The sequence below is a fragment of the uncultured Frigoribacterium sp. genome (assembly GCF_963515265.1).
In the GTDB taxonomy this organism is placed as follows: domain Bacteria; phylum Actinomycetota; class Actinomycetes; order Actinomycetales; family Microbacteriaceae; genus Frigoribacterium.
Genome location: NZ_CAUPYL010000002.1, coordinates 1 through 54,985 on the forward strand (window position 1 = coordinate 1; position 54,985 = coordinate 54,985).

General features: G+C 70.6%; 58 protein-coding genes and 1 pseudogene (1 of these 59 cut by a window edge). 35 read left to right on the forward strand and 24 right to left on the reverse strand.

What is annotated here, in order from left to right:
- The 3 genes from RWM17_RS00355 to RWM17_RS00365 all read left to right on the forward strand — a co-directional run.
- Positions 1–1,878 (forward strand): iron ABC transporter permease (locus tag RWM17_RS00355; RefSeq protein ID WP_314100576.1); only part of this gene is annotated, 1,878 nt, incomplete at its 5' end.
- Between the two features lie 222 nt (positions 1,879–2,100).
- Positions 2,101–3,612, forward strand: coding sequence for a cryptochrome/photolyase family protein (locus tag RWM17_RS00360; protein WP_314100577.1), 1,512 nt, complete (start codon positions 2,101–2,103; stop codon positions 3,610–3,612).
- Between the two features lie 153 nt (positions 3,613–3,765).
- Positions 3,766–3,984 carry a hypothetical protein gene (locus tag RWM17_RS00365; protein ID WP_314100578.1) on the forward strand — a complete coding sequence of 73 codons (219 nt, stop codon included), beginning with the start codon at positions 3,766–3,768 and terminating at the stop codon, positions 3,982–3,984.
- A 57-nt stretch (positions 3,985–4,041) separates the two neighbouring features.
- Here RWM17_RS00365 and RWM17_RS00370 read toward each other — a convergent pair whose 3' ends face one another.
- The 9 genes from RWM17_RS00370 to RWM17_RS00410 all read right to left on the reverse strand — a co-directional run bounded on the left by RWM17_RS00370 (position 4,042) and on the right by RWM17_RS00410 (position 11,752).
- On the reverse strand, positions 4,042–4,329 hold the full coding sequence (locus RWM17_RS00370; RefSeq protein WP_314100579.1) for a hypothetical protein: 288 nt from the start codon (positions 4,327–4,329) through the stop codon (positions 4,042–4,044).
- Positions 4,330–4,710: 381 nt separating this feature from the next.
- A complete protein-coding gene (locus tag RWM17_RS00375) occupies positions 4,711–5,313 on the reverse strand; it encodes a TetR/AcrR family transcriptional regulator (protein WP_314100580.1) in 603 nt (200 codons plus the stop codon).
- A 215-nt stretch (positions 5,314–5,528) separates the two neighbouring features.
- Positions 5,529–6,044 carry a DUF4383 domain-containing protein gene (locus RWM17_RS00380; RefSeq protein ID WP_314100581.1) on the reverse strand — a complete coding sequence of 172 codons (516 nt, stop codon included), beginning with the start codon at positions 6,042–6,044 and terminating at the stop codon, positions 5,529–5,531.
- Positions 6,045–6,279: 235 nt separating this feature from the next.
- A complete protein-coding gene (locus tag RWM17_RS00385) occupies positions 6,280–6,528 on the reverse strand; it encodes a zinc-ribbon domain-containing protein (RefSeq protein ID WP_123546918.1) in 249 nt (82 codons plus the stop codon).
- 33 nt (positions 6,529–6,561) lie between these two features.
- A complete protein-coding gene (locus RWM17_RS00390) occupies positions 6,562–7,776 on the reverse strand; it encodes a hypothetical protein (protein WP_314100582.1) in 1,215 nt (404 codons plus the stop codon).
- Positions 7,776–8,849: an extracellular solute-binding protein gene (locus RWM17_RS00395; RefSeq protein WP_314100583.1), complete on the reverse strand. Its 1,074-nt coding sequence runs from the start codon at positions 8,847–8,849 to the stop codon at positions 7,776–7,778. Before RWM17_RS00395 ends, RWM17_RS00390 begins: the two co-directional genes overlap by 1 nt.
- A gap of 115 nt (positions 8,850–8,964) precedes the next feature.
- Positions 8,965–10,074: an ABC transporter ATP-binding protein gene (locus RWM17_RS00400; RefSeq protein ID WP_314100584.1), complete on the reverse strand. Its 1,110-nt coding sequence runs from the start codon at positions 10,072–10,074 to the stop codon at positions 8,965–8,967.
- Positions 10,071–10,931 carry an ABC transporter permease gene (locus RWM17_RS00405; RefSeq protein WP_314100585.1) on the reverse strand — a complete coding sequence of 287 codons (861 nt, stop codon included), beginning with the start codon at positions 10,929–10,931 and terminating at the stop codon, positions 10,071–10,073. Before RWM17_RS00405 ends, RWM17_RS00400 begins: the two co-directional genes overlap by 4 nt.
- Positions 10,928–11,752, reverse strand: coding sequence for an ABC transporter permease (locus RWM17_RS00410; RefSeq protein ID WP_314100586.1), 825 nt, complete (start codon positions 11,750–11,752; stop codon positions 10,928–10,930). The genes RWM17_RS00405 and RWM17_RS00410 overlap by 4 nt, the downstream gene beginning before the upstream one ends.
- Positions 11,753–11,993: 241 nt before the next feature.
- On the opposite strand from RWM17_RS00410, the gene RWM17_RS00415 reads away from it, so the two are divergent.
- The 3 genes from RWM17_RS00415 to RWM17_RS00425 all read left to right on the forward strand — a co-directional run bounded on the left by RWM17_RS00415 (position 11,994) and on the right by RWM17_RS00425 (position 14,600).
- Positions 11,994–12,971 (forward strand): LacI family DNA-binding transcriptional regulator, encoded by a 978-nt coding sequence (locus tag RWM17_RS00415; protein ID WP_314100587.1) that lies wholly within the window; start codon positions 11,994–11,996, stop codon positions 12,969–12,971.
- A gap of 155 nt (positions 12,972–13,126) precedes the next feature.
- On the forward strand, positions 13,127–13,690 hold the full coding sequence (locus tag RWM17_RS00420; RefSeq protein WP_314100588.1) for a recombinase family protein: 564 nt from the start codon (positions 13,127–13,129) through the stop codon (positions 13,688–13,690).
- Positions 13,691–14,096: 406 nt separating this feature from the next.
- A complete protein-coding gene (locus RWM17_RS00425) occupies positions 14,097–14,600 on the forward strand; it encodes a toll/interleukin-1 receptor domain-containing protein (protein ID WP_314100589.1) in 504 nt (167 codons plus the stop codon).
- A 50-nt stretch (positions 14,601–14,650) separates the two neighbouring features.
- Here RWM17_RS00425 and RWM17_RS00430 read toward each other — a convergent pair whose 3' ends face one another.
- Positions 14,651–15,295: a hypothetical protein gene (locus tag RWM17_RS00430; RefSeq protein WP_314100590.1), complete on the reverse strand. Its 645-nt coding sequence runs from the start codon at positions 15,293–15,295 to the stop codon at positions 14,651–14,653.
- A 157-nt stretch (positions 15,296–15,452) separates the two neighbouring features.
- Between RWM17_RS00430 and RWM17_RS00435 the strand changes: the two genes are divergently transcribed.
- The 4 genes from RWM17_RS00435 to RWM17_RS00450 all read left to right on the forward strand — a co-directional run bounded on the left by RWM17_RS00435 (position 15,453) and on the right by RWM17_RS00450 (position 17,557).
- Complete coding sequence (locus tag RWM17_RS00435) at positions 15,453–16,508, forward strand: hypothetical protein (protein WP_314100591.1); 1,056 nt, start codon at positions 15,453–15,455, stop codon at positions 16,506–16,508.
- Positions 16,509–16,629: 121 nt separating this feature from the next.
- On the forward strand, positions 16,630–16,872 hold the full coding sequence (locus tag RWM17_RS00440; RefSeq protein WP_314100592.1) for a hypothetical protein: 243 nt from the start codon (positions 16,630–16,632) through the stop codon (positions 16,870–16,872).
- 95 nt (positions 16,873–16,967) lie between these two features.
- Entirely contained in the window at positions 16,968–17,090 is a 123-nt protein-coding gene (locus tag RWM17_RS00445; RefSeq protein ID WP_314100593.1) for a hypothetical protein, read from the forward strand.
- A 20-nt stretch (positions 17,091–17,110) separates the two neighbouring features.
- The gene (locus tag RWM17_RS00450) at positions 17,111–17,557 is read left to right on the forward strand and encodes a hypothetical protein (RefSeq protein ID WP_314100594.1); all 447 of its coding nucleotides are present in this window, start codon (positions 17,111–17,113) and stop codon (positions 17,555–17,557) included.
- 99 nt (positions 17,558–17,656) lie between these two features.
- Here RWM17_RS00450 and RWM17_RS00455 read toward each other — a convergent pair whose 3' ends face one another.
- Entirely contained in the window at positions 17,657–18,220 is a 564-nt protein-coding gene (locus RWM17_RS00455; RefSeq protein WP_314100595.1) for a helix-turn-helix domain-containing protein, read from the reverse strand.
- 120 nt (positions 18,221–18,340) lie between these two features.
- Between RWM17_RS00455 and RWM17_RS00460 the strand changes: the two genes are divergently transcribed.
- Entirely contained in the window at positions 18,341–19,006 is a 666-nt protein-coding gene (locus RWM17_RS00460; RefSeq protein WP_314100596.1) for an SDR family NAD(P)-dependent oxidoreductase, read from the forward strand.
- A gap of 175 nt (positions 19,007–19,181) precedes the next feature.
- Here RWM17_RS00460 and RWM17_RS00465 read toward each other — a convergent pair whose 3' ends face one another.
- Positions 19,182–19,817 carry an isochorismatase family protein gene (locus RWM17_RS00465; protein ID WP_167259636.1) on the reverse strand — a complete coding sequence of 212 codons (636 nt, stop codon included), beginning with the start codon at positions 19,815–19,817 and terminating at the stop codon, positions 19,182–19,184.
- A gap of 118 nt (positions 19,818–19,935) precedes the next feature.
- Between RWM17_RS00465 and RWM17_RS00470 the strand changes: the two genes are divergently transcribed.
- The 4 genes from RWM17_RS00470 to RWM17_RS14045 all read left to right on the forward strand — a co-directional run bounded on the left by RWM17_RS00470 (position 19,936) and on the right by RWM17_RS14045 (position 24,135).
- Entirely contained in the window at positions 19,936–20,883 is a 948-nt protein-coding gene (locus RWM17_RS00470; protein ID WP_167259635.1) for a GlxA family transcriptional regulator, read from the forward strand.
- Between the two features lie 144 nt (positions 20,884–21,027).
- Positions 21,028–23,049, forward strand: a complete 2,022-nt coding sequence (locus RWM17_RS00475) for a serine hydrolase domain-containing protein (RefSeq protein ID WP_314100597.1) — start codon at positions 21,028–21,030, stop codon at positions 23,047–23,049.
- A gap of 261 nt (positions 23,050–23,310) precedes the next feature.
- Positions 23,311–23,718, forward strand: coding sequence for an XRE family transcriptional regulator (locus tag RWM17_RS00480; protein ID WP_314100598.1), 408 nt, complete (start codon positions 23,311–23,313; stop codon positions 23,716–23,718).
- Positions 23,719–23,802: 84 nt separating this feature from the next.
- Positions 23,803–24,135, forward strand: a complete 333-nt coding sequence (locus RWM17_RS14045; RefSeq protein WP_399539818.1) for a helix-turn-helix domain-containing protein — start codon at positions 23,803–23,805, stop codon at positions 24,133–24,135.
- On the opposite strand, the gene RWM17_RS00485 is transcribed toward RWM17_RS14045, so the two are convergent.
- Complete coding sequence (locus tag RWM17_RS00485) at positions 24,106–24,369, reverse strand: hypothetical protein (RefSeq protein WP_314100599.1); 264 nt, start codon at positions 24,367–24,369, stop codon at positions 24,106–24,108. The two genes, RWM17_RS14045 and RWM17_RS00485, sit on opposite strands and share 30 nt — an antisense overlap.
- A 415-nt stretch (positions 24,370–24,784) precedes the next feature.
- Here RWM17_RS00485 and RWM17_RS00490 point away from each other — a divergent pair, with 415 nt between their 5' ends.
- Positions 24,785–25,180: a hypothetical protein gene (locus tag RWM17_RS00490; RefSeq protein WP_314100600.1), complete on the forward strand. Its 396-nt coding sequence runs from the start codon at positions 24,785–24,787 to the stop codon at positions 25,178–25,180.
- A 162-nt stretch (positions 25,181–25,342) separates the two neighbouring features.
- On the forward strand, positions 25,343–25,696 hold the full coding sequence (locus RWM17_RS00495; RefSeq protein ID WP_314100601.1) for a hypothetical protein: 354 nt from the start codon (positions 25,343–25,345) through the stop codon (positions 25,694–25,696).
- A 28-nt stretch (positions 25,697–25,724) separates the two neighbouring features.
- Here RWM17_RS00495 and RWM17_RS00500 read toward each other — a convergent pair whose 3' ends face one another.
- Complete coding sequence (locus RWM17_RS00500) at positions 25,725–26,591, reverse strand: NAD(P)H-binding protein (protein ID WP_314100602.1); 867 nt, start codon at positions 26,589–26,591, stop codon at positions 25,725–25,727.
- A gap of 101 nt (positions 26,592–26,692) precedes the next feature.
- On the opposite strand from RWM17_RS00500, the gene RWM17_RS00505 reads away from it, so the two are divergent.
- Complete coding sequence (locus tag RWM17_RS00505) at positions 26,693–27,415, forward strand: TetR/AcrR family transcriptional regulator (protein ID WP_314100603.1); 723 nt, start codon at positions 26,693–26,695, stop codon at positions 27,413–27,415.
- 96 nt (positions 27,416–27,511) lie between these two features.
- On the opposite strand, the gene RWM17_RS00510 is transcribed toward RWM17_RS00505, so the two are convergent.
- The 4 genes from RWM17_RS00510 to RWM17_RS00525 form a co-directional block, all read right to left on the reverse strand.
- Complete coding sequence (locus RWM17_RS00510; RefSeq protein ID WP_314100604.1) at positions 27,512–28,492, reverse strand: alpha/beta hydrolase; 981 nt, start codon at positions 28,490–28,492, stop codon at positions 27,512–27,514.
- Positions 28,485–30,011 carry an MFS transporter gene (locus tag RWM17_RS00515; protein WP_314100605.1) on the reverse strand — a complete coding sequence of 509 codons (1,527 nt, stop codon included), beginning with the start codon at positions 30,009–30,011 and terminating at the stop codon, positions 28,485–28,487. Before RWM17_RS00515 ends, RWM17_RS00510 begins: the two co-directional genes overlap by 8 nt.
- Positions 30,012–30,237: 226 nt before the next feature.
- Positions 30,238–30,777: a hypothetical protein gene (locus RWM17_RS00520; protein ID WP_314100606.1), complete on the reverse strand. Its 540-nt coding sequence runs from the start codon at positions 30,775–30,777 to the stop codon at positions 30,238–30,240.
- Between the two features lie 160 nt (positions 30,778–30,937).
- Positions 30,938–31,975, reverse strand: coding sequence for a GTP-binding protein (locus RWM17_RS00525; RefSeq protein WP_314100607.1), 1,038 nt, complete (start codon positions 31,973–31,975; stop codon positions 30,938–30,940).
- A 47-nt stretch (positions 31,976–32,022) separates the two neighbouring features.
- On the opposite strand from RWM17_RS00525, the gene ykgO reads away from it, so the two are divergent.
- Positions 32,023–32,145, forward strand: coding sequence for a type B 50S ribosomal protein L36 (gene ykgO, locus RWM17_RS00530; RefSeq protein ID WP_055795327.1), 123 nt, complete (start codon positions 32,023–32,025; stop codon positions 32,143–32,145).
- A gap of 357 nt (positions 32,146–32,502) precedes the next feature.
- Here the strand turns inward: ykgO and RWM17_RS00535 are convergent, their stop codons facing one another.
- Positions 32,503–32,688, reverse strand: a complete 186-nt coding sequence (locus tag RWM17_RS00535; RefSeq protein WP_314100608.1) for a hypothetical protein — start codon at positions 32,686–32,688, stop codon at positions 32,503–32,505.
- 132 nt (positions 32,689–32,820) lie between these two features.
- Here RWM17_RS00535 and RWM17_RS00540 point away from each other — a divergent pair, with 132 nt between their 5' ends.
- From RWM17_RS00540 to RWM17_RS00555, 4 genes are all read left to right on the forward strand, one after another.
- Complete coding sequence (locus RWM17_RS00540; RefSeq protein WP_314100609.1) at positions 32,821–34,155, forward strand: potassium transporter TrkG; 1,335 nt, start codon at positions 32,821–32,823, stop codon at positions 34,153–34,155.
- Positions 34,148–34,834: a TrkA family potassium uptake protein gene (locus tag RWM17_RS00545; RefSeq protein ID WP_314100610.1), complete on the forward strand. Its 687-nt coding sequence runs from the start codon at positions 34,148–34,150 to the stop codon at positions 34,832–34,834. Before RWM17_RS00540 ends, RWM17_RS00545 begins: the two co-directional genes overlap by 8 nt.
- Positions 34,835–34,966: 132 nt before the next feature.
- On the forward strand, positions 34,967–36,262 hold the full coding sequence (gene nhaA / locus RWM17_RS00550; RefSeq protein WP_314100611.1) for a Na+/H+ antiporter NhaA: 1,296 nt from the start codon (positions 34,967–34,969) through the stop codon (positions 36,260–36,262).
- A gap of 54 nt (positions 36,263–36,316) precedes the next feature.
- Entirely contained in the window at positions 36,317–38,182 is a 1,866-nt protein-coding gene (locus RWM17_RS00555) for a BCCT family transporter (protein ID WP_314100612.1), read from the forward strand.
- A 139-nt stretch (positions 38,183–38,321) separates the two neighbouring features.
- Here the strand turns inward: RWM17_RS00555 and RWM17_RS00560 are convergent.
- Positions 38,322–38,540 (reverse strand): annotated as a pseudogene (locus tag RWM17_RS00560) (potassium transporter TrkG); the annotation flags it as partial.
- A gap of 308 nt (positions 38,541–38,848) precedes the next feature.
- On the opposite strand from RWM17_RS00560, the gene kdpF reads away from it, so the two are divergent.
- The 5 genes from kdpF to RWM17_RS00585 are packed head-to-tail and all read left to right on the forward strand — an operon-like array spanning position 38,849 to position 45,906.
- A complete protein-coding gene (gene kdpF, locus RWM17_RS00565) occupies positions 38,849–38,938 on the forward strand; it encodes a K(+)-transporting ATPase subunit F (protein WP_071257733.1) in 90 nt (29 codons plus the stop codon).
- Positions 38,938–40,611 (forward strand): potassium-transporting ATPase subunit KdpA, encoded by a 1,674-nt coding sequence (kdpA, locus tag RWM17_RS00570; protein ID WP_314100613.1) that lies wholly within the window; start codon positions 38,938–38,940, stop codon positions 40,609–40,611. Before kdpF ends, kdpA begins: the two co-directional genes overlap by 1 nt.
- Positions 40,612–40,613: 2 nt before the next feature.
- Positions 40,614–42,770, forward strand: a complete 2,157-nt coding sequence (gene kdpB, locus RWM17_RS00575) for a potassium-transporting ATPase subunit KdpB (RefSeq protein WP_314100614.1) — start codon at positions 40,614–40,616, stop codon at positions 42,768–42,770.
- Positions 42,771–42,797: 27 nt separating this feature from the next.
- Positions 42,798–43,403, forward strand: a complete 606-nt coding sequence (gene kdpC, locus RWM17_RS00580) for a potassium-transporting ATPase subunit KdpC (RefSeq protein ID WP_314100615.1) — start codon at positions 42,798–42,800, stop codon at positions 43,401–43,403.
- Between the two features lie 4 nt (positions 43,404–43,407).
- Complete coding sequence (locus tag RWM17_RS00585; RefSeq protein WP_314100616.1) at positions 43,408–45,906, forward strand: ATP-binding protein; 2,499 nt, start codon at positions 43,408–43,410, stop codon at positions 45,904–45,906.
- Between the two features lie 203 nt (positions 45,907–46,109).
- On the opposite strand, the gene RWM17_RS00590 is transcribed toward RWM17_RS00585, so the two are convergent.
- Both RWM17_RS00590 and RWM17_RS00595 read right to left on the reverse strand, forming a co-directional pair.
- Positions 46,110–46,607, reverse strand: coding sequence for a DUF2231 domain-containing protein (locus tag RWM17_RS00590; protein ID WP_314100617.1), 498 nt, complete (start codon positions 46,605–46,607; stop codon positions 46,110–46,112).
- Positions 46,608–46,668: 61 nt separating this feature from the next.
- Positions 46,669–47,466, reverse strand: coding sequence for a hypothetical protein (locus RWM17_RS00595; protein ID WP_314100618.1), 798 nt, complete (start codon positions 47,464–47,466; stop codon positions 46,669–46,671).
- Positions 47,467–47,606: 140 nt separating this feature from the next.
- Here RWM17_RS00595 and RWM17_RS00600 point away from each other — a divergent pair, with 140 nt between their 5' ends.
- From RWM17_RS00600 to RWM17_RS00620, 5 genes are all read left to right on the forward strand, one after another.
- Positions 47,607–48,437, forward strand: a complete 831-nt coding sequence (locus RWM17_RS00600) for a phosphatase PAP2 family protein (RefSeq protein WP_314100619.1) — start codon at positions 47,607–47,609, stop codon at positions 48,435–48,437.
- On the forward strand, positions 48,434–49,105 hold the full coding sequence (locus RWM17_RS00605; RefSeq protein ID WP_314100620.1) for a VTT domain-containing protein: 672 nt from the start codon (positions 48,434–48,436) through the stop codon (positions 49,103–49,105). The genes RWM17_RS00600 and RWM17_RS00605 overlap by 4 nt, the downstream gene beginning before the upstream one ends.
- Positions 49,092–49,763, forward strand: coding sequence for a response regulator transcription factor (locus RWM17_RS00610; RefSeq protein WP_314100621.1), 672 nt, complete (start codon positions 49,092–49,094; stop codon positions 49,761–49,763). Before RWM17_RS00605 ends, RWM17_RS00610 begins: the two co-directional genes overlap by 14 nt.
- 80 nt (positions 49,764–49,843) lie before the next feature.
- Entirely contained in the window at positions 49,844–50,860 is a 1,017-nt protein-coding gene (locus RWM17_RS00615) for a HAMP domain-containing sensor histidine kinase (protein WP_314100622.1), read from the forward strand.
- A gap of 156 nt (positions 50,861–51,016) precedes the next feature.
- Entirely contained in the window at positions 51,017–52,018 is a 1,002-nt protein-coding gene (locus tag RWM17_RS00620; protein ID WP_314100623.1) for an NAD-dependent epimerase/dehydratase family protein, read from the forward strand.
- Positions 52,019–52,046: 28 nt separating this feature from the next.
- Here the strand turns inward: RWM17_RS00620 and RWM17_RS00625 are convergent, their stop codons facing one another.
- A complete protein-coding gene (locus RWM17_RS00625) occupies positions 52,047–52,508 on the reverse strand; it encodes a hypothetical protein (RefSeq protein WP_314100624.1) in 462 nt (153 codons plus the stop codon).
- A 129-nt stretch (positions 52,509–52,637) separates the two neighbouring features.
- On the opposite strand from RWM17_RS00625, the gene RWM17_RS00630 reads away from it, so the two are divergent.
- Complete coding sequence (locus RWM17_RS00630) at positions 52,638–53,738, forward strand: VanZ family protein (RefSeq protein ID WP_314100625.1); 1,101 nt, start codon at positions 52,638–52,640, stop codon at positions 53,736–53,738.
- Between the two features lie 214 nt (positions 53,739–53,952).
- On the opposite strand, the gene RWM17_RS00635 is transcribed toward RWM17_RS00630, so the two are convergent.
- Positions 53,953–54,600, reverse strand: a complete 648-nt coding sequence (locus tag RWM17_RS00635) for an NAD(P)H-binding protein (protein ID WP_314100626.1) — start codon at positions 54,598–54,600, stop codon at positions 53,953–53,955.
- 62 nt (positions 54,601–54,662) lie between these two features.
- On the opposite strand from RWM17_RS00635, the gene RWM17_RS00640 reads away from it, so the two are divergent.
- A protein-coding gene (locus tag RWM17_RS00640; RefSeq protein ID WP_314100627.1) for a TetR/AcrR family transcriptional regulator crosses the window boundary here: on the forward strand, positions 54,663–54,985 show its 5' portion. 280 nt of this gene lie beyond the right edge of the window; 323 of the gene's 603 nt are visible here — the first part of the coding sequence; its start codon is at positions 54,663–54,665; its stop codon lies off the right edge, out of view.

Sequence of the window (54,985 nt, forward strand, 5' to 3'; positions counted from 1 at the left end):
GTCGTGGCGTCGCGCCTGCCGCGGATGGCGGCGGCGATCCTCGTCGGCGTGGCCCTCGGCGCCGCGGGGGCGGCGTTGCAGACCGTCAGCCGCAACGTACTGGCGTCGCCGGACACCCTCGCGGTGAACGCCGGCGCGTACGCGGCCCTCGCCGTCGCGTCGGTGACCGGTCTCTCGCTGCCGCTGGTCGCCTCCTCGGGCATCGCGTTCGTCGGCGGGCTGCTCGCCGCGGGCGTCGTCCTAGCCCTGTCGGGCCTCGGCTCGGGGTCGGTGCGGCTCGTGCTCGCGGGCAGCGCCCTGGCGCTCGGACTCGCCAGCGTGACGAGCGCGCTGCTGCTGCTCTTCCCTCGCGAGACCGCGGGGCTCTACCAGTGGGGGCAGGGCAGCGTCGGGCAGAACGGCTTCTCGTCGGTCGCCCAGATGGCCCCGGTCGTGCTCGTCGGCCTCGTCGTCGTGCTGCTCATGACGCGCCGGCTGGACGCGCTCGGCCTCGGCGACGACGCAGCCCGCAGCGTCGGGGTCGACGTGCGCACCACCCGCGTCGTCACCGTCGTCGCGTCGGTGCTGCTCTCGGCCGGCGCGGTCACCGTCGCCGGGCCGATCGGCTTCGTCGGGCTCTGCGCCCCCGCGTTCGTGCGGCCGCTGCGGCGGCTCGTGCCGAGCGTCCGCCGCACCTGGGTGTTCGTGTCGCTCGCCGGGCTCGCCGGCGCCGCCGTGGTGCTCGCCTCGGACGTGCTGCTGCGTGCCGTCGTCGGGCCGGAGGCGTCGGTCCAGGTGCCGACCGGCATCGTCACGTCGATCGTCGGCGCGGTCGTGCTCGTGGTGCTGGCCTTCCGGGCGGCGGACCACGGCGGCTCGACCCCGACCGAGCAGCACCGGGTCGTCTCTCGGCGCCGCTTCGTGCTCGTGCTCGCCGCGCTCGTGGTCGTGGCCGTCGGCGTGGCCGTCGCCGGGGTGCTGCTCGGTGACGCCGTGCTGCTGCTCGGCGACGTCGCCAACTGGGCGACCGGGCGCGCGGGACCGGTCGTCAGCTACGTGCTGGACACCCGGGTGCCGCGGGTCGTCGCCGCCCTGCTGGCCGGGGCTGCGCTCGCCCTCGCCGGGGGGCTCGTGCAGTCGGTGACGCGGAACCCGTTGGCGGAGCCGAGCATCCTCGGCGTCTCCGGGGGAGCCGGGCTCGGCGCCGTCGTCGCGGTCACGAGCGTGCCCGCGATCTCGGGCTGGGGCGTCGCCGGGGCCGCGTTCGCCGGGGCCGTCGTCGCGGCGGTTGTCGTCTTCGGCCTGGCCGCACGCGGCGGGTTCCCGCAGAACAGGCTCGTGCTGATCGGCGTCGGGGTGGCCGCCGCGACCGCCGCGGCCATCAGCCTGCTGATCGTCCTGACCGACCCGTTCAACGGCGCGAAGGCCCTGACCTGGCTGTCGGGGTCGACCTACGGCCGCTCGTTCGCCGACTCGGTGCCGGTCGCCCTCGCGCTGGTCGTCGGCCTCGTCGCCGCGGGGACGAGCCACCGGGCACTCGACCTCGTCGCCCTCGACGACGACACCCCCCGACTGCTGGGCGTCTCGCTGTCGAGGTCGCGCCTGCTCTTCCTGTCGCTCGCGGTGCTGCTGACCGCCGCCGCGGTCGCCGCCGTCGGGGTGGTCGGGTTCGTCGGGCTGGTCGCCCCGCACGCCGCCCGCTCGCTCGTCGGAGCCCGCCACGCCCGCGTGCTGCCCGTAGCCGTCGTCCTCGGCGCGGCGCTCGTCGGCCTCGCGGACGTCGTCGGCCGCACCGTCATCGCCCCGGCCCAGCTCGGCGCGGGGCTGCTCACGGCGCTGATCGGGACGCCGTACTTCGTGTGGCTCCTCTGGCGCGGCCGCGCCGCCCGCCGGCGCTAGCCCCTGCCCCTCCTCCTGCCACCGCGCCTCCTGCCGTCGCGCCTCCTCGCACCAGGCCTCCTCTTTCCCTCCCGTCGCTTCTCCCGCCCCTGTCACCACCCAGTGGTCCGAATTCGGCCCTGTCGGCCGTCCGGACGACAGTTGCTGACCACTCGTCGAGGCGGCGGCGTCCGACGACGCACAGCCGGGGGCGATGTCGGAGGCGGGGCGTAGGTTCCGAGCATGTCCGAGACGCCTGCCGCCGACGTCCGCGCCCCCGCCCGCGCCCGGCTGATCCTGCCCGGGCAGTACGGCGACGAGTTCGACGACGGCGGCCCCGTCGTCGTGGTCGAGGCGCGCGACGCCTTCACCCGTCGGCCCATGCACCGCGCGAAAGCGCACCTCTGGCTCTCCGCGCTGCGGCACCGGGTCGCAGAGCTCGGCGACCGGGCGACCCACGTGCAGGTCGAGACCCTCGACGAGGTGCTCGACGACGCTGCCGGGCTCGGCCCGTTCGAGGTCGTCGACCCGCCCGACCGCCAGCTCCGCGCGGCCGTCCGCCGAGAGGGCCGCGACGTCCGCGTGCTGCCGAGCCGCGGGTTCGTGACGAGCGAGGCGGAGTTCGCGACCTGGGCGGCCTCCCGCAAGGGGCGCCTCCTCATGGAGAACCACTACGAGACCGTCCGTCGCCGCGAGGACTGGCTGATCGAGGGCGACGGGCCGGCAGGCGGCAAGTTCAGCCTCGACGAGCAGAACCGCAACCCGCCGCCGAAGGGCGCGACGACCCTCGGGCTGCCCGACCCGGTCTGGCCCGACGAGGACGAGATCGACGACGCGGTCCGTGCCGACCTCGACGCGTGGGTCGCCGACGGCAGCGTCGTGTTCGTCGGCGCCGACGACCGGCGCCGCTTCGCGGTCACGCCGGCCGAGGCCGAGGCTGCCCTCGACGACTTCGTCGAGACCCGCCTCGGCGACTTCGGCCCCTTCGAGGACGCGATGCTCTCGAACGACTGGACCATGTCGCACTCCCTGCTCAGCGTCCCGATGAACCTCGGCGTGCTCGACCCCCGGCACGTGATCGAGCGCGTGCTCGAGGCCCACGCCTCAGGAGGCGCGCCCCTGGCGAGCGTCGAGGGCTTCGTCCGGCAGATCGCGGGCTGGCGCGACTACGTCTGGCACCTGTACTGGCACCTGGGCGAGTCGTACACGACCGACAACAACGCCCTCGGCGCGACCGAGCCGCTGCCCCGGTGGTGGCGGGAGATCGACGCGACCGAGGTCCAGGCCGAGTGCCTGCGCAGCACCCTCGAGACGGTGCACCAGCACGGCTGGACGCACCACATCCAGCGGCTGATGATCCTCGGCAACTGGGCGCTGCAGCGCGGCTACCGGCCGGCCGAGCTCACCGACTGGTTCACGGACGTCTTCGTCGACGGCACCGAGTGGGTGATGCCGGCGAACATCGTGGGCATGTCCCAGCACGCCGACGGGGGAGTGGTGGCGACCAAGCCCTACGCCGCCGGGGGCCGCTACATCCACTCGATGAGCGACCACTGCGGCTCGTGCCCGTTCTCGCCGACCGTGCGGGTCGGCCCGACGGCGTGTCCGTTCACGGCGGGCTACTGGGCGTTCCTCGACCGGGTCGAGCCGGCGCTGCAGGGCAACCCGCGCATGATGCGTCCCCTCCAGGGGCTCCGTCGGCTGGACGACCTCGACGAGGTGATCGCGCAGGAGGCGGCGCGCACGACCCCCTGACCGGTCGCGTCCGGCGCCGTGCCGTCCCTCGATTCCGGACGGCTGCCTGGCCGTCGAACGAATCACCAGAACTGGGGGGCGTCCTCGATTCCCTCCTCTGGGCCTCGGGCTGCGAACATCGTGCAGACCCGACACGACCCCGAGGAGGCCACGATGAACGAGCAGGAACGACGCCGACCGCTGTTCGTCGACGACGTCACCGACCCCGGCGTGTGGGAGGCGGCCGCCGAGCGGCGTGCCCTGGCCGCCTCTGCCCGACGCTCGTTCGCCCGCCGCACGGCGGACCACCTCGGCGAGGCGCTCGGCGTCAGCGCCGCCCCGCGCGTGCTGCTCGGCTCGGCGGACGACGACGCGCAGGTCCCCGCCCTCTGAGCTCCCCGCGGCTTTCAGCGACGTGACCGCCGACGCGGTCACCATCGTGGTCGCGAGTCAGCTGGCGGACGTGCCCGCCGCCTCCTCGTCGTCCGTGACGAGTTCGCTCTCGTCCAGGTCGTCGAGCTCGTCGTTGCCGGCCGCCTCGATCCAGTCGGTCGCGTCGTCCGAGAGGTAGAACTCCTCGGCGTCCACGTCGGCGGCCCAGTCGTCGTCGGCCGTCGGCTCGCCCGTGACGGCAGTGATCTGCTCGAGCACCCAGGCGGGGACGACGTCGCCCGCGTTGTCGATCAGCCACTGTCGGGTCGAGGGGACGAGCTCGGACCACCATTCGTCGATGCGCATGCACCGAGCCTGACACGTCCGGGGTCCTCGGCGCTCGTCCGCGCCTCCCCGTGTCGAGGATTCAGGCATCGGCGTCGTGACGCGTGCTCGCTGCCGAGCAGCGGGCGTCTCGACGACACGGACACCTGAGTCCTCGACACGTCATGCCGCGGCTGCGCTCGCGCTCGTCTCTCACGCCGCGCGCGTCTCGGTCGTCGAGCTCGCTCCGTCGGCGGAGGTCGACGCGCACGCCGCGTCGGCTGCGCCGCACCGCAATTCAGGAGGCGGACGTCGCGGACTCCTGATCCGTGCACGACTCAGGACCCCCGCTCCCCCCGTCGCGCAAAGCAGGACAGATCTTCCTGAATGAGGAGAGAACGGCCGCGAGGGGGCGGGCGGCGGTCACCAGCCGCGGGTGAGCCCCTCGAGCCCGAGGTCGAACGCGACGACGACGTCGTGGTCGGGCTGGAGCAGCATCTGCAGCTGCAGCCCCATGTACAGCGCGACGACGCTCGTCGAGAGCGCGGCGACGTCGGTGCCCGCGGGCACGTCGCCCTGGCTGAGGTCGAACGCGAGCCCCTGGAACACCATCGCGTGGAAGTCGCGGTAGCTGTCGCGGACGAACCGTCCGGAGAGGTCGCCCGCGTCGGCCGAGCCGATCGAGAGCGTCATGAGCGAGCGCGACAGCCCGCGGTGCACGTTGCTGTGCGCGACGAGTCCCCGCACGAAGCCGAGCGTCGCTGCGCCCGCCGTCTCGCGGGCGACCTGCTCGAAGCGGTCGAGGTTCCACCGGTCGACGGCGGCGAGCACGAGCCCCTCCCACGACGGGAAGTGCCGCTCGACGCAGGCAGGCGACATGCCGGCGGTACGGGCCACGGCGGAGACGTCGGTCGCGTCCCAGCCCAGCACGTCGAGCGTCTCGACGGTGGCGGCGACGATGCGCTTGCGGTCCGCGACGCTCGTCTCGAACGCGCTCGGTTCGTGGTGCGCGGTGATGGTGCTCACGCGGTCTCCTCGGTGGCTGGCGGTCGCGGCGGGTGGGTGAGTCCCCGCCTGTCGTCCGTGTCCCCAGCTTGGAGCAGGCAGCCGGTCCCGACCACCCCCTCCGCGCCCCCAACCCGGGTGCCACGCCCACCCACGCACGAGGAGGCGCGACGCCGGTCGTCCCGGCCCCGCCCCACCTCGCGGCGACCACGGGGGACGCTGGAGCGGCGGCCGCCTCAGCCGCGCGTGCGAGGAGCCGAGCCGGTCGAGCCGGTCGAGCCGATAGGACCGGTCGACCGGGTCACCGTGCGGCGGCGCCCCAGCAGCAGGCCGAGCGCGACCATGCCGACGGCCAGGCCGAGGTGCAGCCAGTTGTCGGCCTGGTTCAGCGGCACGAAGTTGCTGCTCCCGGCGTGGTCGCCGAAGAACAGGCCGTAGATCCAGAGCACGAGGTAGACCACGCCGCCGACGATCAGATAGCTGCGCGAGGACGAGGCGCTGCGGGCGAGCGCGACGCCGGCGACGCCGAAGAGCAGGTGCACGAGGTTGTGCAGCACCGAGACCTGGAACACCCCGAGCAGCATCGCGCCCGACATGTGCCCGGCGAACTGGAGCGAGTCGACGTCGGTGGTGAGCCCCGGGACGAAGCCGGCGACCCCGACGAGCAAGAAGACGACGCCGACGACGAGGCTCGCCTTCTGGACGGGCGTGGCGGCGTAGCGACGGTCGTCGGTGCGGGCGGTGGTGCTCATGGCGGCTCCTGTCGGTCGTGGGCGCGTCGGCGCCCCGGGGTCCGGGCCGCCCGGTGGCGGCGGCTCGCTGACGCCCCAGTCGACCACCGCGCCCTCGCCCGCGATCACGTCGCGCTGCACCCCTTGACACGGCGACGGAGCGCGAGGCAGGGGCGGCGCGACGACGGGGCGGACCGGAGGAGCCGCGGTGCGAGCAGCCGAGGAGCCGCGGTGCGAGCAGCCGAGGAGGCGCCCGTCAGCCCTGCCGTGCCGCCCACTCCTGCGAGTGCTCGGCCTGCTCCCGTGTGAGGTCGGTGACGCCGCCGCAGTTCGTGCACTGCACGTGGTACCGCTTCGACACGGTGAACAGAGGCACGAAGAACAGCGTGAAGCGCGTCGAGCGGCGGGCGACCTGCTGGTCGACGGTGCGTCCGCAGAACCGGCAGGCGAACACGACGACGGTCAGCAGGGCCTGGCGGACGGAGGTGCCGAAGAGCAGGAACATCCCCCGACGCTACCGAGGCCCCGGCCCTGACGCTCAGCGAGCGCCGACGCCGACCTCCGACCCCAGCTGCGAGTCGAGCGCCGCGAGCTCGGCGACGAACCGCTCGCGCAGCGCCGCCTTCTCGGCCGCGGGCAGCCACGACGCGTCGACGCCGGCGAGGGCCATGCGCCGCACCTGGTCGGCGCTCGCGCCGATCTGCTCCGAGACGATGCGGTACTCCTGGCTGAGCGACGTGGGGAACATGCCCGGGTCGTCCGACGCCGGGACGACGTTCAGCCCGGCGTCGAGCATCGCGGCGATCGACGCGCGCCGCCACGGTCGCCATGAGCGGCGCGACGTCGTCGAGACGACCGTGAACGCGACCTGCTCGTCGCGCATCCGGGCCACGACGTCGTCGTCCTCGAGCACGTAGTACCCGTGGTCGATGCGGTCGCAGCCGAGCTGGTCGAGGCAGGTGATCGTGTTCACCGCGGTCGGCGCGTGCTCGGACGAGTGCGCGGTGCGGCCGAGGCCGGCCTCGCCGGCGAGCCGGTAGGCGTCGACGAAGCGCTCGGGCGGGCCCGACGTCTCGAGGTTGTCGAGCCCGATGCCGGCGACGTACTCGTGCGGGTGGTCGACCACCTGCTGCACGAGGGCGAGGGCGTGCTCGCCCGACTTGCTGCGGTCGATGCCCTGGATCATCCGGCCCGTCATGCCGAAGTCGCGCTCCGCCATGCGGATGCCCTCCGCGTACGCCTCGACGGACCCGGCGTAGCCGAGCGACTCGAGGTGCGGCGGCACGGCGTCGAAGAACAGCTCGAGGTGACGGGTCCCGCTGCTGCGGTGCGCCTCCTCGAAGGCCTCGTAGGTGATGCGGGTCAGGTCGTCCGCGTCGCGGAGCACCTCGACGACCCAGTTCGACGCCTGGAACAGCGAGTACGACACGTCGGGCTCGCCCTCGCTGCGGCCCTGCGGCACGGGGACGCGCGTGTCGCGGTAGAGCGCCGGGTCGGGCGGCAGCGAGTTGATGTCGGCGAAGATCCGCTCGGGCTCGGCGGGCAGCGCGAGGCCCTCGCGCCGGGCGAGCTCGGCGAAGGTGGACGCCCGCACGGTGCCGATCAGGTGGCAGTGCAGGTCGGTCTTCGGCATCCGGTCGAGGTACCACCCCGGCAGCGAGGAGGCGGTCGGCGAGGAGGCGGTCGGTGAGCCTGCCGTCAGCGAGCCGGCCGGCAGCGGGTCGGAGGTCAGGGCGCGTGCGTCGGCACCCATCAGCGCGACGTCACCTCACGAGCGAAGCGGTCGACCCACTCGGCGCGCGTCGGGACGAGCTCGGTCGGGTCGAGCGTGGCGTAGCCGGCGGCGATCGGGTCGGCGGCGATGTCGCCCACGACGTCCTGGATGGTCGAGGGGATGGTGGCGTCGGGGTTCACGGGCAGGTCGCCGACGATCTCGGCGGACGACGACTGCGCCTCGGCCGACAGCAGGTAGTCGACGAACTGCGAGGCGCCGTCGACGTTCTCGGCGCCCGTCGGGATCATGGCGCGGTTGGTGGCCATGTACTTGCCGGTCGCGGGCGGCGTCCAGGCGACGGCCTCGCCCGAGGCGACCAGGTCGGTGGCGAAGCCGCTCAGCGCGTCGGCGGCGACGATCTCGCCCTGCGTCAGCAGGTTCGTGACCTCGGTCGACGAGCTGTAGAACTGCAGCACGTTCGGCGACCACTCGCCGAGCTGCTCGAGCGCGGCGTCGATGTCGTAGGGGCCGTCGCCGAACTCGGAGGCGACGCCCGAGACCATCAGCTGGCCGGCGGTCACCGAGATGTCGGGCAGGGCCACACGGCCCTCGAGGTCGGAGTCGCCGTACAGCGACCAGTCCGCGGCCTCGTCGGCGTCGAGCTCGTCGGTCGAGTAGAGGGTGCCGTTGAGCTGGTAGCTGTAGGCGGGGCCGACGTAGGCGTCCTCGGTCGCGAAGTCGGCGACGGCCTCCAGGTTGGGCACGTCGGCCGCCTCGACCTGCTGGAACAGGTCGTCCTCCTGGCCGAGGGCCGCGTAGTAGTCGCTGATCAGCATGACGTCGATGCCGGGGTCGCCGTCGGCGAGCTGCAGCTTTGACAGCCGGTCGGCGTTCGAGCCGGTCTCGATCTCGACCTCGATGCCGGTGGCCTCGGTGAACGGGTCGACCACCGCCTCCTGGAACTCCTCGACGCCGAACGGGAACGTGCTGACGACGATGCTCTCGGCGTCCGACGACGACGCGTCGCCCGACGAGCAGCCGGCGAGCACGACGGCGGAGACGGCGAGGCCGGCGGCGAGGGCCAGGGGCCGTGTGCGGGAGGTGCGGGTCATGGTGGTCCTTTCGAGGAAGGGCAGAGGGGCTGCGGGAGGCGCAGAGGGCCGGAGGCGCGGCTGCGGTCGAGGGGAGGGTGGCGCGGAGGGGCAGGTAGAGGAGGTGCGGGTCGGCTCAGTCGGCCAGCGCGACGAGCCGGGACTCCGGCGCGGTCACGACGACGTCGTCGCCGGGCGCGAGCGACGACGTGCCCGTCGCGCGCACGTCGGACACGAGCCGCACGCGGGCGCCGGAGGCGTCGATCGCGGCGACCGTGACGAGCAGGTCGACGCCGCGGTACGCGACGTCGGTGACGGTGCCGGGGAGGTGCAGGCCGGCCGCGGCCGGTGCTGCCGCCCGACCCGCGCCTCCTGCGGTCGGCTCGACCACCAGGTGCTCGGGCCGCACCGTCAGCGAGGTGCCGTCGGCCGCCGCGACGAAGTTCTCGTAGCCGAGGAAGTCGGCGACGAAGCGGTTCGCGGGGGCGGGGAACACGCTCTGCGGGGCGCCCTGCTGCATGATGCGCCCGGCGCGCATGAGCACCATGTCGTCGCTCATCTCGAGCGCCTCGTCCTGGTCGTGGGTGACGAGGACGACGGTGAGCCCGGTCTCGCCCTGGATGCGGCGGATCTCGGCGCGCATCTGGACCCGGAGGCGGGCGTCGAGGTTCGAGAGCGGCTCGTCGAGCAGCAGCAGCTTCGGCCGGATCGCGATGGCCCGGGCCAGGGCGACGCGCTGCTGCTGACCGCCGGAGAGCTTCTTCGGCTTGCTCGCCGCGAGGTGCCCGAGACCGACGAGGTCGAGGGTCTCGGCGACGCGACGGGCGCGCTCGTCGGCGGGCACCCGGCGCAGCTTCAGGCCGTAGCCGACGTTCTCGGCGACCGACAGGTGCGGGAACAGCGCGTACGACTGGAACACCATGCCCAGCCCGCGCTTCTCGGGCGGCGTGCGGGTCGTGTCGTCGCCGTCGATCAGGATCGTGCCGCTCGTCGGGGCCGAGTAGCCCGCGAGCATGCGCAGCGTCGTCGTCTTGCCGCAGCCGGAGGGGCCGAGCAGTGTCGTCAGGGCTCCGCGGCGGATCGACAGGTCGATGCCGTCGACGGCGGTGAAGTCGCCGAAGACCTGGCTGACGCCGCGCAGCTCGGCGGCGGGGCGGTCGGCGGAGGGGCTCTCGGAGCCGGGCTGGGTACCGGTGCTGGCGTGCTCGGCGCCGGGGCGGGTGCCGGCGGGGTCCGTGGTGCTCACTTGTTGATGCCTCCGAAGATCTTGGCGAAGCCGACGGTGCGCTCGGCGACCACGGCGACGACGACGGTGGCCGCGAGGATCAGCGTGGCCATCGCGGCGACCATGGGGTCGTAGCTCTGCTGCACGTAGTCGAGCATCGTGACCGGCAGGGTGCGGAAGTCGCGGCTCTGCAGCAGCAGCGACAGGGGGACGTTGTTGAACGAGGTGACGAAGCTGAGCAGCGCGGCCGAGAAGATGCCGGGCCGCAGCAGCGGCAGCGTCACGGTGAAGAAGGCGCGGACCGGGCTGGCGCCGAGTCCGCGGGCCGCCTCCTCGAGCGACGGGTCGGCGAGGGCGAGGGAGGCGCCCGTCACCCGGACCGCGTACGGCATCATCAGCGCGGTGTGGCCGATCAGCAGCGTGGGGAAGTTCGCGAGCCCGAAGCCGATCATCAGCTGCTGGTAGAGCGCGAGGCCGACGACGAGCTCGGGGACGATCAGGGGCGAGAGGAACATGCCCTCGATCAGGCCCTTGCCGGGCAGGCGGCCGCGGTGGACCGCGAGCGTGACCGGCACGCCGACCGCCAGGGCGATGACCGTGGCGAGCACGGCGAGCTGCAGGCTCGAGACGAGGGCGCCGGTGAAGGGCGCGTACGTGACGGCCTTCTCGAACCACTGCAGCGAGAAGCCCTGGGGCGGGAACGTCAGCGTCCGTCCGCCCGTGAACGCCGTCGCGACGACGAACAGGATCGGCACGATCATCACGACGTAGCCCGCGACCGCGAGGGTCCCGGCGACGGGGCGGCCTGTGCCGGGGGTCTTGCTGCTGCGGGTCGTGCTGGTGCGGGCGGTGCTGCGGGGCGTGCTGCTGCGGGTCACTGGGTGGCTCCCTTGCGGGCGACGAGCGACGAGAGGCCCGAGACGACGAAGACGAGCACGGTCATGATCAGGGCGGTGGCGGAGGCGCCGGCCCAGTCGATCGTGACGCTCGAGTACGAGAAGAGCTGGGTGCTGAGCATGCGCTGGCTCGACCCGCCGAGCAGGTAGGGGGTCGTGTACGCGGTGACCGACCCGGCGAAGACGAGTGTCGCCGCGACGACGATGCCCGGGCTCGAGAGCGGGACGACGATGCCCCAGAAGGTGCGCGACCGGCTGGCGCCGAGGCCGCGCGCGGCGTCGTCGAGGCCGGCGTCGACCTGGGCGACGGCCGAGTAGCACGAGATGATCGCGAGCGGCAGGAACAGCTGCGTGAGGCCGAGGACGATCGCGAGCTCGGTGTAGAGCAGCTGCGGCGCCCGGTCGACGAGGCCGAGCCCGACGAGCAGCTGGCCGATCGCGCCCTGCGAGCCGAGCACGACGAGCCACCCGAAGGTGCGGACGACGTTGCTGAGCAGCAGCGGGAAGATCGCGAGGGCGAGCAGCACGCTCGACCAGCGCGACGTCGAGCGGGCCAGCAGGTACGCGATCGGGAACCCGAGCACGATGCACACGACGGTGACGATCAGCCCGAGGCCCACGGTGCGGCCGATGATCCGCAGGTCGTACGGGTCGGTGAGCATCTGGCCGACGCGGCCGAGCACCTCGCCCGTGCCCACGCCGGGAGGGGCGACGAGCATCGCCAGCGACGGGACGAGGAACCCGACGAGCAGGAAGGCGAGCCCGGGCAGCAACAGCAGCAGGGCGGTCTTGCGAGTGGTCACGACGAGCCTTTCGTGGCGGTCGGGGTACGACGTTCGTACGGGGCCGCCTCGTCGGCGCCCAGGTCGCCGAGGGGGCGGTGACAGGGAAGTCGAGGAGGCGGTGCAACCGGTTGTGCAACCGGTCTCATCAACCATAGGGTCCCCCTGGGGGCAGCACGACCACCGCGTGTAACGATCATGTGAAACGTGGTCGGACCGTGCCCCTAGGCTCGCTGCAGGCACGACGACGGAGGGGACGCGCATGTCGACACCGCGCATGTCGACACTGGCCGACGTCGCCGCGCTCGCGGGGGTCTCCAAGGCGACCGCCTCCCGCGCCCTCAGCCGTCCCGAGCTGGTGCTGCCCGAGACGGCGGGCCGTGTGCTCGCCGCCGCCGAGCAGCTCGGCTTCGTCGCGAACCGCGCTGCGCGCCAGCTCGCCCGGGGTCGCAGCGGGCTGATCGCCCTGGTCGTCCCCACGCTCGAGAACTCGTACTTCACGCCCGTGATCGCGGGCGCGCAGGCGCTGGCCGGCGAGCACGACGTGCAGCTGACCGTCGCGGTGCACCCGCTCGCGCACCCCGGCGAGCTCGTCGCGTTCGAGCGGCTCTCGGCCCAGGTCGACGGGTTCATCGTGGTGGCGCCCCGCGGGCCCGACGAGGTCGTCTCGGCCGCCGCCTCCTCGAAGCCGACCGTACTCGTCGACCGGGAGGTCGCCGGGCTCTCGTCGGTCGTGGCCGACACCGCCGCGGCGTTCGGCTCGCTCGTCGCGCGCCTGATCGACGGCGGCCACGAGCGCATCGTCTACGTCGGCGGGCCGGAGGGCTCGTGGCAGGACGCCCAGCGCACCGAGGCCGTCACCCGTGCCGCCCACGGACGCGCGTCGCTCGTGCGGCTCGGGCCGTTCCCCTCCACCTTCGCGGCCGGGGTCTCGGTGCTCCCCGCGGTGCTCGAGGCGCAGGCGACCGCCGTCGTGCCCTATGCGACCGCGATCGGGCTGGGGCTGATGTTCGCGCTGGGCGACCGGCCCGCCTCCTCCCGGGTCGTCGTCAGCTCGGAGAGGATGGTCGTCGACTCGCTCGGCCTCGTCGGGGTCCCGGCGATCGACGTCGACGGCGACGAGCTGGGCCGCGTCGCGACGGGCCTGCTGCTCGACCTGGTCGACGGCCGAGGAGGCGCGGGCACGGAGCGCGCGCAGCGTCGCCTCCCCGTCCCGGTGCGCTGGCCCGCCGGGGCATGACGCTGCCCGGGCGCCCGGGTGCCGGTCGTTCATTGGGACACTTTCTTGAGCCCATCTCGGCCGGCTGAGGCCAAGTGGCGCCTGGCCTGCGGATTCGCGTATGCCTGTCCCGCAAAAATGCCCGGTGATGGGGGTCTAAACGCTACAGTCGTCGAATGCTCATCAGATACGCCCGCGTGTCGACCTCGGGACAGGATCTAGCAGCACAGCGTGACGGTCTTGCAGCACTGGGTGTTGACGATCAACACGTGCATGTTGACCACGGTCTGTCGGGCACGACTCGAGCACGACCCGGCCTCCGTGAGGCGCTGGCCGCGTGCCGTGCCGGCGACGTTCTAGTCGTCACGAAGCTTGATCGCCTAGCGCGTTCACTCCGGGATGCGACGGACATCGCGGACGAGCTGACGAAGAAGGGCGTGGCCCTGAACCTCGGGGGAGCGGTCTACGACCCCACCGACCCCGTCGGCCGGCTCCTGTTTAACGTGCTCGGCATGGTGGCCGAGTTCGAGGCCGACCTGATCCGGGCCCGGACCCGCGAGGGCATGGCGATCGCCAAGGCCGCGGGCAAGCTCCGCGGCCGCAAGCCCAAGCTCACCGCCTCGCAGGAGAAGCACCTCGTGCAGCTGCACCGGACCGGTGAGCACACGACGAGCGAGATTGCCGAACTATTCGGCGTCGCCCGATCGACGGTTTATCGGGCCGTTCACCGGGCCCACTGACGCGTTGCCTTCGGTCTGAGGTGTCGGTAGGCGCGGTGACGCACTGCAATGTCGGCGGCAGAAAGTAGAGTTCCGCTCATCAACAGACGGCAGACGCTGATGGTCGTAGCGGGGCCGCTTCGACCACACGCAAGGCTTAAAGGAGAACTGACGGATGTCTCAGTGCACAGCCCCTGTTTACGGCCACATCAGGGGTGGCGGGGCAGATTGCCCAGTTCACGGACGCAGTGGGGGTTACTACAGCGATTACTCTGAACCCTCATATACGCGTTATTCGCCGCCCCCTGTTACGTCTGTCGTCAGGACTGGGCGGTCGACAAGTAGCGGCGGTGGGCGAAGTGGGGGCAGGGCCGCTCGACCCAGTTGGTCTCCTAAATCGTCGCCTGTCTCTTACTCTCCGCAGCAGGTGCGTGATCTCGCGCCCGTCCGCGCAGCCACCGTGGTCCGGACGCAGGCGCAGGATGTTTTCCTGTGCCATGCCTGGCCGGATCGTCAAGCGGATGCCAAGGAGGTCTATGACTTGCTTGTTGCAGAGGACGTGTCAGTGTGGTTCAGCGAGGTGAGCTTGAGGCCGGGCACGGACATGCGACTCGCGATCGAGAAGGGTCTTGTTAGTTCGAGGATGGGAATTGTCCTGGTGACACCAGCCATGCTCGGCAAACTGCGCACCGATCGAAGCATCGCGAACAACGAATTGAGTGCTCTGCTGCGTCGGAACCTGCTCGTGCCAGTCCTGCACGGCGTGACATTCGAGGAGCTCGACAACGTCAGCCCCATGCTCGCGTCGCGAGGAGGGTTCAACACGGATGAAGAGCCCATGGAGGACATTATCGTGAAGGTCGCCGAGCTGGTCGGAGAGCTTGCCGATGAAGAGGCCGACGAGCTGAGTCTCCGCTCGGTCCCTCAGTAGAGCAAGCGCATAGGAGGCGCGCCTTTGGAAGGTGTCCGGTAGGGGATCGGCTAGGGGGCAAGGATGGTGCGCGGGCGGTTCTGAGCGAGGAGCCCTCGAATAGTGGTTGCGAGGGCGACAGCTCGTGTGCCGCGCATGCGGGCTACTGGAAGCCACCTTGATTCGAGGAGAAGAAGGGATGTCGTACCGGCTTCGGTCGTGACGCGCAGCGTCGTTGCGGGAACGCGCTCGGAGCTGCGTCCTACCGAGAGGGACGTGATGTCTCTTGCCGGCCATGTCGCCACCAGCTCGTTCTTGATGAAGCCTTGCCACACCTCGATGCGGTCGTTGGTGGCCACGATGGTGAAGGTGCGAATCGAGAACGCATGCGGCACGTTGCGGGCGTGGGCGTAGCTCGTGGCGTTCCAGATGCCGTCAGCGAGGACAGCGTTCTTGTATCGGTTCTTGAGGGCGGCCCGGCGCCGACTTCTGAGCCACCCCCAAACGATGAGCACTACGACAATGGCGGCGACCGCATACAGCAGCGATGAGAATTCCTTGAAGGCGTCAGCCACCGCCAATTGGCCAGTGAGCACCTTGAAGACAGTTGGGGCTTCTCGTAGGAGGGTCAGGGTGACGGCGATCCAGAGAAGCCAGTCGTCGGCGATTCCACCGGTCGGCACCGAGTCCGTGTCTCGCGGGTCTTCGATCGTCACCAGCTCAGCATGAGGTGGAGAAGTCAAAGTCCGCAACCAGGGTTTCAGATGGATGGGTGAAGTGTCCGGTAGGGCATCGGCTGGCGGTCACGATCAGGGCCAAAACTGGGGGCGGCTGCTGCGACTCCGGTTCTGCCATCGTCCCTAGTCTTGCGGGATGGCTGATGAACCTTCCGCTGAGACGCTGGCTGCTGTGTCCGCTGAGTGGGACGCACGGTGGGCGCCTGCTGCCCCTGGAACGCGAGAGAGCTACATGTTCGGCAGCGGGATCTCGCTGCTGTTCGACAGGCTTCCGACGTTGCACACTCATGCCGAGCAAGCCGTCGAGTACGCGGAGACGGTCTTCAGGTCCTTGAGTCTCCTTCGGGCCCTCAGCGACACTGCGACGGACCAGCGCGTCTTCGCGTCGTCCTTCAGCTGGTCCAACGGCCCCGATCCCGTTGGGCGCGACAGCTGGATCGAGCGGTTCCTCCCCGCAACCCTGTGGCACTCGGCGGTTGAGCGCTCCTGGATGGCTGACCCTGATGCTCCTGACGAGCTTCCCGTGTACGAGCACACCTGGGTCACCGAGCTCAGCCTCGACGATCCGGCCCTGGCCGCGGCCGTGACTCTGGCTACCAATGGGGAGGACCTCGTGGTCTACCCGAGAGACGCTTCGTGGGTTTTCACATCCGTGGAGGCGGGCGCTCATGTGCGAACGGACGGTGACAGGGCGTCCTTGCTCGTAAAGCAGTGCTCCGAATGGGTTGGAAAGGCCACCCACGAGCGCCCCACCAAAGTGTCTCTTGACGATGTGCGTGGGTGGCAGATCGACTTCTCGTACCTCGACGAACGGACTGCCGGCCAGATCCTGGACCTGGCCGAGACTCAAGGGCTGCTGCCTGGGCCAGTCCAAGGGCACCTCGTCGATCCGCGGGACGAACTAATCGTGTCCTTATCGCGTGAACAAGGTCAGCGCCTGCGCATCCTCACCTCCGACGAGCCGAACGTCGTCGTCGACGACTGGACGGGGTCCAGTCGTGAGATGACTCCGGCCATGGTGCGAGACGAGATGGAGGGCGGGCGTACGTCACTAGGGGATCTTGACGAGTTCCTCGACGAGGTCGGCTACCGCCACCCTGCGGAAGCTCAGAACGGCCACCTGCCTCGACACTTCTGGAACCCTCGACACAACTACGACGGCATCGAGGGGTCTGCAGCAGGAGGCTCATGAACTGATTAGCAGTTCGCTCTCACGGTGCCCGGTAGGGGATCGTCTGCCGGGCTCAGAGCCTTTGCCGCATCTACAGTGAGGCGACCCCCTTGAGGGATGCAAACGAGGAGAAAAGATGAACGTGCTTGAGGACATCAAGGTTTGGGGGATGTTGCCCCGCGAGATCGCCTACATCTGTTTCAGTGCGGTCGTCATCCTGACTGGCCTGGTGACTGTGGCCGGTCTGATCCTCGGCTTGTGGTGGATGTTCATCGGATCGGCCTTGGGAGCCGCGGTCGCAGCGCTCTTGCTGAAGCTCTCTCTTCATTTGAAGGAGATCGCTTATTTGCAGTTCGAAGAGAGCCGATCGCAGGTCTCGGACTAGATAGAGGGCGGACGTGGCCATAGATCTCGGGGCGTCCCGATAGCCGATCGCTGAGCGAACTCTTCTACGGCTCGCGAGAGCGCTCTGCTTTCGTCTTGGCCTCCTTCTTCAGCGCGCTGGCGGGCGTCGTCGATGGAGTCGAGGTGCTGCCGGTTGACCTTGCCGCCGTAGTCGTTAACGGTGAATTCGGCAAGGCCGAGAGGCTCGACTGCTCCTAGTCTTTGCCTGACCAGCAAGCATGGCCACGACGGGAGACCCAATGAATCGAACTCTTCTGGCACTCGTCCTTGCTTCCGCAATCGTCGTCGGTGCCACTGGCTGCACCGGAAGTTTCGAGGACGTCTACGAGGACCAGATCGCGATTGGTGAAGAGCTCAATCTCGACGAGGTTGGCGACGTGACGGCAATCAACGGCCTCGGAGGTGGCACGACCCCGGCCAGCCTCGAGTACGTCGTCGAAGGGCCCGAGGTACGAGCGCTCCTTGCGAAGCAACTAACGGACTCGGGTTTTGAGCCCGGGCGTGATGTTGGTGGCCGAGAGTCCTGGACGCGGGACATGCCAGGTGCCCATCATCGAGTGACCCTGCTCTTCTTCGAAGAAGGGACCGTGATCGCACTCGACGGTAGGTCAGAGGTCGATGGGATCACCACCAAGGCGCCGGGCGTTCGCATCTACATCAGGTGACCCCAATGCGTGCAGCACGTCAGCCTCCGAGCCTCAGTCGAAACGCTCATGTGCCGGTAGGGGATCGGCCAGTGCGACACCGGGCCTTGCTGACTCGAGCTAGGCGGTCCAGGCTGCAGCAAGACCACGATCGACGACGCGCCGCCAGGCGACGGGCGCTGCAGGATCGCGGCTCGCCGTCCCGGCCATCCAGAGCACGGCCATGAGGTCGTCGGGGGTGAAGTCTTCTGACAGTGAGCCCGCGGTGTGGGCGTTTTCGACGAGCTTCTTCCCGAGCGCTGTGGATCGCTCGCAGGCGGTGATGAGGGCTGTGGCGTCCGGGTATCGCCGGAGCATGGCGTCGTTCATGACGGGATCGCTGAGCTGCAGCTCGATCATCTCCGAGATAAACGTCTCCAGCTGGCCGCGCGGGGACTGCTGGCTCAGAGTCCTCTCGGTGAGGGTCTTCAGCTTCTCGCCCACGACGGCAGGCACGACAGCGTCGATCAGTGCCTCCCTCGATCCCACCCGGTTGTAGAGCGTCCCGATGCTCACACCGGCCTCACGGGCGATGTCCTCCAAAGGCGCGGACAGGCCGCGGCGCGAGAACACCGCGAGGGCCGCCGTGTGCAGCTTGTCGAGGTTCGCCTGCGCGTCACGGCGAAGGCCCGGGGTCTTCTTCACAGCAACTCCACTGGATATTGAGGGTCGTCTCAACATAGGCTGCACCCGGGTTGAGGACGACCTCAACTTAGCCCACCGGCACGACGCCCTGACGAACGACGGGCCGCGGAAGGAAGCACCATGCCTCTCATCGCCATCATCGGAGTGGGCCCTGGCCTCGGTCTCGAGATCGCCCGTTCCTTCGGCCGGCGAGGTTTCGACGTCGCCCTCGTCGCCCGCGACCAGGCCAAGCTCGACACCCTCGCGAAGACCCTCGAGGGGGAAGGCGTCCGTGCTCGGGGATTCACCGCCGACGTCAGCCGCCCCGAGACGATCACGAGCGCCCTCGCCGAGATCAAGGGCATCCTCGGCCCGATCGACGTCCTCGAGTTCTCACCCGCCGACCCGACCTTGGCTGCCGTCGACGTCCTCGACGTCACGATGGAGAATCTCCAGCCGCAGATCGACTTCTACCTCGGCGGAGCGCTCACGGCCGTCGGAGCGGTGCTGCCCGACATGATCGCCGCCGGGAACGGAGCGGTTCTCGTCACCACCGGGGGCGGGTCGATCAGCCCGATGCCCTTCCTCGGCAATGTCAACATCGCCGCCGCGGGTCTTCGGAACTGGACTCTCAACCTCCACAACGCACTCGCCGAGAGGGGCGTCTACGTCGCCCACGTCGGGATCACCGCCCTCATCGGAGCCGGCCACCCCGACGCGGAGCCCGACGTCATCGCCCAGGCCTACGTGAAGCTCTACGACGAGCGGAAGGACGCGGAGCTGCACCACGTCGCCTACGACGGTTGACGCGTGCATCGGCTCGTCTTGAGGCAGATCCTCTCGAATTGGCTTTGTCGTGCCCGATAGGGGATCGGTTCGCGGACGAGTCTGTCAAGCTAGGCCGTCGTTCGGAACACGCATTCGGTCAAACACTGCTTAGCCCGGTCGGGGCACGCGGCCAGGTCGAGCAGCGCCTATCGGGTTATCGCGCGAAGCGCTTGGCGCCGGACATCGCGGAGGAGGGCAGGTTGTCCTTCGGGAGCGTTTCTCCCTCGGCCAGTGCGGTGATCCAGGCATCCGTCGACTCGACGGCGGCGAAATTCGAGTTCATCAAGGCCATGAGGGTCGTGTGGACGGTCTCCGCGTCGACGTGGCCGGCGTCGTTGCTGATGCTGATGGCTCCGGTCGCGTCAGAGAGGACCTCCGCGGCGATGCCGATGGTCTCTGCCTGGGCAGCGGAGGCGATGATGCAGTTGTTGGTCATGTAGCCGACGAGGGTGACAGTGTCGACGCCGTTCTCCTGAAGCCAGTCGACGAGGTCGGTCCCGGCGAAGACGGAGCCGTACTGCTTCGTGATGGCCTTCCAGGCAGGGGTGCGGCGCTGCTCGATCTCGGGGTGCAGTGCGAACCCGGGAAGGGTGGGGTTGAACACCGGGGCGTCGTCGCCTGCTGTGTGCTGGACGACGACGACGGGAATGCCGTTCGCTTCGGCGGCATCGATGGCGGCGATGATCCGCGGGAGCGAATCCGTCGGGGCGGGGTACTGGATCTCCAGTGGGCCGGTGAAGTACTCCTGCTGGATGTCGACGAGGACGAGGGCGCGAGCGGGCGTGGTCATGGTGTGCTCCTGACGGTTGAGCCGAGATGGACATCACGAGTCTGGGCCGAGCGCAGAGAAAGCACCATTGGCACGTAGGCCGCTTTACGATGAGTACGGGCCAATACGAGGAGGCGACGTGAAGATCGCGATCTATGCGTTCGACGGTGTGACGATGTTCCATCTCGCGGTCCCGCAGATGGTGTTCGACGAAGTCACCCGCCAGGGGCTGGCCGACTGGCAAACGATGCTCTTCGCTGACCGTGCGGGATCCGTCCGCACCGCCGAGGGGTACGTCATCGGCGGGGCCCAAGGGCTGACGGCCGTCGAGGACGTTGATCTTGTTGTCGTTCCCTCTTGGATCCCCGACGGGCGGGAGCCCGGGCCGGCGCTCCGGAAGGCACTCCTGGCCGCTCACGGCGGGGGCGCGACGATCGCCGGGCTCTGCCTCGGAGCCATCGCCGTCGCCGACCTCGGTCTCCTCGACGGGCGGAGCGCCATCACCCACTGGCACGCCGTCGACGACCTCGCTCGGAAGCACCCCGCAGTGGACGTCGAGGCCGACGTGCTCTATCTCGACCACGGCGACGTCATCACGTCGGCGGGCACCGCATCGGGTATCGACGCGTGCCTACACGTCGTCAGGACCCACCTGGGCGCGGAGGCGGCCAACAAGGTCGCCCGGAGCCTCGTCGTCGCCCCGCACAGAGAGGGAGGTCAGGCCCAGTTCATCGAACGCCCGGTACCCCAGAACGAAGGGGACGACCCGGTCGGGGTGGCGACAGCATGGGCGCTGGAGCACTTGGCCGAAGACCTGAGCGTGGACCGGCTCGCGGCAGCTGCTCATCTCAGCCGACGGACCTTCGTCCGTGCCTTCCGTGCGGCGACCGGATCCACACCTGCCGCCTGGGTCAGGAGTCGCCGGCTCGACGAGGCCCGGCTCCTCCTCGAGAGCACGGAACTCCCGGTCGAGCAGGTCGCCGCGCACTGCGGCTTCGGCAACGCGGTGACGCTGCGGCAGAACTTCGCTGAAGCTTTCGGCAGCACACCGTCGAGCTACCGGAAGCGCTTCGCCACGACCACGTGACGCATGAGCGCGTTGCTCACTATGCGCGTCGTCCGAGACGTCTAATGGGTGACCTTGATGCGTCTGAGGCTTCGTCGTGGACCGATATGGTCGTCAAGGTGTGACGCTCGGTCCGCCCTCGCTCGCGCCCCCAGGAGGACGCCCGTGACGCACGCCCGCCTCAGGACCGCAGGAGGCGTGGTCTCGACGCTGCTGGCCTGCCTGCTCATGGCCTCCTGTGCCACCGCGCCTCGCGCCTCCGTCGTCCCGGGCCTCGGGGGAGGCGCCTCTGAACTGACGACCGCCGAGGCGGATGCCTGGCTCGACGGGTTCGTCCCGGCCGCCCTGGAGAGGGAGGGCATCGTCGGCGCAACCGTCTCGATCGTCGCCGACGGCGAAATCGTCACCGAACGAGGCTGGGGCTGGTCCGACCTCGGTGACGAGCGGGCGGACCGACGTCCCGTCGACCCCGACAGAACACTCTTCCGGATCGGGTCGATCTCGAAGGTCGTTACCGCGACCGTCGTCATGTCGCTCGTCGAGGAGGGCGTGCTCGATCTCGACGACCCCGTCCAGGACAGGATCGACGTCACACTGCCCAGGGCCTTCGATCGTCCCGTGACCCTCCGTCACTTGCTGAGCCACACCGCGGGCTTCGAGGACAAGTTGACCGGGGTCATCGCAGGGCCGGGGGAGGGGCCAACGACGTTGCGGGACGCCGTGGCCGTCGATCCGCCCGAGCAGATCTACGAGCCCGGCACGACCCCCGCGTACTCGAACTGGTCCAACGGAGTCGCGGCGTACGTCGCCGAGCAAGCCACCGGACGCCCGTGGGCCGATCTCGTGCAGGAGCGGGTCTTTGACCCGGCCGGCATGACGACCGCGACGCTCGACCAGCCCCTTTCCTCCGGCGATGCCGCCGTGGTCTCCGGGGGCTGGGACGCCGCTGGGGCAGCGGCGGTGCCCTTCGAGATCGTCTCTCCGGCGCCCGCCGGCGCGGTCTCAGCCACGGCATCGGACATGAGCGCGTTCATGCTCGCCCAGCTCGGACACGCCGACGGCATGCTCGGGCCGGAGACCCTCTCGGAGATGCACGCACCTGCCCTCGATGGTTACGACCTCGGCGGGCTCGCTGCCGGGCCTCGGATGACGCTCGGCCTCTTCGAGGAGGACCGCAACGGACACCGCGTCCTCGGCCACGGCGGCGACCTCACGGCCTTCCACGCCCAGATGGACCTCTGGCCCGACGACGACGCAGGCATCTACGTCTCCCTCAACAGCACGGGCGCTCGGGGCGACGCCACGACGGCCGTGCGCGAAGCCCTGGTGGACGGCTTCGCCGACCGGTGGTTCCCCTCCGACGCCGCAGGGGAGGCGGCCGTGACCGCCACGGAGACTGCCGGTGAGCACGCGGACGCCCTGGTGGGCAGCTACCAGGTCTCGAGACGTGCGGAGTCGACCTTCGTCCGGCTCTTCTACGCCCTGTCGGCGGTCGACATCTCCCGAGGCCCCGGCGACTCCGTCCTGATCTCCGCCGTCACGGACACGTCGGGGGCTCCGGTGGAGCTGGTGGAGGTCGAGCCGTGGGTCTGGCAGGAGATCGACGGCGACCGCAGGGTCGCCGTCGACCAGGTCGACGGCGCCGTCCAGGCCGTCGGGCTCAACCCCGCCTTCACGCTTCAGCCGATGCCGGCGCCGCGGCAGGTACTGCCCCTCGTCCTCGTCGCGTCCCTGGCCGTGCTGGTGCTCGCCCTGGTGGGCACCATCGTCAGGGCCGTCCGCCGGATCTGGTCCGGGAGGCGCTTGAAGGGGTCCGTCGAGTCGCGTGCAGAGACCATCGGTCGAGTCGGGGTCGCCGTCGCCCTGCTGGCCCTCGTGGTCGCCGGCGTGCTCTGGGCCACGGTCGCGTCCGCCCTGCTGAGTGACGCGGGGCCGCCGTCCGCGGTCGTGCTGCGGACGGCGCAGGTTCTCACGGCCGTCACCGTGGCCGGGGTGCTGCCTGCGGTGGTCGTCCTCGTCGGGCGGGTGAGGCGCGCGCCTGCTGAGCGGGCTGCTGGGGGCGGGGCGCCCCCGCGCCTCCGGAAGGGCGTCGCCGTCGCCGGTCGGGCGCTTCTGGTCCTTGGGTTCACGGGGCTCGGGTACGCCGCTGTGACCGGTGGCCTGGTGCTCCCTGACATCTCCTACTGAGGGCGGTGGAACCGCCCCCCGCAGGCCTGGGGGTCGCTGCATGACCCTGCGCAGCCGGCCGGAAGTGAGCTGCAGCGTGTTCGGGCCCCCGTCGTGAGCGAGATAAAAGCTATGTCGTGGACGTGTCGGGTGCCTGTCGCGTCGGTGTCGTGGACCTCGGGACTGGTCGTTCTTAGTGTGAGGTTCATGAACGAGACACGGATCGTCGATCTCCGGACCCAGATGGGTTGGATCCAGGAACGCCTCGCCGACGAGAGCGGCGTGACCGTCCGCACCGTCCAGAGGCTCGAGGCGGGCAACGACGGAAGCCTTGACACGCTGGCGCGAGTGGCGGAGGCATTCGGTGTCCCGGTCCGCGAGCTCTTCGTCACCGTCGCCGAGGACGACTACGGCTGCTCGGTCACCGCCCTCGACGAACGGACGACTCGCCAGCAGGAACGCCGGGGCCGTGTCGAGGAAGGCTGCCGAGCCCTGAACTACGGGGTGGGCGTGCTCTTCACGATCGCCGTCGTCGTCGCAGTCACCACCGACGTCGTGCCGAACGTCGCCATCTTCTTGATTCCCGCGTATTGGGTCGCTGGCTGGCTGGCTGCTGTCGATGTTCCTGTTCCTCGTCGTCCTCAGCCCGCGCCTCGACCGCGCCTATCCCCTCTCCCGTGCCGCGACTGACGAGGTGGCGAGCAGGTAGACACAGCGTCAGATGCCGATCGTCGGACGGGCAGGAAGCAATGCGTCAGAGGCGAGAATGGGTCCATGCCTGTGCGCCTGAGTGATTCCCAAGTGGTGGCTCTTCGGCAGAGATACAGGAACGGAACGACTCAAGTGGAGCTGGCTGCGCAGCTTGGCGTCAGCCAGAGCACGGTCTCGAGCCTCGTCGTGGGGCGCGCTCGTGTCGATGCGGGAGGCCCAATCACCCATCGTTCTTTACAGAAGCTGACCGACGATGACATCACGGAACTGCGGCGCCGGGCGGCTGAGGGAACTTCCGTTGGTGCCTTGGCGACACGGTTCGGTGTGACGCCCCCAACCGTGACGCGCCTGCTCAGAGTGTCCGAATCACGCCTCGATAGCGGTCAGGCCGTCTAACCATCTGCGGAAGATCGCTCCTACTGCGGCGGGGGCGACGACCCTGATCGGTGATCCGCTGCGGGCTGCGAAGGTGAATACCTCGCTGCCGTCTTTGACGACGGTCGTCCAATGGTCGGACGGGTGGACGTCGTGGACGGCGGCCGTCAAGGTGGCTGTCCCGTGTCGGTGGACCCGGAAAAACGCCGTGAAGTCGCACACCTCAAACGACTCTCCGAGGTAGGACCACTTCATACAATTTCGCATCCGCACGGGAAAAAACTTAGAGGCCGCTGCCGATGGGTTCAACTGGATGGGCCTCCACGGGGTGTGGGTCTCCGGTGGGGGAGGGCCTGACGGGGAACCTGAGTAAGGTCAGGAACCCCGCCATCGGCAGCGAGGTCTTGGCTGCCCCCGCAATGTAGCCGCGTGGCCTTGCTCCTAGGGCCCGACAGACAACGAGACACCGCAACGTCCTGCGCATCTGGCAAGTTCTTTCGATCACCTCTAGTCCGGGAGGTCGTCCTGATCCACACTGACGTCGAGGGCGGCAACAACGGCCACATGAGGTCAGCGGACTCGACCACTTACTGAGTCAGCGATCGCCCGAGGGTGCTGATGAGGCGACTGGTCGAGGCTGGCTGCAGAACAGCGCGGAGGGCGGACCAGAATGATCCGTGCCAAGGCGTCTCCGGCGGGGCCGGGGGTTGTTCCGGTGGTTAAGCGCGTCACCATCGGGGTCGGTGTCGTTGCCCTCCTGGTCTTCTGGGGTCTCTGCTTCCTCTTCGAATTCAGCAAGACCAGCGGTGACGTTCCCGCAGCCGCGGCCATGCGTTTCCCTGCTGGCTCCGTCGTAGTCGACACGGAGAAGCACTGCCGTGCCGAGCGCTGCTGGTCGACGTTCTACGTAGCTCCGCCCCCAGGAATGACCGCAACAGAGCTCACGGCAGAGATCGAGGGCGCAAACATGGGCCCCATCCTGGGTTCCTTCTCCGACGCCCGGTTCGTCTATGCCAAAGCCACACTCAACGGGCTGACCGTTCACGTTGTCGGCAGCTACTGGTGAGGCACCGCCTCGGCGTATGACTCGGCCACGGTCTCGGTGCCCGGCAGAACGCACGACGACCCAGGCCCCGACTCTCGAGGGCCGGTAGGTGCGGGGTGCGCGCGAGCCTGCCGCGACAGCCTTCGAGCTCGTGACTAGCGTGGGATGTCGGAGGTAGATTTCATGACCGTTTGGACTGTCATTGCATTCGCCGCTGTTGCGGCCGCGGTGCTCGCGATGTTGGCGCCGCACGCCCGAACGAGTTCTGTTGAGGCGCTGCGCCTGTTCAGGTTGCAGACCGTCGACAACGAGGCGTCACGTCGCGCCGCCACCTGGGCCCTGACTCCCCTCGCGGCACTGTCGATCGGGGTGAGCCTCATCGGTCTCGCCGTGAACGAGGGAGGACCAGGCTCCGGAGTGACGTCCTTGATCGCGCTGCTCCTAGTCGGCGCTGGCCTGGCTGCCAGCCATGTCGCCGCGCGTCGCGCCAAAAAGGTTGAGGCGTCTCGTCGCTGGCCCGGTAATCGCGCCCGATAGGGGATCGGCCTGTGGGACGAGATGTCGTTTAGTGGCCGGTCGTCGCGAGCTGCGCAGTAAGCAGGTCGCGGACGGACGCGGGCTCGCGATCGAGGACCTTGCCCAACAAAGGGTCGGTGCCGGCGAAGAACCCGCCGGCGGCGGCGCGGTACATGTCGAGCATGAAGCGTGCCATGAACTCCGGCTGCCCCGACGACACCTGGTGCGCGACCCAGTCGTCGTCCCCGAGCACCACGGTCTCGACCGGTCGCCCGGCGACATCGGCAGCGATCGCTGCGACGTCCGCGAACGTGGGAGCCGCGGGCGCGGTCAGGGTCGTCGGCCCGTTGTAGGCGCCGTCCGAGAGCAGGATGCGCGCGGCGGCTTCGGCCGCGTCTTCCCGGGCCGTCCACGACACAGGCCCGTCGGCAGGGACCGTGATGACGCCCGTCTCGCGCCAGTCGCCGAGGAACCAGGTCAGGCTGTGCGCGTAGAAGCCGTTGCGCAGCGACGTCCAGACCAGTCCCGACTCGGCGAGCAGCCGTTCGGTGGCCGCGTGGTCGCGGCCCGGTCCGAAGGGGGTGTCGAGTGCCGCCCCCTGGTGGCTCGTGTAGAGGACCCGGCCGACACCGGCGACCACTGCTGCTTCGACGGCGTTGCGGTGCAGCGCGACGGCGTCGGCGTGCGGGTCGCTCGCCGAGACGAGGAGAAGCTGGTCTGCTCCGGCGAAGGCGGCGGGCAAGGACGCAGGGTCGGCGTAGTCGCCCGTCCGCACCTCGACTCCGCGGTCTGCGACGTGGACGGCCTTGGCGGCGTCGCGGGCGACGATGGCGATCTCGGATGCGGGAAGGGTCTTCAGGAGGTGCTCGACGGTGGAGCCGTTCAGGGCGCCCGTGGCGCCGGTGATGATGATCATGGGGGTGAGCCTCTCGTCGAACCGCGACCGGATATCAGCGGAACGCCGCAAGAGTATCGCCGGAATCGCGCTGATAGCAAGTGGGCGGTATCGTTGATTTCGTGACTGACGAAACCGTTCCTGCTGACACCCGGATGCGCATCGTCGAGGTCGCTGCCCGGTTCCTCCGTGAGCAGGGCCCGAGCGCTGTCACAACGCGAGGCGTCGCGCAGGCCGCTGGCGTCCAGGCCCCCGCGATCTACCGGCTCTTCGGTGACAAGGACGGCCTGCTCGAGGCCGTTGCTGAGCACGTCATGGCGTCCTTTGTCGCGGACAAAGCCTCGACCGTGGCCGCCGCTGCCGCGGCGGATGTCGATCCAGTCGAGGAGCTCTGCGACGGGTGGCGTCGTCAGGTGGAGTTCGGTCTCGAGAACCCGGCTCTCTTCGCCCTCCTCAGCGACTCGCGTCGTGTCGCGGGCTCGCCTGCTGCTCGCCTGGGCAAGGACGTCCTTACTGCTCGTGTCCGCCGGGTCGCCGCCGCCGGGCGCCTCGCGGTGCCGGAGGCGCGGGCGGTGGGACTCATCCAATCGGCGGGAGCGGGCGTCATCACGACGATCCTTGCCACGCCTCCCGCCGAGCGTGATCTCGGACTGGCGGATGCCGTGTTGGAGGGCGTCCTGGCGCAGATCCTGACGGATGCGCCCGTGGCGGCCCGGTCAGGTCATTTGGCTGCAGCCGTCGCGTTCCGCGCCGTCGCTCCCGAGCTCAACCAGCTAAGCGACCCCGAGCGACGCCTCCTCGGGGAATGGCTCGACCGGATCATCTCCGAGCCGACCGCCCGATAGGGGATGGTCCACCGGTCTCGTAGTCGGGGGCCCTGAGTCGACTCTTCCAGGGGCGGGCCCGGAGCGGGCGATTCACCTGCCCGCTCCGGGATGCCGTCAGGGTGTGGAGTCGAGGAGGCGCCCGGTCCAGTCCCGCAGGGCGGTGACGGCCCGGCGCGACAGCGTCGCCCCCGGCACCATGCTCGTCGACCCGTGGAAGGCCCCCGGCCACACGTGCAGCTCTGCCTGCACGCCGGCCGCCCAGAGCGCGCTGGCGTAGGTGACGGTCTCGTCGCGGAACACCTCGGCGCTGCCGCAGTCGACGTACGCCGGCGGAAGGCCCGCGAGGTCCGTCGCGCGCCCGGGAGCGGCGTAGATCGACACGTCGTCACCGCCGCGACGGTCGCCGAGGTAGGCGTCCCAGCCGAACCGGGTCATCTCTCGGTCGGCGACGCCCACGCCGTCGTACTGACGGGCGGAGAGGGTGGTGTCACGGTCGTCGAGCATGGGGCTGACGAGCACCTGCCCGACGACGGCCGGCCCCTGTCGGTCGCGGGCGAGGAGCGCCGTGCCCGCGGCGAGTCCGGCGCCGGCGCTCTGGCCGACCAGGACGATCCGCACGGGGGCGACGCCGAGCTCGTCGGCGTGCTCGGCGACCCAGACGAGGCCGGCGTAGCAGTCCTCGACCGGGTACGGGTCGGGGTGCTCCGGGGCGAGACGGTAGTCGGGGCTGACCAGGACGACGTCGTGCACGAGCAGCCAGTCGTCGTACGAGTCGAGGTTGCCGAGGTGGTGGCCGAACATCATGCCGCCGCCGTGGATCGCGTAGGCGCAGGCCGCCGTCCCGGTGCGGCCGATGCGCTGGACGACCGCGAGGGCGATCGGGTCGCCGAGGTGCCCGGGGACGGTGATGCTGCGCCTCTCGAGGCCGCGGGCGCGCAGTCCTTCGTCGAGCTGCGCCTCCGTCGTGTCCAGCTGGCGCATCTGCGGCAGCATCGCGGTCTCGAGGCGGAAGCGGCCGCGGGCGTCCATCGCCTCCAGGAAGGGCACGAACTCGGGGTCGAACGGGGGGCGGGGCAGGACGGTGGTGTCAGGCACGGGAGGGCTCCTGGGTGGTGGGGGTGAGGGTGGTCGAGGGGGCGGGTGCGGTCGTGGCGTCGGGGGTCGGGTCGGCGGCTCGTGCCCGGAGCGTCCCGACCACGACGAGCACGGCGGCGACGGCGGCCAGGCCGAGCCCGGCGACGGAGAGGGCGTTCTCGAAGGCCGCGAGCCGCGGGGCCGTCCACGGGGTGGTCGTGATGCTGCCGGTGACGAACGCGGCGACGATCGTGCCCGCGGCGGCGACCGCGGCTCCTCCCGCGAGCTCGCTCGAGGTGTCGACGAGGGCCGCACCGACCGAGGTGCGGTCGGTGGGGAGGCCCGTGAGCACGGAGGCTCCGGCGACGACCCCGACGACGCGCATGCCGGTGGCGACGAGCACGAGGGCGACGAGCACCCAGACGTACCCGTGACGGCTCAGGGCGCCGAAGACGGCGAGGCCCGACACGACGGAGGCCGCGCTGACCCACGCGGCCCGGCCGAGGCCGACCCGCTGTACGAACGGCCCCACGAGGCGGCCCCCGGCCAGGAGCACGACGACCTGCGGCAGTGTGCCGACGGCGGCGAGGGCGGGCGGCCAACCCCAGGCGAACTGCAGCTGCAGCGTCACGAGGTACGACAGCCCGGCGACGGCGAGGCCCGACGCGGCCTTGAACGCCAGGCCGCTCGACACCAGGGGGCGGGCGAGCAGGTGCAGGTCGACCACCGGGTGCCGCGCCGTCCGCAGGCGCACGACGAACCCGGCGCCGCACGCGACGGTGAGGGCGACGGCGGCCCACCCCCACGAGGAGGCGGTGGCCGGCCCGACGAGGACGGTCGGCGTCACGAGCAGACCCGCCACGGTCGCGGTCCCGAGCAGCGCGCCGCCCACGTCGACGGGGTCTGGCCGCAGCCCTGCGGCGTCGTCGCGAGCGACGCCGACGCGGATGCCGACGAACGCGAGCACGGCGATCGGCACGTCGGCCAGCAGCAGCACCTGCCACGGGGCGACGGCGAGCACGAACCCGCCGACGGTCGGGCCGACGGCGAGGCCGACGAGTCCCGCCGTCGAGATCACCGTGAGGGCCCGGACGCGGAGGCCCTCGTCGTCGAACAGCCGGAACGCCAGCGCCATCGACCCGGGGGTGGTCATCGCTGCGGCGACGCCCGTCAGCACACGGACGGCGATGAGCTGCTCCGTCGTCATGACCGCCACCGTGGCGAGGCTCGCCACGGCCAGCAGCGCTAGGCCCGCGAGCATGACGCGGCGGCGCCCCACCCGGTCGGCGACGGCGCCGAAGAGCAACATGAGTCCGCCGAAGGCGACCGCGTAGGCGCCCGACACCCACTGCAGGCCCGTCGTCGACGAGCCCAGCTCGCGGCCGATCGTCGGCAGCGCGACGTTGAGGACCGAGGTGTCGAGCATCTCGAACAGGAAGACCGCGGACAACCCGGCCAGGGCGATCCACGCGTCGGACAGCCGCAGAGGCGCGTCGCCGGCACGCAGTCGACCGCGGCGGAGAGAGGTACTGGGGGACACGGGGACGCACTCCTTCGGGGAAGAAGTGGCGACTCGTTCGATGCCGCGTGCGGGTGCGTCGCAGAGCGCGACGCCTTTTACCTCAGTGATGTGCACGATACACCGCCTACTGCTGAAGAAGAACTCCAGCAGTTCTGCCGCATATGCAGGTACCCGATAGGGGATTGTCTAGCGGTGACCGTGACAGACGATCGTTGACGTGTTCAGGGCACTGAGCTGGTGCTCTTCAACTCGGCGGGCCGGCCGGCTGCAGCTGCGTTCGAATGGTGTCTACCTGGTGGGATTGCAGGCCGAGCCGCAAAGGGCCTTGGTCTGTGTCGATGTCGATCACGTGGAGGGACGGGTTGACGGACCACAACTGCTTCTTGGACGGACGCTTCCCGGAATCGAGTCCGACTGCTTGGACGGCGAAGTCGACAGGGTCGCTCGAAACGAAGCGGATCTGCCACTTGTAGCGATGGAAGCGCAGGTGACCCGGCGAGGCTTCAACCCACCCGTGCCGCCACTTCGTCTCCGTTGTCGGGCGTAGCGCAAGCTCGAGGCGCTGGCCGAAGACCTTGCGCCCCAGCAAGAGACCCACCGCGGTAGCGGCCACGGCGAGGACCAAGCCGAAGCTGATGCGATCACAAAGCGTTGACCAAGACCTGTCCCGCTGGGATGCTTCTCGGAACCGACGGAGGTCGTCATTTTCGAAGAACGCGGATGGTTCGCCGAGGCTGACGCGAGAGCGCTCAAGCCCGCCGACTCCGTGAACGATGTGGATCATCGTGGTGACGCTCCCCAAGCCGAGCACCGGCCTGAACCGGTCCACCTCCGTCCACTCGACCGCCTACTCCGAGGCTTTCCTTGGCATGACCGAGTTCAGCGACCGCGCCGTTAGCTAGCAACCCGCGTCCGCCCGGCAGAGCATCGGCTCACGGGCGGCGCTAGTGGGTGTGTCGGTGGCCGTCCCAGACGGGGAAGGGGTCGACCAGGTCACGCCACGAGGCGGGGTCGCTGAGCAGCTCGTCGTTGGTGAGGAGGCACGTGTCGAGGTCTCGGCGGACGGCCGCGACGTCGAGGTCGAGGCCGAAGAAGGCGATCTGTTGCCCGTGAGGTGAGTCGGGGTGCCACGACGGGAGTGACGTGGGGTCCAGGCTCAGCATCTGTCCGACGCTCGACCAGGAGCCGGCCCGGTCGCTACGGGTGGCGAACTGCGTGAAGCCGCGTGACCGGAGCACCGTGCCGACGGCCCCCGGGGCGAAGGTGCGCTCCACGACTGCCGCGAGACGCTCCGGATGGAAGGGGCGCTCGTCCCGGTAGACGAAGGTGGTGATCGTCCCGTCATCGTGGTGGTCGGGGGTGTGCTCCGAGAGTGCCTGCATCCAGCCGGCCGCGCCGCCGAGCTGCGCTGCGCCTCCTCGTGCCGACAGGGAGTCACGGGCAAGGTCCTCAGCTCTGAGGACTGCGGTCTCGGGTGCGAGCCGGGCGAGCAGTCGTTCGAGGATCTGGAGGTCCTGCGGGGGCACGGCTGCGGTGTCCGTGAGCATGACGACGGTGGCGTGCTCGACGAGGTCGATGACGTGCTCGGCGGCGAAGAACCTGTCGTCCACACCGCGCAGTGCCAGATCGGCGAGATCGACCGCGCTGACCCCGGCCACCACGTGCTGGAGCAGGCACTCTCCGCTCGGCCTGCCCAGGTCGGAGTCCACCAGCGCGCCGAGCAACAGCGCCGACGCCCGCAACGGGGTGCCCGGGACGAGGGCGGCGACGACGTCGACGCGGTCACCGGATCTCGCCAGGTCGAGGGCGAGCCGATGGACATCGTCAGCGCCCTCCTGCACGTCGGGGCCGACGGTGACGAGATGACTCGCATCGCCGGCGATCACCTGCGCGGTCCGTTCGATCTCGGCGGCGTCCTGCCCGCCGACGAGGACGATGCCCCGGTGTCGCGAGGTGGGTGAGGAAGCGGGTCCGGTGGTCATGCCACTACGCTAGTTGATAACTGTTCTCACTAACAATCGGAGGCGTCATGAAGGTCCGCAATTCGCTCAAGGCACTGAAGGCCATCCCCGGATCGCAGGTCGTGCGCCGTCGTGGCCGGGTCTTCGTCATCAACAAGAAAGACCCGCGCTGGAAGGCCCGTCAGGGCTGACGGCGGTCACTGCTCTCGCGTTCGCGGCCGTGGGGTCGGCGCATCGGGCCCCACCATCTGGTGAGGCCCTCGTCGCATTCACGGACGCTTGCCTGACGAGCAGTGCCGTCATGGTCGACACCTCCGCCGCCCTCGACGTCCGCACCTTCGTCACCGACCTCCAGCGGCGTGACGAAGAGCGCTTGCGCGACCGCATCGAGCGCTCAGTGCTCGATGGCGACGTGGCGCCGGGAACCGATGCCGCCACGAGGGATCGTCCGTCAGGCGCCCGGAGCGGGCATGACGAGGTGCATCCCGGTTCGTCCGGGGGCGACGTCGACGAAGCCGCGTCGCTCGTAGTGGCGTCTGCCCGGCGGGTCAGCCGTGAGGGTCACGTAGGCCCCCGGCGGTGTCGACGACGTGCCGGAAAGTCCAGGAGCCGGTCAGGGCTCCGGAACCCGGGGCCCCGTTCTCGGGCGACAGGCCGCTCTCGAGTCGCAGCCGGAGGTAGTCGGCCACGGGCGGCGGTCCGTCGAGGAGGCGGTAGTCACGGTGCAGGGGCATGCGTCGAGTCTTCCTGACGAGGGGCACGGGGCGCCCTCGTTCCGAGGCTGTGCGGCCCTGGCGGGTGCGTAGACTCCTCGCCGTGCACGACCGTGCACGAGGGCGGACACCGGGGGAACGATGAGGACGAGGGTGTCCCTGCTCGCATCAGGTCGTCCTGGTCGGACGATCGCGGGCGCGTTCGTCGCGGGCATCGCTGTGGGCACGGCGCTGTTGAGCTCGCCGGCCGCGACCACCCCCGGAAACCGGGCCTCGTTCGTCGAGGCGCTCTTCACGGCGACGAGTGCCCTCTGCGTCACGGGCCACGTCGTCGTCGACACTCCTACTTTCTGGTCGCCCTTCGGACACGTCGTGATCCTCCTGCTGATCCAGATCGGCGGTTTCGGAGTGATGTCCCTGGCGACCCTGCTCGGGCTGCTCGTGGCGCGCAGACTCGGTCTCCGCACGCGTCTGACCGCGGTCAGCGAGTCGCACAGCGTCGGCATCGGCGACGTGCGCCGAGTCCTCCGGGGCGTGGCGCTCATCACCCTCACCTGTGAGGCGCTGATCGCCCTCGTCCTCACGCTCCGGTGGTTCGTCGGCTACGGAGTGGACCTCCCCCGAGCAGTCTGGTTGGGCGTCTTCCACGCGATCTCGTCGTTCAACAACGCCGGTTTCGCGCTCTTCAGCGACAGCTTGATCTCGTTCGCGACCGACCCGTGGATCTGTCTGCCGATCTGCGCCGGTGTGATCCTCGGCGGGCTCGGGTTCCCCGTCATCATGGAGCTGCGTCAGCGGATCACGGTGCCCCGCCGGTGGACCCTCAACACGGTCACGGTGATCGTCGGCTCCGCCCTGTTGCTCGTCGTGGGCACGGTCGTGCTCACGGCTCTCGAATGGACCAACCCCGACACCCTCGGGCCCATGGCTCCGGCCGACCGTCTGTTGTCGGGGTTCACCGCGGCCGTCATGCCGCGGACCGCCGGATTCAACAACCTCGACATCGCAGCGATGCAACCGGCGTCGTGGCTCGTGACCGACATCCTGATGTTCATCGGCGGCGGGCCTGCCGGCACGGCCGGCGGGCTGAAGATCACGACCTTCGCGGTGTTGTTCTTCATCGTGGTCGCAGAGCTGCGGGGCGACTCGGCCGTCAACATGTTCGGCAAGCGCCTGCCCCGCTCGGCCCACCGCGAAGCGCTGACGGTGGCGCTGCTCGCCGTCGCGCTGGTGATCGCCTCCACCCTGACGATCATGGTGATCTCGGGACTCGACTTCGACCGGGTCCTCTTCGAGGTGATCTCCGCGTTCGCGACGGTCGGGCTGTCGACCGGCATCACCGCCTCCTTGCCGCCGGCCGCCCAGGTCGTCCTCGTCCTGCTGATGTTCGTCGGTCGACTCGGGCCGGTCGCACTCGGGTCGGCCCTCGCCCTCACACGAACGACACGGTTCTACGAACTGCCGAAGGAGCGTCCCATCATTGGTTAGCAACCCGTTCTCCCACCGCCGGCCGAAGCCGGACGCCCGCTCCGTCGTGGTCATCGGCCTCGGCCGCTTCGGCGGATCGCTCGCGACCGAGCTGGCCCGCACCGGGGCAGAGGTGCTCGGCGTCGACACCGACGAGGACATCGTCCAGTCCTTCAACGGTGTCCTGACCCACGTCCTCCGAGCCGACTCGACCCGGCAGGAGGTCCTCGACCAACTCGGCATCGGAGACTTCGACCGAGTCGTCATCGGCATCGGGAACGACATCCAAGCCAGCATCCTCACCGCCTCGATGTTGCGCCGGATGCAGGTCCCCTCCATCTGGGCGAAGGCCATCAACCCCCAGCACGGACTGATCCTCGACCAGCTCGGCGTCGACCACGTCGTCTACCCGGAGGCCGACATGGGTCGTCGGGTCGCGCACCTCGTGCGCGGCTCCATGCTCGACTACGTCGAGTTCGACCACGACCTCGTCGTCGCGAAGGCGGTCGCTCCCGCGGAGATCGTCGGTCGTCGACTGGACGAGAGCGGGATGCGACGGCGCTTCGACGTCACGGTCGTCAAGATCCGGTCCCTCGACGGACACTGGCGGGCGGCTTCTGCGGACACGGTCCCCGCTGAGGGCGACCTCATCATCGTCACCGGGCCCCGCGAACGCACCGAGCGGTTCTGCGCACTCTGATCCCGGCAGGCCCACGTTGAGGCGAAGTGGCTCGTGTGCTCCGTGGTCGTGCCGGGTCGACAGGTCGACCGGTCTCGGGGCGTCTCGTCCTGGTGAGGAGTCGAGCTGCCCCGTCTGGTAAGACAGGGGACGATGCCACACGACGACCTCGCCCCTTCCCGCTCTCCCGCCGCTTCTCCCGGGCTGTTCGCTGAGGACACCTCCCTGGAGTCCACCCGCCTCGGGGAGATCCTCCGCAAGGAGACCGTGGGCGGCATCGTCCTGGTCATCGCGGCGGTCGTCGCGGTCGTGTGGGCGAACTCGCCGTGGGCCGGTGCCTACTTCGCCCTGCGCGACTTCGAGTTCGGCCCGGCCGCCCTGGGGCTGCACCTGAGCGTGGGGGAGTGGGCCGCCGACGGGCTGCTGGCGATCTTCTTCTTCCTCGTCGGCCTGGAGCTCAAGCGAGAATTCGTCGCGGGAGAGCTGCGGAAGATCAGCAAGGCGATCGTGCCGGTGGCCGCCGCGTTCGGCGGAGTCCTCGTTCCTGCCCTGATCTTCACCGTCATCAACGTCTCCGACCCGGAGGCGGTGCGCGGGTGGGCGATCCCCACGGCGACGGACATCGCGTTCGCCGTGGCCGTGCTCGCGATCGTCGGCTCGAGACTGCCGGCTGCGCTGCGGATCTTCCTGCTGACCCTCGCCGTCGTCGACGACCTGATCGCCATCGGCATCATCGCGTTCGTCTACACCAGCGCCATCGAGGTGCTCCCGTTGGTGCTGGCGCTGGTCCCGCTCGCCGCGTACGTCTTCCTCACGCAGCGGTTCCGACGCTTCTTCGGCCTGCACCCGGCGGCGAACTGGTTCATCTTGCTGCCCGTCGCCGTCCTCGTGTGGGGCCTCATCCACGCCTCGGGCGTCCACGCCACCGTCGCCGGCGTCCTCCTCGGCTTCGCCGTCCCCGTCATCCGCAGCCAGGCCAGCGGCGGGCCGGGCACCGGCCCCGGGCTCTCCGAGGTCTTCGAGCACCGCTTCCGGCCCATCTCCACCGGTTTCGCCGTCCCCGTCTTCGCGTTCTTCTCCGCCGGGGTCGCCTTCGGCGGCCTCGACGGACTGAGGACAGCGCTGTCCAGCCCGGTCACGATCGGCATCATCGCCGCGCTCGTGCTCGGCAAGCCGATCGGGATCCTCGCGACGACGTGGATCACGACGCGGATCACCCGGGCAGAGCTCGACCGGACGATCACGTGGATCGACCTCACCGGTGTCGCCCTCCTCGGCGGCATCGGCTTCACCGTCTCCCTGCTCGTCGCAGAGCTCAGCTACGGGCTCGGCAGCGCCCACGACGACGACGCCAAGGTCGCCATCCTCATCGCCTCGGTCGTCGCGGCGGGCCTCGCCACGGCTGTCCTCCGGCCTCGCAACCGTCACTACCGTCACCAGGATCAGTGACCGACTCGACGGCGTGATTGGGACAGCACGCCCCCGACCCGTCACCATGGGTGCATGGCCACGACAACACCGCCCTCATCCGGGCCCACCGCCGACCATCCCGCTTCCCTGACGGAGACCGTCTCGACCACCCCGCAGCTGCGACGTTGGGTCTTCTGGCCTGCCGCCGTCGTCGTCCTCGGCTTCGTCGCGTACACGCTGATCGCGCCCTCGTCGGCTGAGGCGCTGTTCCTCGGCCTGCAGAGCGGGATCGTCAAGAACTTCAGCTGGTACTACGTCTTGATCGCCGCTTTCTTCGTCGGGTTCAGCCTCTTCATCGGCTTCAGCCGGTTCGGCGGCATCAAGCTCGGCAAGGACAAGGACGAACCCGAGTTCTCCACCGGCTCCTGGTTCGCGCTCCTCTTCGCCGCCGGCATGGGCATCGGGCTCGTCTTCTACGGCGTCTCCGAGCCCCTCAGCCACTTCGCCTCCCCCCGCCCCGGCGTCACCGGCACCGAGGACCAGCTCGCGCAGCAGGCCCTGACCCAGACCTTCCTGCACTGGGGGCTGCACGCCTGGGCCATCTACGTCGTGCTCGGCCTCGCCCTCGCCTACGCGATCCACCGCCGTGGTCGTCCCGTCTCGATCCGCTGGGCCCTCGAACCCCTCCTCGGCGACCGCGTCCGCGGCGGCTGGGGCAACCTGATCGACGTCATCGCCCTCGTCGGCACCCTCTTCGGCGTCGCGACGTCGCTCGGCCTCGGCGTCATCCAGATCGGCGCAGGCCTGGAAGCCGCCGGCATCGCCGAGAGCAGCATCGTCAGCCAGCTCTCGATCATCGCCGTGATCACGGCCGTGACCATCGTGTCGCTCGTCACCGGCGTCACCAAGGGCATGAAGATCCTCTCGAACTTCAACCTGATCCTCGCCGCGGCCCTTCTCCTGTTCATCCTGATCGTCGGGCCCACGCAGTTCCTGCTCCGCGACTTCGTCCAGTCGATCGGCGCCTACCTGCAGAACGTCGTCGGCCTGTCGTTCAACGTGACCGCCCAGCAGGGCGCAGCCGGTGAGGAGTGGCAGGGCGCCTGGACCACCTTCTACTGGGGCTGGTGGATGTCGTGGGCGCCGTTCGTCGGCATCTTCATCGCCCGCATCTCCAAGGGCCGCACGGTGCGCCAGTTCGTCTTCGGCGTCCTGCTGGTCCCGACCGCTCTCACCTTCCTGTGGTTCGCCGTCCTCGGCGGCGCCGCGATCCACCAGCAGACCGACGGCGCCGGCGGCCTCGTCGGCGCCGACGGCTCGGTCGACGTCGAGGGGTCGCTGTTCGCCCTGCTCGGCGGCCTGCCCGCCGGCACCGTCCTCACCTTCGGCGCGATCTTGCTCATCGGGGTGTTCTTCGTCACGTCGTCGGACTCCGGATCGCTCGTCATGGCGATGATCGCGTCCGGCGGCGACATCGAGCCGAAGAACTGGCTCCGCGTGTTCTTCGCCCTCGTGGCCGCCCTGCTCGCCGTCGCGCTCCTCCTGACCGGTGGTCTCGACGCCCTGAAGACCGCGGCGATCACGACCGCCCTGCCGTTCAGCATCGTGCTGCTCTTGACGTGCTGGTCGACGATCATCGCCTTCAACCGCGAACGACGTGCGTACGACAAGGCCGAACGCGACGTCCTCCTCGAGCACGTGGGCGCCTACTACGGCCTCGAGGTCGACGCGCCCGGCCGTGCGGGCGGCAAGGGCCTGGCCCGGCCGTGGGAGGCGGTCAAGCGCCGCGTCCGTGGAGCCCGTGCGGATTCCGTCTCGGGTCCGGAGGCGTCCGCCTCCGCGGTCGTGGCCGAGCCGCCCTTGCGGGTCGACGTCGTGTCGCCTGACCCGGCCATCGACGGGCGCCTCGACGAGGGCGCACCCGGCGCCGCCGACCAGGACGGCACGAGGGAGCGCTGACCTCGCAGTGTCGGCCTGACGGGCGTCGTCTCCTCGGAGACGGCGCCCGTCGCCGTTCCCCGCCCGTCGCCGTTCCCCGCCCGGCGGCGTGCCCGTCCGCCCAACGGCGTGCCCGTCCGGTCCCGTCCCTGGTCCGGCGTCAGCCGATGACGGGGCGGTCCTCCGGGTAGTCGTACAGCAGGGTGCGGCGGCGGACGGCGAGGGCCGAGGCGAGGCCGATGGGCCCGACGCGGCCGGCGAACATGAGGGCGGCGAGCGCGTACTTGCCGAAGGGGTCGAGCTCGGCGCTCAGCCCCACGCTCAGGCCGCAGGTGGCGAAGGCGGAGATCACCTCGAACAGGATGCGGTCGAGGGGTTCTTCGCTGACGGTCATGGTGAGCGCGGTCGCGGCGAGGCCGAGGGTGGGAGGCGCCGGTGTCGACGATCTCGCGCCCACCCGTGTGGTGTTCGTGAGGAATCCACGTCCTGGCGTGAGGAACCCGTGAGGGCCGCCGATCGGTCGTTCCGCGGGGTGTCTACTGACTCGCTGTGCCCACGACGGGCACCGGGCCCTGGTGGCTCGTCGATCGTTCTCCTTGGAGTCGTAGTGCTCGACATCGTGTACGTGCTCGCCGTCATCGCTGTGTTCGCAGTGGTGTCCCTCGTGGCGAAGGGGGTCGAGAAGCTGTGATCGTCTTCAGCATCGGTGCGGCTGTCCTGGCCGTCGCCGCTCTCGCGTACCTCGTGTACGCGCTCGTGAAGCCCGAGCGGTTCTGATGGACACCGTCTTCGGCATCCTCCAGGTCCTCACGGTCGTCGTCGTCCTGGTGGTCCTCTACCGGCCTGTAGGCGACTACATGGCGACCATGTTCACCACGACGAAGGACCTCCGGGTGGAGCGGGGCTTCTACCGTCTCATCGGCGTCGACTCCGCCTCCGGACAGACCTGGCAGGCCTACCTCCGGGGCGTCCTGGCGTTCTCCCTCGTGGGTGTCCTCCTCGTCTACGCCCTGCAGCGCCTCCAGGGCGTCCTGCCGTACTCGCTCGGCTTCCCCGCCGTGCCCGAGGGGCTCTCGTTCAACACCGCCGCCTCCTTCGTCACGAACACCAACTGGCAGTCGTACTCGCCGGACGTGACCCTCGGGTACGCGGTGCAGCTCGGCGGCCTCGCCGTGCAGAACTTCGTCTCCGCGGCCGTCGGCATCGTCGTGGCCGTCGCCCTCATCCGAGGTCTCGCCCGAGTGAAGACGGGGACGCTCGGCAACTTCTGGGTCGATCTGACCCGCACGCTCGTCCGCCTCCTGCTGCCCCTCGCCGCCGTCGCGGCAGTCGTGCTCATCGCGGGTGGCGTCGTCCAGAACTTCGCCGGGTTCACCGACGTCGCGACCCTGACCGGCGGCACCGCGACGATCCCCGGCGGGCCCGTCGCGTCGCAGGAGGCCATCAAGCTGCTGGGCACCAACGGCGGCGGCTTCTTCAACGCCAACAGCGCCCACCCGTTCGAGAACCCCACGCCCTGGACGAGCCTGCTGCAGATCCTCCTGATGCTCGTCATCCCGTTCTCGCTGCCGCGCACCTTCGGCCGCATGGTCGGCTCCACCGAGCAGGGCGTGGCGATCGCGGCCGTCATGGCCACCATCTTCGCGGTCTCCCTGTCCGCCCTCACGTGGGCGGAGCTGCGGGGCGCCGGCACGGCACCGCAGCTCGCCGGCGGCGCGATGGAGGGCAAGGAGGCGCGGTTCGGCATCTGGGGATCCACCCTGTTCGGCTCCACCTCGACCCTCACCTCGACCGGCGCCGTCAACTCGATGCACGACTCGTACACCGCCCTCGGCGGCATGATGCCGATGATCAACATGATGCTCGGCGAGATCGCCCCTGGCGGCGTCGGCTCGGGCCTCTACGGGATGCTCGTCCTGGCCGTCATCACGGTGTTCATCGCCGGCCTGCTCGTCGGCCGCACGCCGGAGTACCTCGGCAAGAAGATCGGGCCGCGCGAGATCAAGCTCGCGAGCCTGTACATCCTCGTCACGCCGACCCTCGTGCTCGCCGGGACCGCCCTGAGCTTCGCGATCCCCGCGGTGCGCGCCGACGTCGAGGGCACGTCGATCTGGAACCCGGGCCTGCACGGCTTCAGCGAGGTGCTCTACGCGTTCACGTCGGCGTCGAACAACAACGGCTCGGCCTTCGCGGGGCTCACCGCGAACACCCCCTGGTTCAACACGGCCCTCGGCGTCGCGATGCTGCTCGGCCGGTTCCTGCCGATCGTGCTCGTGCTCGCCCTCGCCGGCTCGTTCGCCGCCCAGGACAAGGTCCCCGCCACCGCCGGGACCCTCCCCACGCACCGCCCGCAGTTCGTGGGCCTGCTCACCGGCGTCTCCGTGATCATCACCGCGCTGACCTACTTCCCCGTCCTCGCACTGGGACCGCTCGCTGAAGGGCTGCAGTAACCATGTCCGCTGTCACCGACACACCCACCACCACCGACCACGACCTGGACGTCGCGCCGACGAACCGCGGGGGCGCCTTCAGCGCCGCCCAGCTCGTCGCCGCGCTGCCCGGCGCCCTGTGCAAGCTCGACCCGCGCGAGATGTGGCACAACCCGGTCATGTTCATCGTCGAGGTGGGCGCCGCCTACACGACGATCCTCGCGATCGCCGGCCTGTTCACCGGTCCCGAGACATCCGGCGGCTCAGCCGTCCCCGGCTCCTTCGCCTGGGCCATCGCGGTCTGGCTCTGGCTCACCGTCGTCTTCGCCAACCTCGCCGAGTCCGTCGCCGAGGGCCGCGGCAAGGCACAGGCCGAGACCCTCAAGGCCACCCGCACCAGCACCACCGCCCAGCGCGTGGCGTCCTACGACGCGACCTCCGACGCCGGTGCCGAACGCGCCTCCCTCGAGTCGGTGTCGTCCGCCGACCTCACGCTCGGCGACACGGTCGTCGTGACCGCCGGCGAGCTGATCCCGGGCGACGGCGACATCGTCTGGGGCATCGCGAGCGTCGACGAATCGGCCATCACGGGCGAGTCCGCCCCGGTCATCCGCGAGTCGGGCGGCGACCGCAGCGCCGTCACCGGCGGCACCCGCGTGCTGTCCGACCGGGTCGTCGTCCGCATCACGAGCAAGCCCGGCGAGACCTTCGTCGACCGGATGATCCGCCTCGTCGAGGGCGCCTCACGGCAGAAGACCCCGAACGAGATCGCGCTCAACATCCTGCTCGCGAGCCTGTCGATCGTGTTCGTCGTCGTGACCCTGACGCTGAACCCGATCGCCAGCTACAGCGACGCGTCCGTCAGCATCCCGGTGCTCATCGCCCTGCTCGTCTGCCTGATCCCGACCACCATCGGTGCGCTGCTGAGCGCGATCGGCATCGCCGGGATGGACCGCCTCGTGCAGCGCAACGTGCTCGCGATGTCGGGCCGCGCGGTCGAGGCCGCCGGCGACGTGACGACCCTGCTGCTCGACAAGACCGGCACCATCACCTACGGCAACCGGCAGGCTGTCGAGTTCACGCCCCTCGACGGCATCGCACGAGCCGAGCTCGTCGACGCCGCAGCACGGTCCTCCCTCGCCGACCCGACGCCCGAGGGCAAGTCGATCGTCGACCTCGCCCTGACGACGGGCTGGCACGACGCGGGCGGTCAGCAGGGGGAGATCGTCCCCTTCACGGCCCAGACCCGCATGTCCGGTCTCGACCTGCCCGACGGCACCCAGATCCGCAAGGGCGCCGGGAACTCCGTCATCGCCTGGATCGAGCAGGACCGCCACCTCGCCAGCACCGAGCACGACGAACTCCAGGCCCGCATCGACGAGATCTCCCACGCCGGCGGGACACCCCTCGTCGTCGCCGTGAAGAGCACCACGGCCGAGGCCCGAGTCCTCGGCGTCGTCTACCTGAAGGACGTCGTCAAGACCGGGCTGCGCGAGCGGTTCGCCGAGCTGCGCACGATGGGCATCCGCACCGTGATGATCACGGGCGACAACCCGCTCACCGCCAAGGCCATCGCGGCCGAGGCCGGCGTCGACGACTACCTCGCCGAGGCCACCCCGGAGGACAAGCTCGCGCTGATCCGCCGCGAGCAGGAGGGCGGCGCGCTCGTCGCCATGACCGGCGACGGCACCAACGACGCCCCGGCCCTGGCGCAGGCCGACGTCGGCGTCGCGATGAACACCGGCACGTCGGCCGCCAAGGAGGCCGGCAACATGGTCGACCTCGACAGCGACCCGACGAAGCTGATCGACATCGTCCGCATCGGCAAGCAGCTGCTCATCACCCGCGGCGCCCTCACGACGTTCTCGATCGCGAACGACATCGCGAAGTACTTCGCGATCATCCCGGCCATGTTCGCCGGGGTGTTCCCCGGGCTGGGGCTGCTCAACCTGATGCAGCTCAGCTCGCCGGCCTCCGCGATCCTCTCGGCGATCATCTTCAACGCCCTCGTCATCGTCGTCCTCATCCCGCTCGCCCTGCGGGGTGTGAAGTACCGCGCGGCGTCGGCGTCCTCGATCCTGTCGCGCAACCTCCTCGTCTACGGGCTCGGCGGCGTCATCGCCCCGTTCGTCGGCATCAAGATCGTCGACCTCGTCGTCAGCGTCGTCCCCGGCTTCTAGCCGGCGACCAGAACCGAGAAAGAGACCATGAACACACGCACCCTCCTCCGCCAGTACGGCGTCGCCCTCCGCGCGATGCTCGTCTTCACCGTCGTCCTCGGCGTGGCCTACACGGCCGTCATCACCGGGGTGGGACAGCTCGCCCTCGGAGGCAAGGCCGACGGATCCGCCGTCGACCTCGACGGCGAGACCGTCGGCTCCTCCCTGATCGGCCAGTCGTTCACCGACGCCGACGGGGCCGCCCTGCCCGAGTGGTTCCAGTCACGGCCCTCCGCGGCCGGAGACGGCTACGACGCCTCGGCCTCGAGCGGCAGCAACTACGGGCCAGAGAACGAGGACCTCGTCGCCGCGATCGACGAACGCCGTACAGCGATCGCCGAGAGCGACGGCGTCGACCCGGAGGACGTCCCCGTCGACGCCCTCACCGCCTCCGCCTCGGGGCTCGACCCCCACATCAGCCCCGAGTACGCCCGACTCCAGGTCGAGCGGATCGCGGACGCCCGCGACCTGCCCGTCGCGGACGTCGAGGCCCTCGTGGCGGAGCACACCCAGGGCCGCGACCTCGGCTACCTCGGAGAGCCCACGGTGAACGTGCTCGAGCTGAACACGGCCCTGGCCGAGACGGGACGCTGACACCGTGAAGCGAGGGCGGCTCCGGGTGCTGCTCGGCGCCGCCCCCGGCGTCGGCAAGACATGCACCATGCTCGAAGAGGGCACCCGTCTGCGCCGAGACGGCAGGGACGTCGTCGTGGCCGTGGTCGAGACCCACGGCCGCGAGGCCACCGCGGCCATGTTGGGCGACCTCGAGATCGTCCCCCGGCGGACGGCGTCGCACCGCGGCGTCGAGCTGACGGAGGTGGACGTCGACGCTGTCCTCGCGCGGAACCCCGACCTCGCCCTCGTCGACGAGCTCGCCCACACCAACGCACCGGGGTCGGTCCGACAGAAGAGATGGCAGGACGTCCAGGTCCTCCTCGACGCCGGCATCAGCGTCATCTCGACGGTCAACGTGCAGCACATCGAGTCCCTGAACGACGTCGTCGAGAAGATCACCGGGGCGGCGCAACGGGAGACCGTCCCGGACAGCGTCCTCCGTGGCGCCGACCAGGTCGAGGTCGTCGACCTCGCACCGCAGGCCCTCCGTGACCGCCTCGCCGAGGGCAACGTCTACCCCGCCGCCCGGGTCGATGCGGCCCTGTCGAACTACTTCCGCCTCGGCAACCTCACGGCCCTCCGAGAGCTGGCCCTGCTGTGGCTCGCCGACGAGGTCGACAGCGCCCTGAAGGCCTACCGGCGTGAGAAGGGCATCGACAGCAAGTGGGAGGCCAGGGAACGAGTGGTCGTCGCCCTCACGGGCGGCCCCGAGGGCGAGACCCTCATCCGGAGGGGTGCGCGGATCGCCGCCCGGTCCTCGGGCGGCGAGCTCGTCACCGTCCACGTCATCGCCCAGGACGGCCTCCGCGACGCCCACCCCGGGGCGCTGTCGGCCCAGCGGGCGCTGACGGAGAAGCTCGGCGGCACATACCACCAGGTCGTCGGAGGCGACGTGCCGGAGGCGCTCGTCCAGTTCGCCAAGGCGATGAACGCCTCCCAGCTCGTCATCGGCGTCAGCCGGCGGTCCCGGATCACCGCAGCTCTGTCAGGCCCCGGCATCGGCGCCACGGTCATCCGCGAATCCGGTGACATCGACGTGCACATCGTCACCCACGCCGCTGCCGGCGACCGGTTCACGCTCCCGCGAGCCGGCGGCGCGTTGACCCTCCGCCGCAGGCTCCTCGGCGGGGCCCTCGCCCTCGTCCTCGGCCCCCTGCTGACCTGGCTGCTCGTGGCCTTCCGCAGCGACGAGTCGTTGACGAGCGACGTCCTCGTCTACCAGCTCCTCGTCGTCGTGGTCGCCCTGGTCGGCGGGATCTGGCCTGCCCTCTTCGCCGCGGTGCTCTCCGGGGTGACGCTCGACTTCTTCTTCGTCGAGCCCTACGACAGCATCACCGTCGGCCGTCCGCTGCACCTGCTGACCCTGGTCCTCTACGTCGTCATCGCGCTGCTCGTCAGCTACGTCGTCGACCAGGCCGCCCGCAAGGCACGCTCGGCCGCCAGGGCCCTGGCGGAGTCCGAGCTCCTCGCAGCCGTCGCCGGCGGAGTCATCCGCGGCCAGGACGCCCTCCACGCACTCCTGTCCCGAACCCAGGACGCGTTCCGGCTCCGATCGGTCTCGGTCGTCGACGCCGACGGCACCGTCGTGGACCGCGTCGGGACTCCTCGTGCAGGCGAGGAGACCACCGTCGTGGCCGCCGGCGAGACGACGCGCCTGGAGATGACGGGGCCGCCCCTCGCCGCCTCCGAGCGCCGGCTCCTCGCCGTCATCGCCGCGCAGGTCGAGACAGCCCTCGAACACAAGGCCCTCTCGGCCACGGCGGACTCCGCCGGCCCCATGGCCCAGGTCGACCGAGTACGAACAGCACTGCTCGCAGCCGTCGGACACGACCTCCGGCGCCCCCTGGCCTCGGCCACCGCAGCAGTGACCGGCCTGCAGCAGCGTGGCGTCGTCTGGGACGACCACGATCGCGACGAGTTGTTGACCACGGCCCGCGAGAGCCTCGACGCGCTGTCGGCCCTCGTCACCGCCCTCCTCGACGTCAGCCGGGTCCAAGCGGGTGCCCTCGCGGTCTCCCGTCGACCCCTCGACGTCGACGACGTCCTCTTCACCGCCATGGACGAACTTCAAGCCGGCCTCGGGCGGGTGGAGCTGCAGATCGCCGATGACGTCCCCCTGGTCGACGCTGATCCCGTCCTCCTGCAACGGGTGCTCGTGAACCTCCTCGACAACGCCGTCAAGTACGCTCCGGCCGGAGTCCCCGTCCGGCTCTCAGCGAGCACCTTCGGGGACGTCGTGGAGATCCGCGTCGCCGACCGGGGGCCCGGGATCAGCCCGGACCGCCTGGATCTGGTGTTCGTCCCGTTCCAGCGCCTCGGCGACACCGACAACACCGCAGGCCTGGGCCTCGGGCTGGCCATCGCCAAGGGCTTCACGGAGGGCATGGGCGGCACCCTCACCGCCGAGGAGACCCCGGGAGGCGGTCTCACCATGGTCGTCTCCCTCCCCACCCTCCCCGACCCGCGCTCGGGCAGGCCGTAGACGTCGACGAGGGTCCGCGTGGGGGTGCCGCCGATCGCGGCGATCTGCTCGTCGGAGCGGCCCTCGACGAGGTCGATCCTGATGCGGGGCATGCGGGTCTCCTGTCGGCGGAGCAGGGCGGGAGCGGCGGCTCCGGCACCAGCTGCATCAGGGCCGCTCGGGCTGCTGCCCGGGCCCTGAGCCGGACGCGAGCCCGCCCTCGTTCATCCCTGCGAAGAGTCCGACCACACGGCCTTCGCGCCGGAGTCGCCGATCCGGACCGTCGTGACGATCCCCCCGATGCTCGTCCCGACGGCCAGGACCGTCAGCAAGGCGCCGACGATCAGTCGGGCGCTGCCCCGTACGGCTGGACGGGGGCGCTGCCTCTCCGGAGTCAGCACCCAGTGCTGCCACGCCCACTGGGCCACGGCTACGACGAAGACCGCGATCGCCCAGGGCAGCAGGGTGTCGCCCAGCTGCGTGTGGGCCTCGAGCAGTGCGCTCCCGCCAACCTGCTCCTCCAGCGACTCGCCCGACGAGGTGGCGAGGGGCACGGCGATCAGCGACACCAGGGCGATCAGGGGGGTGATGACGCCGAGCCGTCGGCGCAAGGCGGGCCAGAACGCCCCGACGAGGACGAGCAGGGACGCCGTCGGGAACGCGACGGTGACGAGGTGGACGATGAGCGGGTGCATCGGGAGGCCGTTGATCTGCCAGTCCATGGGGTCTTCTCTCTCGAGGGCGTGGCGAGGGTGAGGGTGAGGGCGGGGCGGGGCGGGACGGTCAGACGCGCAGAGCCGGGCGCGCCGGTCGCCGCACCGTGAGGACGACGACGAGGGCCGCGATGGCCGCGAGGAACACCGCGCTCGTGACGGTCGATCCGAGGCCGAGCCCGCCGTCCGCGACCGGCTGCGACAGGAAGTCCCCGACGGAGGCGCCGAGCGGGCGGGTGAGGACGTACGCGGCCCAGAAGGCGAGCACCGACCCGACGCCGGCGAACCGGTGCGCCAGGGCGACGACGGCGATGGCCGCGGCGAACAGCAGCGCCGAGGGCAGGTAGCCGAGGGCCAGCTGTTCGCCGAGGAGGTCGCCGACCGCGGTGCCGAGCGCGAACGTCATCAGCACGGCTGCCCAGTAGAACGACTCGCGACGGGGCGTCGTCACCTCGTGGATCGACAGGGTGCCCTCGGCGCGGTGCCAGACGGCGAACACGGCGGCCAGCGCCACCGCGAAGACGGCCGTCGAGACCCAGAGGTCGACGCCGAGCGAGTCGGTCAGCGTGTCGGTGAGGAGGGTGCCGACGACGCTGATCAGCACGACCGCGAGCCAGTAGACGACCGGGACGTAGGCCCTCGACCGGAACTGGACGACGAGCGCCACGACGAGCAGGGCCGCCATCACGATGCTCGTCACGGTCAGTCCGAGTCCGAGGCCGTCGGCGAGGAAGTCGGCGAAGGTCTCGCCGACGGTGGTGCACAGCACCTTGATCACCCAGAACGCGAGGGTGATCTCGGGGACCTTGCTCAGCAGGGCCCGGCGGTCGAGGTCCGGGGCCCCGGTCGGAACAGCGCGTGTCGTCATGCGACGACGGTCGGGGGTCGCCTCCCAGAAAGCCCCCAGAGGCCTAGACGAGGAGGCGCGCCGCCCGAGACGAGGAGGCGCGGGTCGGCCCGCCAGGGCATCTGGGCGATTTCTGGGACGGCCGGGCGGAGGCTGCGTCCATGACCGTCCTGCACCGTCCGCGCTCGTCGGCGCTCCCTCGTGGGCGCACCGCGCCTCCTCTGTTCCCTGCCGTCCGCGCGGTCGTCCACGACCGGGCGTGGACGGCGTGGGGCGCGACCGGCGTCACTGGCGTCGTCGTCGCCGGGCTGCTGATCACCTCGCGCGCGGGCGGCGTGGGCGAGGTCGACCTGGCCCTCGCCCAGCACGCGAGCCGCACGCACGTTCCCGTGCTCGACGGGGCCGCACTGCTCGTCGACCGGCTCCTCGGGCCGCAGCTGGGCGCGGCCCTCGTGCTGCTGCTGACGGTCGCTGTGTGGGTGCTCAGCCGTCGAAAGGCCGCAGCCCTCACGGTGCTCGGCGTCGCGGCCGGTCCGTGGGCCGCGGCCGAGCTGCTCAAGGTCGTCGTGCAGCGCGACCGGCCCGACCCGGGGCTGCTCGTCGACCCGCTGATCGTCGAGCCGCACTCGTTCTCGTTCCCCAGCGGGCACACGGCGCTCGCGACGGGGCTCGCGCTGGCGTTCGTCCTGCTCGCCTGGGGGCGGCGCGGGGCACCCGTCGTGGTCGCGACGGCGGCGCTCGGCGTGGTCGGCGCCGGGCTGTCTCGCGTCTGGGCGGGCGTGCACTGGCCGAGCGACACGGTCGCCTCGGTCGTGCTCGGCTGCTCGGTGGTGGCGCTGCTGCTGCCGCCGTGGCTGCGTCTGGTCGACCGGGTCGGGGGCCGCGCCGCACCGGCGCTCTCGGCCCACCCGGGAGGGCCCTCGGCCCATCCCGTCGGGCCCTCGGCGCCGAACTCCTCCCCGACCACCGACCCAGGACGGACCCGCTCGTGAGCATCCTCGACCCCCAGACCCTCCTCGCCGGCATGGGTCCGTGGGCCCTCGGCGGCCTGTCGCTCATGATCTTCGTCGAGTCGGGCCTGCTCTTCCCGTTCTTGCCGGGCGACTCGCTGTTGGTGACGGCGGGCCTGCTGCACCTGAGCCTCGGGCTGAGCGTCGTCGTGATCGCGCTCTGCGCGTTCCTCGCGGCGGCGGCCGGCGACCAGGTCGGCTTCTTCCTCGGCCACCGGTTCGGGCGTCGCTGGTTCCGCCCCGACGCCCGCGTGCTCAAGACGGCGCATCTCGAGCAGGCCGAGGCGTTCTTCGAGCGGCACGGCGGGAAGGCGCTCGTCCTGGGCCGGTTCGTGCCCGTCGTCCGCACCTTCGTGCCCCTCGCCGCCGGCACCAGCGGCTACCCGTACCGCCGGTTCATCGTGTGGAACCTCACCGGTGCGTTCCTCTGGGCCGTCGGCATGACGGTGCTCGGATCGCTGCTCGGTGGCCTACCGTTCGTGGCGGACCACATCGACCTGCTCGCCGTCGGGCTCGTCGTCGTGTCGGTGCTGCCGATCGTGGTCACCGCCCTGCGGCGGTCGCGCGCCGCCCGGGTCGAGAAGGCCGCGACGGCGACGAGCCTGACGACGACGACGACGGACGAGGAGGCGGTGGGTGACCGGTCCTGACACGCGCCCGCGCCTCCTGCTGGTCGAGGACGACCCGGCGCTCGGGCCCATCGTGGCCGACGTGCTCGGCGAGGCCTGGCAGGTCGACCTCGTGACCGACGGCCGGCAGGGGCTCGAGGCCGCTCGGGCAGGCGGGCACGAGGTGCTCGTCGTCGACCGGCGCCTCCCCGGGCTCGAGGGCACCGAGCTCGTCGCGGCCCTCCGTCGGGAACACGTGACGACCCCCGTGCTGATGCTGACGGCACTCGGCACGACCGCCGACCGGGTCGCGGGGCTCGACGGCGGTGCGGACGACTACCTCGTCAAGCCGTTCGAGTTCGACGAGTTGTTCGCCCGGCTGCGCGCCCTGACGCGGTCGTTCGCCGCCGAGGAGCGCTGGCTCGACGTGGGGGAGGCCCGTCTGTATCCCGAGAGCCGCATCGTCGTCACGCCGTGGTCGAGCCGTGTCGTGCTGAGCGAGCGCGAGAGCGCGCTGCTCGCCGAGCTGGCCCGCCGCCCCGACCACACCTTCGACCGGGCCGACCTGCTCGCCCGGGTGTTCCCGCACGGCGAGCAGCTCGGCACCGTCGACACCTACGTCAGCTACCTGCGGCGCAAGATCGACCGCGACGTCGTGCTGACCGTGCGCGGGCGCGGGTACCGGGTGGGTGCCCTGTGAGCTGGTGGCGCGGGCGCGGGCGCGGGCCTGGTGGTGCCGTTGCCGGTGCCCAGGCCACGCCCGCTGCCGATCCCGAGGCCGTGGCCCTGCAGGCCGCCGCCCGGTCGATCGGCCGACAGATCGTGCTCGTCTCGGGCCTCGTCGTGGTCGGCGCCCTCGCCCTGACGATCGCGTGGGTGCTGCACCAGACCGTCCCGCAGGAGCGCCTCGAGCAGGTCGCCGCCGCGGGCCAGGGCGAGGTCTTCGTCTCGGCCACGGACGTCGTGGCCGGCCTCGTCGTCCTCGGCGTCGCGGGCGTGGTCTTCGCAGGGCTCGTCACGGTCGTGATCGCCCGGCGGGCTGTCCGGCCGCTCGGGGAGGCACTGCGCCTGCAGCGCCAGTTCGTCGCCGACGCGAGCCACGAGCTGCGTACGCCCCTCGCCGTGCTCGACGCCCGCCTCCAGGCGCTGCAGCGCAGGATCGCAGGAGGTGCGGCGACCGCCGACGAGAACGTCACCGCCGACCTGGCGAGGCTCCGCGACGACTCGCGGGCCCTGATCGACATCGTCGGCGACCTGCTCGAGGCGGCCGGGGGCGACCCTGCCGAGGGAGCGACCTCGGCGGGGTCGACCCCGCTCGGCGACGTGGTCGCGGAGGTCCTGCGGTCGATGTCGGTGCTGGCCGAGGAGCGCGCGGTGGCGCTCGACCAGCAGGGCGACGCGCCGGTCCGCGTGGCCGTCCCGCCCGCGAGCCTCCGACGGGCCGTGCTGGCCCTGGTCGACAACGCGCTCGGCCATGCGCCGGGAGGATCCACGATCACCGTGTCGACCCGTGTTGAGGGCGACTCGGTCGTGCTGGCCGTCACCGACCACGGGCCCGGCATCACGGGGATCGACCCGACGCGCGTCTTCGGCCGGTTCGCCCGGTCGGAGTCGCCCGCGGCAGCCTCGACGGAGGCGCGGAGCGGAGCGCAGACCCGCCGCACCGGCTTCGGCATCGGCCTGGCGCTCGTCCGCGAGATCGCCCTGCGTCACGGGGGCAGCGTCCGAGTGGCCGCCACCTCGGCCGACGGGACGACGATCGAGCTCGCCCTGCCCCGCGCGGACGCCGCCGACTGACGGACTCTGGTCGCTCCGAACGTGTCCCGACCGGTGCCGGACGGCGGGTCGGCCACCGGGTCACGCGCCAGCCGCTCCCGCGCCTGACCCGCCGACCGGGCCCCCGCCGGAACGAGCAGACTGGGGCGGTCCTCCTCGAAGAAAGAAGACCTCCTCATGTCAGCGTTGACAGTCCTGTTCATCGGCGGCACCGGCATCATCAGCTCGGCGGCCGCGGCCCGAGCCGTCGAGCTCGGCCACGACGTCGCCGTCCTCAACCGCGGGGCGTCGTCGACCCGGCCCACGCCTCCTGGGGTCGAGGTGCTGACGGGGGACGTGTCCGACCCCTCGTCGATCCGCCGGGCCCTCGGCGACCGGTCGTTCGACGTCGTCGTCGACTTCGTCGCGTTCACCCCCGACCAGGTGCAGGCCGACATCGACCTCTTCACCGGTCGGGCGGGCCAGTACGTCTTCATCAGCTCGGCGTCGGCCTACCAGAAGCCCGTCGCCGCGCTGCCGATCCGCGAGTCCTCTCCGCTCCGCAACCCGTTCTGGCAGTACTCCCGGGACAAGATCGCCTGCGAGGACCTCCTCGTCGGTGCCTACCGGGAGAGCGGCTTCCCGGTCACGATCGTCCGCCCCTCGCACACCTACGACCGGACCACGATCCCGGTCACCGGCGGCTGGACCGTCGTCGACCGGATGCGGCGCGGACTCGAGGTCGTCGTCCCCGGCGACGGCACGTCACTGTGGACGCTGACCCACCACGCCGACTTCGCCCGTGCGTTCGTCGGGCTCCTCGGCCTGCCGGCCGCTGTCGGCGACGTCTTCCACATCACCTCGGACGAGGCCCTGCCGTGGGACCAGATCTACACGAGCCTCGCGGCCGCGGCGGGCGTCGACGACCCGAGGCTGGTGCACGTGGCGAGCGAGAGCGTCGCGGTCGTGGAGCCCGAGTGGGGCCCGGGTCTCCTGGGCGACAAGGCGCACTCCGTCGTGTTCGACAACGCGAAGGTCAAGGCGTTCGTGCCCGGCTGGCAGGCGACGACGTCGTGGGCCACGGGTGCTCGGGAGGTCGTCGAGTGGTACGACGCCGAGGCCTCGCGTCGCGAGGTCGACCCGGCGGCGGAGGCGGCGTTCGAGCGGCTCCTCACCGGCGCTCGCGCCTTCGGAGCCTGACCGCTCGTCGCACCTGCCCAGGCGCCTCCTAGTCGAAGCGAGGGGTGTCGACCGTGCACTCCACGGGTGCACCAGGGCTCGCCGAGGTCGCGGTCGCGATCTCGCGCGTGCCGTCGAGCAGGATGCGGCAGGTCGCCGTCGCGCCCGGTGCCGGCGTCGCGGTGACCGAGGCCTGCCCCTGGGCGAGGACGATCGACTCCGCCTCCCACGACGAGCCGCCGTCCTGCGCGGTGGCCGTGCGCACGGGGCCGACGTCCTGCGTCGTCACCTCGTCGCCGCGTGCGTCAGCACCGTCGAACCGGGTCCCGGTGAGCTCGGCGCCGACCGGCTGGTCAACGCTGACCTCGTACGTGACGCTCCAGGCGTCGCCGACGTGCTGCTGGATGAAGGCGCAGCCCGACGCCAGGAGGGCGACGCTCAGGGCAGCGGCGGCTGCGGCCGCCGTTCGGACACGGATGCGGGCACGGGCTGGGGTGGTGTCGTTCGTCATGTCTCGAGTCTCGGGGCGCCCGGGCTCAGGGTCGTCCCCCTGAGGGGCCGGCGTCGCGGTACCCGGGGACGACTCGGACGGGCCCCCGGGGCCACGTGTCGGCGGTCCTGATCCCGGTAGCTTCTGGGCATGGGAAACGTGCTGCCGGGAGTGTTCGCGTTCGGGATCGGCTCCGTGCTGGCGGTCGGCGCGCTGGTGCCGTGGACGGCGGCCGAGTACCGCCGACACGGCCACCTCGGCGTCCGACGCAGCCTCGTCGCGTTCGGCACCCTGGTCTACGCCCTCGCGCTCGTCACCTACACGCTGCTTCCCCTGCCTGCCGACGTCGCGACCATGTGCGCCGCCCCGGCCTCTCCGCAGCTGACCCCGTTCGCGTTCGTCGGCGACATCGTGAAGGAAGGCGGCATCTCCGGGCCGCGCTCGCTGCTGACGAACCCGGCGATCGCGCAGGTCCTCTTCAACGTGCTGCTGTTCGTGCCGCTCGGTGCCCTCGCCCGGCACGCCGTCGCCCGGAGGCGACTCCTCGGCGGCCTCCTGGTCGGCCTCGGTGCCGGCTTCGTCGTCTCGCTGCTCATCGAGCTGACGCAGCTCACCGGCGACTGGTTCCTCTACCCCTGCGCGTACCGGCTCTTCGACGTCGACGACCTCATCGCGAACACCGCCGGCGCCGTCGTCGGCACCCTGCTGGCACCCCTCGTCGGGCTGCTGGCCGGCTCGAGCGACCCCGTCGACGCCGACCGGCCCCGGCCCGTGACCGCCGCCCGCAGGTTCTCGGGCATGCTCTCGGACGTCCTGGCCATCTGGCTGCTCTCGGGCGTCCTCAGCGTCGGCACGACGCTCGCCTGGGTGCTCGCCGGCCGCGACGCCGACGACCCGCTGCTGGCGGCGCTCGTCACGACCGGCGCGCTCGTGGCGCCGGCGGTGCAGCTGGTCGTCGTCCTGGCCTCCGGCCGCACCGTCGGCGAGCACGTCGTCCGCCTTCGGCCGACACCTCGTCTCGGGGCGGGTGGGCGCCTGCTGCGCTGGGCGCTCGGCTCCGGCGGGTGGGCGACGCTCCTCGCCCTCGACGTCCCCCCGTTCGCGTTCGTCGCCTCCCTGCTGGCGATGGCGTCCGTCATCGCGGTGTGGTCGACACGAGGGAGGCGCGGCCTGGCTCTCGCAGTCCTGCGCGTGGACGTCGAGGACGACCGGTCACTGGGTGACGCGCCGTCGGCGCAGCTCGGCGCCTAGGTGGCGGTGTCACGTCCTGTTCCGAGCATCACGTCTCGCCGCGACAGGACGTGATGCTCGGAACAGGACGCGACACGCGCCCGACGTCCCGTCGGCAACCTCTGCATCGGGGCTGCGACCGACCCTGACTACGACGCCGACCGCCTCGTGCAGGCCCTCGTCACCGGGGCGCTCGCCGGGAACCCCGCGGCCGCCTGGGGGAGCCCGGCCTGAGCTAGCGCCGGTAGGCGCTGCCGTCGCAGGTGTGCACGGCCGAGTCGTCCAAGAGGGCTCTGAGGTTGTAGTTCGCGCAGTCGACGAAGGTGCCGATGCTGATCCTGCGGGCCGAGCGCTGCAGCTCGCCCCGGGACGGGCCGTCGGAGCCGATCCCGGCACGGTGCACCGTCCAGGCGATGTCCCGCGCCTCCTCGTCCAGGTACCGCATCACCGCCTCGTTGTCCTCGTGCTGACCGATGTAGCCACGCGCGATCGTGCTCCGCACCAGCCGGAGGGCAGGGGCGAGCGGCTTGCCGGGCGCGGCGCTCAGCCCGCCGGCCTGGTAGAGGAGGCGCTCGGTGCCCGTGCGGCGCATGGCCGGCACGAGCGCCCTCACGAGGGGCGTGTTCACCGGGCGCTCGCGCTGGGCTGCCGCGTCGCCGAGCATCATCACGACCGCGTCGGTGCCGTCGAGCAGCGCGTCGAGGTCGAGGTCGTCGGTGACGGACCCCTGGACGACCTCGAGGCGGTCCTCGTCGAGGGCGAGCTTCGAGGGCGTCCGCGCCAGGACACGGACGCGGTGTCCGTCGGCGAGGGCGAGGCGGGTGAAGTGCTGGCCGGTCTGGCCCGTGCCGCCGAACACGAGGAGGGATCGCTGAGTTGTCATGCAGCCAATCTAGTCATTGACTAGAAAATAGGCAATGACTAGTGCGGGTCTATGCTGGGCCGATGACGCAGCGGCCCTTCCACCACGGGAACCTGCGGGCCGTGCTGCTCGACGAGGCGACCGCGGTCCTCCGGGAGTCGGGCGTCGACGGGTTGTCGTTGCGCGACCTGGCTCGCCGGGCCGGTGTCAGCCACGGCGCCCCACGGAGCCACTTCGTCGATCGCCAGGCGCTGCTCGACGCCCTCGCGGAGTTCGGCTTCGAGCGGCTGACGGCCGAGGTGCGCCGGGTGCTGGAGGCCGGCGGCGACCTGCCCGTCCGGTTCCGACGCGTGGCCCGGTCCTACGTGGACTTCGCCATCGACGACGCCGCGCTGATGGAGCTCAT

Bases quoted from the DNA above. Each gene is read 5' to 3' on its own strand.
- RWM17_RS00360 (WP_314100577.1), top strand. From the start codon at position 2,101: ATGTCCGAGACGCCTGCCGCCGACGTCCGCGCCCCCGCCCGCGCCCGG.
- RWM17_RS00365 (WP_314100578.1), top strand. From the start codon at position 3,766: ATGAACGAGCAGGAACGACGCCGACCGCTGTTCGTCGACGACGTCACC.
- RWM17_RS00370 (WP_314100579.1), bottom strand. From the start codon at position 4,329: ATGCGCATCGACGAATGGTGGTCCGAGCTCGTCCCCTCGACCCGACAG.
- RWM17_RS00380 (WP_314100581.1), bottom strand. From the start codon at position 6,044: ATGAGCACCACCGCCCGCACCGACGACCGTCGCTACGCCGCCACGCCC.
- RWM17_RS00385 (WP_123546918.1), bottom strand. From the start codon at position 6,528: ATGTTCCTGCTCTTCGGCACCTCCGTCCGCCAGGCCCTGCTGACCGTC.
- RWM17_RS00390 (WP_314100582.1), bottom strand. From the start codon at position 7,776: ATGGGTGCCGACGCACGCGCCCTGACCTCCGACCCGCTGCCGGCCGGC.
- RWM17_RS00395 (WP_314100583.1), bottom strand. From the start codon at position 8,849: ATGACCCGCACCTCCCGCACACGGCCCCTGGCCCTCGCCGCCGGCCTC.
- RWM17_RS00415 (WP_314100587.1), top strand. From the start codon at position 11,994: ATGTCGACACCGCGCATGTCGACACTGGCCGACGTCGCCGCGCTCGCG.
- RWM17_RS00420 (WP_314100588.1), top strand. From the start codon at position 13,127: ATGCTCATCAGATACGCCCGCGTGTCGACCTCGGGACAGGATCTAGCA.
- RWM17_RS00435 (WP_314100591.1), top strand. From the start codon at position 15,453: ATGGCTGATGAACCTTCCGCTGAGACGCTGGCTGCTGTGTCCGCTGAG.
- RWM17_RS00450 (WP_314100594.1), top strand. From the start codon at position 17,111: ATGGCCACGACGGGAGACCCAATGAATCGAACTCTTCTGGCACTCGTC.
- RWM17_RS00460 (WP_314100596.1), top strand. From the start codon at position 18,341: ATGCCTCTCATCGCCATCATCGGAGTGGGCCCTGGCCTCGGTCTCGAG.
- RWM17_RS00465 (WP_167259636.1), bottom strand. From the start codon at position 19,817: ATGACCACGCCCGCTCGCGCCCTCGTCCTCGTCGACATCCAGCAGGAG.
- RWM17_RS14045 (WP_399539818.1), top strand. From the start codon at position 23,803: ATGCCTGTGCGCCTGAGTGATTCCCAAGTGGTGGCTCTTCGGCAGAGA.
- RWM17_RS00485 (WP_314100599.1), bottom strand. From the start codon at position 24,369: ATGAAGTGGTCCTACCTCGGAGAGTCGTTTGAGGTGTGCGACTTCACG.
- RWM17_RS00490 (WP_314100600.1), top strand. From the start codon at position 24,785: ATGATCCGTGCCAAGGCGTCTCCGGCGGGGCCGGGGGTTGTTCCGGTG.
- RWM17_RS00495 (WP_314100601.1), top strand. From the start codon at position 25,343: ATGACCGTTTGGACTGTCATTGCATTCGCCGCTGTTGCGGCCGCGGTG.
- RWM17_RS00500 (WP_314100602.1), bottom strand. From the start codon at position 26,591: ATGATCATCATCACCGGCGCCACGGGCGCCCTGAACGGCTCCACCGTC.
- RWM17_RS00520 (WP_314100606.1), bottom strand. From the start codon at position 30,777: ATGATCCACATCGTTCACGGAGTCGGCGGGCTTGAGCGCTCTCGCGTC.
- RWM17_RS00525 (WP_314100607.1), bottom strand. From the start codon at position 31,975: ATGACCACCGGACCCGCTTCCTCACCCACCTCGCGACACCGGGGCATC.
- ykgO (WP_055795327.1), top strand. From the start codon at position 32,023: ATGAAGGTCCGCAATTCGCTCAAGGCACTGAAGGCCATCCCCGGATCG.
- RWM17_RS00535 (WP_314100608.1), bottom strand. From the start codon at position 32,688: ATGCCCCTGCACCGTGACTACCGCCTCCTCGACGGACCGCCGCCCGTG.
- nhaA (WP_314100611.1), top strand. From the start codon at position 34,967: ATGCCACACGACGACCTCGCCCCTTCCCGCTCTCCCGCCGCTTCTCCC.
- RWM17_RS00555 (WP_314100612.1), top strand. From the start codon at position 36,317: ATGGCCACGACAACACCGCCCTCATCCGGGCCCACCGCCGACCATCCC.
- kdpA (WP_314100613.1), top strand. From the start codon at position 38,938: ATGGACACCGTCTTCGGCATCCTCCAGGTCCTCACGGTCGTCGTCGTC.
- kdpB (WP_314100614.1), top strand. From the start codon at position 40,614: ATGTCCGCTGTCACCGACACACCCACCACCACCGACCACGACCTGGAC.
- kdpC (WP_314100615.1), top strand. From the start codon at position 42,798: ATGAACACACGCACCCTCCTCCGCCAGTACGGCGTCGCCCTCCGCGCG.
- RWM17_RS00590 (WP_314100617.1), bottom strand. From the start codon at position 46,607: ATGGACTGGCAGATCAACGGCCTCCCGATGCACCCGCTCATCGTCCAC.
- RWM17_RS00595 (WP_314100618.1), bottom strand. From the start codon at position 47,466: ATGACGACACGCGCTGTTCCGACCGGGGCCCCGGACCTCGACCGCCGG.
- RWM17_RS00600 (WP_314100619.1), top strand. From the start codon at position 47,607: ATGACCGTCCTGCACCGTCCGCGCTCGTCGGCGCTCCCTCGTGGGCGC.
- RWM17_RS00620 (WP_314100623.1), top strand. From the start codon at position 51,017: ATGTCAGCGTTGACAGTCCTGTTCATCGGCGGCACCGGCATCATCAGC.
- RWM17_RS00625 (WP_314100624.1), bottom strand. From the start codon at position 52,508: ATGACGAACGACACCACCCCAGCCCGTGCCCGCATCCGTGTCCGAACG.
- RWM17_RS00630 (WP_314100625.1), top strand. From the start codon at position 52,638: ATGGGAAACGTGCTGCCGGGAGTGTTCGCGTTCGGGATCGGCTCCGTG.
- RWM17_RS00635 (WP_314100626.1), bottom strand. From the start codon at position 54,600: ATGACAACTCAGCGATCCCTCCTCGTGTTCGGCGGCACGGGCCAGACC.